The sequence below is a fragment of the Stenotrophomonas sp. EMP41 genome (assembly GCF_047495535.1).
Taxonomy (GTDB): Bacteria; Pseudomonadota; Gammaproteobacteria; order Xanthomonadales; family Xanthomonadaceae; genus Stenotrophomonas; species Stenotrophomonas sepilia.
The window spans coordinates 3,899,998-3,957,489 of the sequence record NZ_CP179923.1 but is presented as its reverse complement, the minus strand read 5'-3'; the positions used below and the strand labels follow the sequence as shown (position 1 = coordinate 3,957,489).

General features: G+C 67.0%; 48 protein-coding genes and 1 riboswitch (2 of these 49 cut by a window edge). Of the genes, 33 read left to right on the top strand and 15 right to left on the bottom strand.

From position 1 onward, the window contains the following. On the top strand, window positions 1-388 hold the 3' portion of the coding sequence (tatC, locus tag ACMGRF_RS18145) for a twin-arginine translocase subunit TatC (RefSeq protein WP_005420449.1). 362 nt of this gene lie to the left of the window's left edge; only the last 388 of its 750 coding nucleotides appear in the window; the start codon falls outside the window, past its left edge; it ends in the stop codon at window positions 386-388. An 81-nt stretch (window positions 389-469) separates the two neighbouring features. On the opposite strand, the gene ACMGRF_RS18140 is transcribed toward tatC, so the two are convergent. Genes ACMGRF_RS18140 through ACMGRF_RS18130 form a run of 3 tightly spaced genes read right to left on the bottom strand, consistent with a single transcriptional unit; the run spans window position 470 to window position 3,984 of the window. Then, window positions 470-1,381, bottom strand: coding sequence for a BPSS1780 family membrane protein (locus ACMGRF_RS18140; protein ID WP_049411999.1), 912 nt, complete (start codon window positions 1,379-1,381; stop codon window positions 470-472). A gap of 49 nt (window positions 1,382-1,430) precedes the next feature. After that, entirely contained in the window at window positions 1,431-2,177 is a 747-nt protein-coding gene (locus ACMGRF_RS18135; RefSeq protein ID WP_049412002.1) for a glutamine amidotransferase, read from the bottom strand. Next, on the bottom strand, window positions 2,149-3,984 hold the full coding sequence (locus ACMGRF_RS18130) for a GspE/PulE family protein (protein ID WP_134709172.1): 1,836 nt from the start codon (window positions 3,982-3,984) through the stop codon (window positions 2,149-2,151). Before ACMGRF_RS18130 ends, ACMGRF_RS18135 begins: the two co-directional genes overlap by 29 nt. Before the next feature lie 83 nt (window positions 3,985-4,067). Here ACMGRF_RS18130 and glyQ point away from each other — a divergent pair, with 83 nt between their 5' ends. The 8 genes from glyQ to ACMGRF_RS18090 all read left to right on the top strand — a co-directional run bounded on the left by glyQ (window position 4,068) and on the right by ACMGRF_RS18090 (window position 20,536). Further along, complete coding sequence (gene glyQ / locus ACMGRF_RS18125; protein ID WP_414485454.1) at window positions 4,068-4,979, top strand: glycine--tRNA ligase subunit alpha; 912 nt, start codon at window positions 4,068-4,070, stop codon at window positions 4,977-4,979. A gap of 87 nt (window positions 4,980-5,066) precedes the next feature. After that, on the top strand, window positions 5,067-7,142 hold the full coding sequence (gene glyS, locus ACMGRF_RS18120; RefSeq protein ID WP_134709173.1) for a glycine--tRNA ligase subunit beta: 2,076 nt from the start codon (window positions 5,067-5,069) through the stop codon (window positions 7,140-7,142). A gap of 205 nt (window positions 7,143-7,347) precedes the next feature. Next, on the top strand, window positions 7,348-9,144 hold the full coding sequence (locus tag ACMGRF_RS18115) for an autotransporter assembly complex protein TamA (protein WP_032954656.1): 1,797 nt from the start codon (window positions 7,348-7,350) through the stop codon (window positions 9,142-9,144). Further along, the gene (locus ACMGRF_RS18110) at window positions 9,141-12,998 is read left to right on the top strand and encodes a translocation/assembly module TamB domain-containing protein (RefSeq protein WP_414485453.1); all 3,858 of its coding nucleotides are present in this window, start codon (window positions 9,141-9,143) and stop codon (window positions 12,996-12,998) included. The genes ACMGRF_RS18115 and ACMGRF_RS18110 overlap by 4 nt, the downstream gene beginning before the upstream one ends. A 185-nt stretch (window positions 12,999-13,183) precedes the next feature. Beyond that, complete coding sequence (locus ACMGRF_RS18105; protein ID WP_049412020.1) at window positions 13,184-15,331, top strand: S46 family peptidase; 2,148 nt, start codon at window positions 13,184-13,186, stop codon at window positions 15,329-15,331. 135 nt (window positions 15,332-15,466) lie between these two features. Then, on the top strand, window positions 15,467-18,925 hold the full coding sequence (locus ACMGRF_RS18100) for a PAS domain-containing hybrid sensor histidine kinase/response regulator (protein ID WP_049440557.1): 3,459 nt from the start codon (window positions 15,467-15,469) through the stop codon (window positions 18,923-18,925). 253 nt (window positions 18,926-19,178) lie between these two features. Beyond that, window positions 19,179-19,347, top strand: a riboswitch (yybP-ykoY riboswitch). A gap of 10 nt (window positions 19,348-19,357) precedes the next feature. Next, complete coding sequence (locus ACMGRF_RS18095) at window positions 19,358-19,933, top strand: manganese efflux pump MntP family protein (protein WP_053498787.1); 576 nt, start codon at window positions 19,358-19,360, stop codon at window positions 19,931-19,933. A gap of 147 nt (window positions 19,934-20,080) precedes the next feature. Next, window positions 20,081-20,536 carry an REP-associated tyrosine transposase gene (locus ACMGRF_RS18090; RefSeq protein WP_180880089.1) on the top strand — a complete coding sequence of 152 codons (456 nt, stop codon included), beginning with the start codon at window positions 20,081-20,083 and terminating at the stop codon, window positions 20,534-20,536. 102 nt (window positions 20,537-20,638) lie between these two features. On the opposite strand, the gene ACMGRF_RS18085 is transcribed toward ACMGRF_RS18090, so the two are convergent. After that, window positions 20,639-21,304, bottom strand: coding sequence for a response regulator transcription factor (locus ACMGRF_RS18085; RefSeq protein WP_006477308.1), 666 nt, complete (start codon window positions 21,302-21,304; stop codon window positions 20,639-20,641). 80 nt (window positions 21,305-21,384) lie between these two features. Beyond that, window positions 21,385-23,328 (bottom strand): acetate--CoA ligase, encoded by a 1,944-nt coding sequence (acs, locus tag ACMGRF_RS18080; protein ID WP_262256465.1) that lies wholly within the window; start codon window positions 23,326-23,328, stop codon window positions 21,385-21,387. Between the two features lie 245 nt (window positions 23,329-23,573). Here acs and ACMGRF_RS18075 point away from each other — a divergent pair, with 245 nt between their 5' ends. Together ACMGRF_RS18075 and ACMGRF_RS18070 are read left to right on the top strand one after the other, a co-directional pair. Next, on the top strand, window positions 23,574-25,001 hold the full coding sequence (locus ACMGRF_RS18075) for a DcaP family trimeric outer membrane transporter (RefSeq protein ID WP_049412032.1): 1,428 nt from the start codon (window positions 23,574-23,576) through the stop codon (window positions 24,999-25,001). 113 nt (window positions 25,002-25,114) lie between these two features. Continuing rightward, entirely contained in the window at window positions 25,115-26,779 is a 1,665-nt protein-coding gene (locus tag ACMGRF_RS18070; RefSeq protein WP_262223139.1) for an MFS transporter, read from the top strand. Window positions 26,780-27,059: 280 nt separating this feature from the next. Here the strand turns inward: ACMGRF_RS18070 and ACMGRF_RS18065 are convergent, their stop codons facing one another. From ACMGRF_RS18065 to ACMGRF_RS18055, 3 genes are read right to left on the bottom strand one after another with little or no spacing between them, the layout of a single operon-like run. Beyond that, the gene (locus tag ACMGRF_RS18065) at window positions 27,060-27,704 is read right to left on the bottom strand and encodes a hypothetical protein (RefSeq protein WP_262256466.1); all 645 of its coding nucleotides are present in this window, start codon (window positions 27,702-27,704) and stop codon (window positions 27,060-27,062) included. A gap of 44 nt (window positions 27,705-27,748) precedes the next feature. Further along, entirely contained in the window at window positions 27,749-28,444 is a 696-nt protein-coding gene (locus ACMGRF_RS18060; protein WP_414485452.1) for a hypothetical protein, read from the bottom strand. 14 nt (window positions 28,445-28,458) lie between these two features. Beyond that, window positions 28,459-28,878 carry a hypothetical protein gene (locus ACMGRF_RS18055; protein ID WP_180880095.1) on the bottom strand — a complete coding sequence of 140 codons (420 nt, stop codon included), beginning with the start codon at window positions 28,876-28,878 and terminating at the stop codon, window positions 28,459-28,461. 642 nt (window positions 28,879-29,520) lie between these two features. Here ACMGRF_RS18055 and ACMGRF_RS18050 point away from each other — a divergent pair. The 5 genes from ACMGRF_RS18050 to xth all read left to right on the top strand — a co-directional run bounded on the left by ACMGRF_RS18050 (window position 29,521) and on the right by xth (window position 33,700). Further along, window positions 29,521-30,138, top strand: a complete 618-nt coding sequence (locus tag ACMGRF_RS18050; RefSeq protein ID WP_180880097.1) for a hypothetical protein — start codon at window positions 29,521-29,523, stop codon at window positions 30,136-30,138. 54 nt (window positions 30,139-30,192) lie between these two features. Further along, window positions 30,193-30,708 (top strand): DUF3304 domain-containing protein, encoded by a 516-nt coding sequence (locus tag ACMGRF_RS18045; RefSeq protein WP_099485654.1) that lies wholly within the window; start codon window positions 30,193-30,195, stop codon window positions 30,706-30,708. Further along, window positions 30,696-31,235 carry a DUF3304 domain-containing protein gene (locus tag ACMGRF_RS18040; protein WP_167692850.1) on the top strand — a complete coding sequence of 180 codons (540 nt, stop codon included), beginning with the start codon at window positions 30,696-30,698 and terminating at the stop codon, window positions 31,233-31,235. The genes ACMGRF_RS18045 and ACMGRF_RS18040 overlap by 13 nt, the downstream gene beginning before the upstream one ends. Window positions 31,236-31,361: 126 nt before the next feature. Then, the gene (locus ACMGRF_RS18035) at window positions 31,362-32,771 is read left to right on the top strand and encodes a coniferyl aldehyde dehydrogenase (protein ID WP_414485451.1); all 1,410 of its coding nucleotides are present in this window, start codon (window positions 31,362-31,364) and stop codon (window positions 32,769-32,771) included. A gap of 161 nt (window positions 32,772-32,932) precedes the next feature. Beyond that, window positions 32,933-33,700, top strand: a complete 768-nt coding sequence (gene xth, locus ACMGRF_RS18030) for an exodeoxyribonuclease III (RefSeq protein WP_099494915.1) — start codon at window positions 32,933-32,935, stop codon at window positions 33,698-33,700. Between the two features lie 71 nt (window positions 33,701-33,771). Here xth and ACMGRF_RS18025 read toward each other — a convergent pair whose 3' ends face one another. After that, on the bottom strand, window positions 33,772-34,023 hold the full coding sequence (locus tag ACMGRF_RS18025) for a GlsB/YeaQ/YmgE family stress response membrane protein (RefSeq protein WP_025878785.1): 252 nt from the start codon (window positions 34,021-34,023) through the stop codon (window positions 33,772-33,774). Between the two features lie 84 nt (window positions 34,024-34,107). On the opposite strand from ACMGRF_RS18025, the gene ACMGRF_RS18020 reads away from it, so the two are divergent. The 9 genes from ACMGRF_RS18020 (at window position 34,108) to ACMGRF_RS17980 (ending at window position 42,289) form a co-directional block, all read left to right on the top strand. Then, the gene (locus ACMGRF_RS18020) at window positions 34,108-34,707 is read left to right on the top strand and encodes a 4'-phosphopantetheinyl transferase family protein (RefSeq protein ID WP_049438294.1); all 600 of its coding nucleotides are present in this window, start codon (window positions 34,108-34,110) and stop codon (window positions 34,705-34,707) included. A 39-nt stretch (window positions 34,708-34,746) separates the two neighbouring features. Further along, the gene (gene rsmG, locus ACMGRF_RS18015) at window positions 34,747-35,385 is read left to right on the top strand and encodes a 16S rRNA (guanine(527)-N(7))-methyltransferase RsmG (protein WP_005420388.1); all 639 of its coding nucleotides are present in this window, start codon (window positions 34,747-34,749) and stop codon (window positions 35,383-35,385) included. A 112-nt stretch (window positions 35,386-35,497) separates the two neighbouring features. Then, window positions 35,498-36,295: a ParA family protein gene (locus tag ACMGRF_RS18010; RefSeq protein WP_414485450.1), complete on the top strand. Its 798-nt coding sequence runs from the start codon at window positions 35,498-35,500 to the stop codon at window positions 36,293-36,295. Beyond that, entirely contained in the window at window positions 36,295-37,218 is a 924-nt protein-coding gene (locus tag ACMGRF_RS18005) for a ParB/RepB/Spo0J family partition protein (RefSeq protein WP_049415931.1), read from the top strand. Before ACMGRF_RS18010 ends, ACMGRF_RS18005 begins: the two co-directional genes overlap by 1 nt. Window positions 37,219-37,344: 126 nt before the next feature. Then, window positions 37,345-38,079: a suppressor of fused domain protein gene (locus tag ACMGRF_RS18000; RefSeq protein ID WP_049415934.1), complete on the top strand. Its 735-nt coding sequence runs from the start codon at window positions 37,345-37,347 to the stop codon at window positions 38,077-38,079. A 45-nt stretch (window positions 38,080-38,124) separates the two neighbouring features. Beyond that, entirely contained in the window at window positions 38,125-39,090 is a 966-nt protein-coding gene (locus tag ACMGRF_RS17995) for an NAD-dependent epimerase/dehydratase family protein (RefSeq protein ID WP_049415935.1), read from the top strand. A gap of 90 nt (window positions 39,091-39,180) precedes the next feature. Continuing rightward, a complete protein-coding gene (locus ACMGRF_RS17990) occupies window positions 39,181-39,903 on the top strand; it encodes a glycosyltransferase family 2 protein (protein WP_049415938.1) in 723 nt (240 codons plus the stop codon). Continuing rightward, window positions 39,903-40,250 (top strand): lipid-A-disaccharide synthase N-terminal domain-containing protein, encoded by a 348-nt coding sequence (locus tag ACMGRF_RS17985; protein ID WP_049415940.1) that lies wholly within the window; start codon window positions 39,903-39,905, stop codon window positions 40,248-40,250. The genes ACMGRF_RS17990 and ACMGRF_RS17985 overlap by 1 nt, the downstream gene beginning before the upstream one ends. 266 nt (window positions 40,251-40,516) lie before the next feature. Next, entirely contained in the window at window positions 40,517-42,289 is a 1,773-nt protein-coding gene (locus ACMGRF_RS17980) for a DUF885 domain-containing protein (RefSeq protein ID WP_049416039.1), read from the top strand. Between the two features lie 134 nt (window positions 42,290-42,423). On the opposite strand, the gene ACMGRF_RS17975 is transcribed toward ACMGRF_RS17980, so the two are convergent. The 5 genes from ACMGRF_RS17975 to ACMGRF_RS17955 all read right to left on the bottom strand — a co-directional run bounded on the left by ACMGRF_RS17975 (window position 42,424) and on the right by ACMGRF_RS17955 (window position 49,125). Next, on the bottom strand, window positions 42,424-45,633 hold the full coding sequence (locus ACMGRF_RS17975; protein WP_049415942.1) for an efflux RND transporter permease subunit: 3,210 nt from the start codon (window positions 45,631-45,633) through the stop codon (window positions 42,424-42,426). Between the two features lie 10 nt (window positions 45,634-45,643). Continuing rightward, window positions 45,644-46,849, bottom strand: coding sequence for an efflux RND transporter periplasmic adaptor subunit (locus tag ACMGRF_RS17970; protein ID WP_099485658.1), 1,206 nt, complete (start codon window positions 46,847-46,849; stop codon window positions 45,644-45,646). After that, window positions 46,846-48,099, bottom strand: a complete 1,254-nt coding sequence (locus ACMGRF_RS17965) for a TolC family protein (protein WP_414485449.1) — start codon at window positions 48,097-48,099, stop codon at window positions 46,846-46,848. Before ACMGRF_RS17965 ends, ACMGRF_RS17970 begins: the two co-directional genes overlap by 4 nt. A 56-nt stretch (window positions 48,100-48,155) precedes the next feature. Further along, entirely contained in the window at window positions 48,156-48,494 is a 339-nt protein-coding gene (locus ACMGRF_RS17960) for a hypothetical protein (protein ID WP_049415948.1), read from the bottom strand. A gap of 241 nt (window positions 48,495-48,735) precedes the next feature. Continuing rightward, window positions 48,736-49,125: a RidA family protein gene (locus ACMGRF_RS17955; RefSeq protein ID WP_111190436.1), complete on the bottom strand. Its 390-nt coding sequence runs from the start codon at window positions 49,123-49,125 to the stop codon at window positions 48,736-48,738. A gap of 108 nt (window positions 49,126-49,233) precedes the next feature. Here ACMGRF_RS17955 and ACMGRF_RS17950 point away from each other — a divergent pair, with 108 nt between their 5' ends. Both ACMGRF_RS17950 and dnaQ read left to right on the top strand, forming a co-directional pair. Beyond that, window positions 49,234-50,127, top strand: a complete 894-nt coding sequence (locus ACMGRF_RS17950) for a LysR substrate-binding domain-containing protein (protein ID WP_414485448.1) — start codon at window positions 49,234-49,236, stop codon at window positions 50,125-50,127. Between the two features lie 170 nt (window positions 50,128-50,297). Continuing rightward, window positions 50,298-50,807, top strand: coding sequence for a DNA polymerase III subunit epsilon (gene dnaQ / locus ACMGRF_RS17945; protein WP_049415953.1), 510 nt, complete (start codon window positions 50,298-50,300; stop codon window positions 50,805-50,807). Window positions 50,808-50,820: 13 nt separating this feature from the next. On the opposite strand, the gene ACMGRF_RS17940 is transcribed toward dnaQ, so the two are convergent. After that, window positions 50,821-52,035, bottom strand: a complete 1,215-nt coding sequence (locus tag ACMGRF_RS17940) for a nucleotide disphospho-sugar-binding domain-containing protein (protein WP_099494919.1) — start codon at window positions 52,033-52,035, stop codon at window positions 50,821-50,823. 280 nt (window positions 52,036-52,315) lie between these two features. Here ACMGRF_RS17940 and rpmB point away from each other — a divergent pair, with 280 nt between their 5' ends. The 6 genes from rpmB to uvrD all read left to right on the top strand — a co-directional run. After that, a complete protein-coding gene (gene rpmB / locus ACMGRF_RS17935) occupies window positions 52,316-52,552 on the top strand; it encodes a 50S ribosomal protein L28 (RefSeq protein ID WP_005411638.1) in 237 nt (78 codons plus the stop codon). 10 nt (window positions 52,553-52,562) lie between these two features. Then, complete coding sequence (rpmG, locus tag ACMGRF_RS17930) at window positions 52,563-52,730, top strand: 50S ribosomal protein L33 (protein WP_169411268.1); 168 nt, start codon at window positions 52,563-52,565, stop codon at window positions 52,728-52,730. Between the two features lie 498 nt (window positions 52,731-53,228). Beyond that, complete coding sequence (locus tag ACMGRF_RS17925) at window positions 53,229-53,477, top strand: hypothetical protein (protein ID WP_032960654.1); 249 nt, start codon at window positions 53,229-53,231, stop codon at window positions 53,475-53,477. Between the two features lie 125 nt (window positions 53,478-53,602). Then, window positions 53,603-55,021 carry a cardiolipin synthase gene (gene cls, locus ACMGRF_RS17920; protein WP_164284095.1) on the top strand — a complete coding sequence of 473 codons (1,419 nt, stop codon included), beginning with the start codon at window positions 53,603-53,605 and terminating at the stop codon, window positions 55,019-55,021. Between the two features lie 45 nt (window positions 55,022-55,066). Next, entirely contained in the window at window positions 55,067-56,488 is a 1,422-nt protein-coding gene (locus tag ACMGRF_RS17915; RefSeq protein ID WP_414485447.1) for an FAD/NAD(P)-binding protein, read from the top strand. 9 nt (window positions 56,489-56,497) lie between these two features. Further along, a protein-coding gene (uvrD, locus tag ACMGRF_RS17910) for a DNA helicase II (protein WP_049438282.1) crosses the window boundary here: on the top strand, window positions 56,498-57,492 show its 5' portion. Its footprint extends 1,198 nt past the window's final position; only the first 995 of its 2,193 coding nucleotides appear in the window; it begins with the start codon at window positions 56,498-56,500; its stop codon lies beyond the right edge, outside the window.

The window sequence follows — 57,492 nt, the reverse complement described above, 5'->3', positions numbered from 1 at the left end:
CACCGGCTGTGCCTTCGCCTACTTCCTGGTGCTGCCGGCGGTGTTCCATTTCCTGACCACCTTCAGCCCGGACGTGATCGCGATCACCCCGGATGCGAATGCCTACCTGGATTTCGTGCTGGCGATCTTCTTCGCCTTCGGTGGCAGTTTCGAACTGCCGGTGGCGATGGTGATCCTGGTGCTGCTGGGCTGGGTGACGCCGCAGCAGTTCAAGGAAGGCCGTGGCTACGCGATCGTCGGCATCTTCGTGCTGGCGGCGGTGCTGACCCCGCCGGACGTGGTCTCGCAGCTGATGCTGGCGATCCCGATGTGCCTGCTCTACGAGCTGGGCATCCACGCCGCACGCTGGCTGGTGCCGTCGTCGGCCGTGAAGAAACCGGCCGCCTGAAAGATAAAAGGGGACGGAGGGGATTAAGTCGTTATCGGCACAGTGGCACAAACGACTTAATCCCCTCCGTCCCCTTTTTCGTCAGGCGTGGAAGATGTCGCTCGAGGTCGGGGTGGTCGGGACCGGCGGTGCGGCGCGGCTGCCACGGTGCACGAACATCTGCTTCCATGCGGCATAGACCGCGCCGACATACAGCGGCATCAGCACCGTGGTCAGCACCAGCTGCGCGATGAAGGCGGCGGCCAGCGGGCCACCGATCAGCATCGCGATCTGGATCACGATCACGAACAGGATGTAGATGCAGAACGCGGCGATCAGGCCGAGCACGGCGAACACGATCATCGCGCCGATGTTCTCGATGCAGCCCTGCAGGCTCAGGCGCAGTGCGTGCATGCCGCTCTGCTTGTCGAACACCACCAGCGCCGGCTGGGTGAACATCGCCAGCGACAGTGCGACCGCGCTCAGGAACACCAGCAGCATCCACAGCGCGATGCGCTTGGCCGGCAGGTTGGCCACCAGCGCCGCGGCATCATCCGGCTTGATCTGCTGGCCAGTGCGGCTGATCTCTTCCATCTTGGTCATGACCTCGCTGAAGGCGGTGAAGCCTTCGCGGCCGATCATCAGGAACAGCAACGCGCCCAGCAGCAGCACCGCCAGCACCTGGATCGCCAGCGGCACCAGCAGGTGGCTGACGCGGTGGTCGCGGATCGGCTGCAGCAGGTGCGAGGCCAGGCCCGGGCGGCCTTCGTCGATCTCGCCCACGGCGTAGAGCATACCGCCGAACATGATCGGCGAGATGGCCAGGGTCATCAGCTGCACGGCCATGCCGGCGGCGCCGGGAATCAGCGTCGACAACAGGGTGACCACCCAGCTCACCAGCAGCCAGGCCAGGCCGATCCGGGCCAGCTGCAGCGGCGCACGCCGATACAGCGAGAACGTATCCAGCAACCACTGGGCGCCCGCCGAGGCCGGCAGCTTGCGAATCTCTTTCATGGACATCCGGGAAGGACAGGAGGGGACGGGCGGTTGCCCGTGCCGCTGATTATCCCTGTTTTGCCGCCGGCTGGGCTGAAGACAGCCGCGCCTGTCGGACGAAGCGGCGCAGCAGCTGGCGGGCCAGCGGTGCGGCGCTGACTGCGCGCTCGATGCTGCGCGCGCAGCCGCCGTGGCGGCCGATGCAGTCGGCGCGGGCGCGCACGTAGCCGCGCATGTGGTGGGTGGCGAATTCGGGGTGGAACTGCACGCCCCAGGCCTGGCGCCCCCAGCGGAACGCGTGGCAGCCATCCAGCGGCGAGCGTGCCAGCACCGCGGCACCGTCGGGCGCGCGCAGCACGGTCTGCAGGTGGGTGGCGTGGGCGGCAAAGTGCTGCGGCAGGCCCTGGAACAGCGGATCCTGTGCCGCCTGTGGCTGCAGCTCCAGTTCGATCGTGCCGGACTCGCGCCCGGCCGGGTTGTAGGCCACCTCACCGCCCAGCGCGTGCGCCAGCAGCTGGTGGCCGTAGCAGATGCCGAACACCGGCAGGCCGGCGTGGGCGGTCTGGCGCAGCCACGCCGCGCTGCGCTCGCTCCATTCGGCGTGGTCAGTAACGAAGGCGGCCGAGCCGGTCACCAGTACGCCGGCAAAACCGTGCGGATCGGGCAGGGCGCCACCGTGTTCGACATCGACCACCACCGTCTCGTGCTCTTCCAGCCCGGCGGCGACGCGGATCCAGTGCGGAAAGCGCCCGTAGCGGCGCAGTGACGGTACCGGGCGGCCGGTTTCAAGGATCAGGAAGGGGGCTGGGTTCATCCGGGGGCGGCAGCACTGACAGGACTTCCTCGATTGTAGTCAGCCCCTGCGCCACCTTTTCAAGCCCGGCCTGGCGCAGGGTTCGCAGCCCTTCAGCGCGCGCGGCACGGGTGAAACCGGCCAGATCCATGTCGGCGCGGATCTGCCCGCGCAGCCGCGAGCCCAATGGCAGCAACTCATACAGCCCGATGCGGCCGAGGAATCCGGTGCGCCGGCACTCCAGGCAACCGACCGGACGACAGGGCGTGGCGGCATCTGGATATGCATCCTGGCTATCAGCCAGTACCGCCCAATCAGCCGCGCCGAGGCTGTGCGGCTGCTTGCAGTGCGGGCACAGCGTGCGCACCAGGCGCTGGGCAAGGATGCCGTTGAGGGTACTGGCCAGCAGGTAGTGCGGCACGCCCAGGTCGAGCAGGCGGGTGACCGCCGACGGCGCGTCGTTGGTGTGCAGGGTGGACAGCACCAGATGACCGGTCAGCGAGGCCTGCACCGCCATCTGAGCGGTTTCCAGATCGCGGATCTCGCCGATCATGATGATGTCCGGGTCCTGCCGCAGCAGGGTGCGCACGCCGCTGGCGAAGTCCAGGTCGATGTTGGCCTGCACCTGCATCTGGTTGAACTCGGGCGCGATCATCTCGATCGGGTCCTCCACCGTGCACACGTTGACGTCCGGCGTGGCCAGCCGCTTCAGCGTGGAATACAGGGTGGTGGTCTTGCCCGAGCCGGTCGGGCCGGTGACCAGCACGATGCCGTGCGGGCGCTCGACCAGCGCATTCCAGCCATCGGCCTCCTGCGGGCTGAAGCCGAGCTGGTCGATGCTCTTGAAGGCGGCGTCCGGGTCGAAGATGCGCATCACGCACTTCTCGCCGAAGGCGGTGGGCATGGTCGACAGGCGCATCTCGACCTCGCGGCCACCCGGCGAGCGGGTCTTGATGCGGCCGTCCTGCGGGCGCCGGCGTTCGGCCAGGTCCATGCGGCCGAGTACCTTGATGCGGCTGACCACCGCGGTCATCACCGCCGGCGGCACCTCGAACACCTTGTGCAGCACGCCGTCGATGCGGAAGCGCATGCGTCCCATCTCGCGGCGCGGTTCCAGGTGGATGTCCGAGGCGCGCTGCTCATAGGCGTATTGCAGCAGCCAGTCGACGATGTGCACGATGTGCTGGTCGTCGGCATTGACGTCGCCGGTGCGGCCCAGCTCGACCAGCTGCTCGAAGCTGGGCAGGGTGGTGTTGGTCTCGCCGCGCACATCGCCGCGCGCGCCACGCACCGAACGGGTCACCCCGTAGAACTCCATGGTGTAGCGGTGCAGGTCGAGCGGATTGACCACCGCCAGCTCGATGCGGCGGCGGGTCAGGTGCTGCAGGTCGCGGCGCCATTCCTGCACCAGCGGCTCGCTGGTGGCCACCAGCACCCGTTCGGCATCCACTGCCAGCGGCAGGAAGCGGTGGCGACGGGCATAGGCGTGGGAGACCAGCGCGGTGACCGCAGCGACGTCGACCCGGGTCGGATCGATGCGCAGGTAGCGGCTGCCGGTGCGTTGGGCCAGCCATTCGGTCAGGCGTTCCAGGGTCAGTTCGCCGCCGTCGCGGGTGGCCAGCTTGAGGTTGGACAGCAGCACCAGCGGATGCACTTCACTGGCGTTGCGCGCACCCTGTGCGGAGAACCGCATGCGCTCGCGGTCCTGCTCGGCCACCAGGCCATCGCCGATCAGCGCCGCGGCAATCTGCTCGAAATGCAGCCGTCCCCAGGGCAGCGGGACGCCGCCTGGCTCGCCGGGCGTGCCCACCGGCAGCCGATGTTCCATCTGCCTGCTCCTCCCGGGTACGGAATGCCCCGCAGGTCGGCCGCTATACTAGCGCACCCCCTTGCCGGCCAAGACTCGTACGCATGTCCGCGACCCCGACCGTTCCGATCACCTTCCAGGGCCTGATCCAGACCCTGAACCAGTTCTGGGCCCAGCAGGGCTGCGTGCTCATCCAGCCGCTCGACCTGGAGGTGGGCGCCGGTACCTTCCACCCGGCCACCTTCCTGCGGGCGATCGGGCCGGAAAGCTGGAACGCGGCCTACGTGCAGCCGTCGCGCCGCCCGACCGATGGCCGCTACGGCGAGAACCCGAACCGCCTGCAGCGCTACTACCAGTACCAGGTGGCGATGAAGCCGGCGCCGGACAACATCCAGCAGCTGTACCTGGATTCGCTGAAGGCACTGGGCATCGATCCGCTGGTGCACGACCTGCGCTTCGTCGAGGACAACTGGGAATCGCCGACGCTGGGCGCCTGGGGCCTGGGCTGGGAAGTCTGGCTCAACGGCATGGAAGTGACCCAGTTCACCTACTTCCAGCAGGCCGGTGGCCTGGAGTGCCGCCCGGTGCTGGGCGAGATCACCTACGGTCTCGAGCGCCTGTGCATGTACCTGCAGAACTGCGACAACGTCTATGACCTGGTCTGGACCTACGGCCCGGACGGCCAGCCGGTGACCTACGGCGACGTCTACCACCAGAGCGAGGTGGAGCAGAGCACCTACAACTTCGAATACGCCGACGTGGACGAAATGTTCCACCGCTTCGATGCCTGCGAGCGTGAAGCGCAGAAGCTGGTGGAAGTGGGCCTGCCGCTGCCGGCCTACGAGCAGGTGATGAAGGCCAGCCACACCTTCAACCTGCTCGATGCGCGCCGCGCAATCAGCGTGACCGAGCGCCAGCGCTACATCCTGCGCGTGCGCGCGCTGGCCCAGGCGGTGGCCAAAGCGTATTACGAGCAGCGCGAGAAGCTGGGCTTCCCGGGTGCGAAGAAGGCCTGACCGCCTTCCTGCACCGTCCCGCTTTTCATCAACTACCCGGGGCGCCGGACGCGTTGCGCGCTGCGCCCCCACCACAGGATCGAACCGATGAGCCAACTGTCCCCCCTGCTGATCGAACTGGGCACCGAGGAGCTGCCGGTCAAGGCGCTGCCGGGCCTGGCCCAGGCCTTCTTCGACGGTGTCGTCGAAGGCCTGCGCAAGCGCGGTGTCGCGCTGGAACTGGGCGATGCCCGCCCGCTGTCGACCCCGCGCCGGCTGGCCGTGCTGCTGCCGGGCGTCGGCCTGGAACAGCCGGAGCAGCACAGCGAAGTGCTGGGCCCGTACCTGAACATCGCGCTGGACGCCGAAGGCCAGCCGACCAAGGCCCTGCAGGGCTTCGCCGCCAAGGCCGGGATCGACTGGACCGCGCTGGAGAAGACCACCGACAACAAGGGTGAGCGCTTCGTGCACCGCGCGGTAACCCCGGGCGCGAGCACCGCCAGCCTGTTGCCGGACATCCTGCGCGAGGCGATCGCGGCGATGCCGATTCCCAAGCCGATGCGCTGGGGCGATCACGCCTGGGGCTTCGCCCGCCCGGCACACTGGCTGGTGCTGCTGCATGGCGCCAACGTGGTCGAGGCCGAACTGTTCGGCCTGCAGGCCGGCCGTGCCAGCCGTGGCCATCGCTTCCACCACGACCAGGCCGTGTCGCTGGCGCAGCCGCAGGACTACGTTGAAGCCCTGCGCGCCGCGTTCGTGCTGGTCGACCCGAGCGAGCGACGTGCGCGCATCGTCGCCGAGGTCGAGGCCGCCGCAGCCGGGGCCGGTGGCAGCGCCCGCATCACCGAAGACAACCTGGAGCAGGTGGTGAATCTGGTCGAATGGCCGTCGGCGGTGCTGTGCAGCTTCGAACGCGCGTTCCTGGCGGTGCCGCAGGAAGCGCTGATCGAGACGATGGAGATCAACCAGAAGTTCTTCCCGGTGCTGGATGCCGCCGGCACGCTGACCGAGAAGTTCATCGGCATTGCCAACATCGAGTCGAAGGACGTGGCCGAAGTGGCCAAGGGCTACGAGCGGGTGATCCGCCCGCGCTTCGCCGATGCCAAGTTCTTCTTCGACGAGGACCTGAAGCAGGGCCTGGTGTCGATGGGCGACGGCCTGAAGACGGTGACCTACCAGGCCAAGCTGGGCAGCGTGGCCGACAAGGTGGCGCGCGTGGCCGCACTGGCCGAAGTGATCGCAGCCCAGGTCGGTGCCGATCCGGCGCAGGCCAGGCGGGCTGCCGAGCTGGCCAAGAACGACCTGCAGTCGCGCATGGTCAACGAATTCCCGGAATTGCAGGGCATCGCCGGTCGCCACTACGCCGTGGCCGGTGGTGAATCGGCCGACGTGGCGCTGGCCATCGACGAGGCCTACCAGCCGCGCTTCGGTGGTGACGACATCGCGCTGTCGCCACTGGGCAAGGTGCTGGCCATCGCCGAACGCGTGGATACGCTGGCCGGTGGTTTCGCTGCAGGCCTGAAGCCGACCGGCAACAAGGATCCGTTCGCCCTGCGCCGCAACGCGCTGGGCCTGGCCCGCACGATCATCGAAAGCGGCTTCGAACTGGACCTGCGCGCGCTGATGGCCAGCGCCAATGCCGGCCTGGCCGCGCGCAACGTGCAGGCCGATGTCGGCGAGCTTTACGACTTCATCCTCGACCGCCTGAAGGGCTACTACGGCGACAAGGGCGTGCCGGCCACGCACTTCAACGCGGTGGCCGAGTTGAAGCCGGCCTCGCTGTACGACTTCGATCGCCGCCTGGATGCGATCGGCACCTTCGCCGCGCTGCCGGAGGCAGAGGCGCTGGCCGCGGCCAACAAGCGCATCCGCAACATCCTGCGCAAGGCCGAGGGCGAGATTCCGGCGCAGATCGACGCGGCACTGCTGCAGGAAGATGCCGAGCGCGCGCTGGCCGAAGCGGTCACCGCCGCCATCGACGACACCGGCGCCAGCCTGCACCAGAAGGATTACGTGGCGGTGCTGGCGCGCCTGGCCCGCCTGCGCCCGCAGGTGGACGCCTTCTTCGATGGCGTGATGGTCAATGCGGAAGATCCGGCGCTGCGTGGCAACCGTCTGGCGCTGCTGACGATGCTGGGCGAGCGCCTGGGCAAGGTGGCGGCGATCGAGCATCTGTCGAGCTGATGCCCGTATCGGTAGTGCCGGCCGCTGGCCGGCATTGCCGGAACGTCGCCGGCGATGTCTATCGGGGTCATTGCCGACATCGTGGACGATGCCGGCATCCTCGCCTGCGATCACGATGATCGCCACAAAGGCGCGCATTTTGACCGCCACTTAACAACCGATCCCCAATGACGTGGTGCATTTCGCATCGTCACCTCCGGTCGGTATGCTGTGCCGCATGCAGCCAAAGAAATACGCCCTGCCGCTGATGGTCTTGTCGCTGGCCGCCACTTCCGTGGTCCATGCACGCGGCACCATCGACAAGGTGGACATCAAGGGATTGGACAAGGGCGACGACGCCGCAATCATCGAGAACATCCAGGAATCGCTGTCGCTGTACGACACGATCGGCAAGGAGCAGGGCGAATCGCGCCTGGAGTACCTGCTGTCGCAGGCCGAGCGGCAGACCCGCCAGGCGCTGGAGCCGTTCGGCTACTACAACCCGGTGATCAAGGTGGAGGCGCCGCGTGAGGACGAGCACGTGCGCGTGCTGATCCATGTCGACAAGGGCGCCCCGGTGACCGTGCGCCGCGAGCATATCGACATCACCGGCCCGGCGATGTACGACCAGTACCTGCAGGACGACCTGGCCGCCTTCAAGCCCCGCAAGGGCCAGCGCTTCGAGCACACCCAGTACGAAGCCAGCAAGATCACCATCACCCGGCGCCTGGCCGAGCGTGGCTACTTCGATGCCGACTACACCCAGCGCCAGGTGCAGATCACCCGCGCCGACAACGCCGCCGACATCGACCTGACCTGGGACAGCGGCCGCCGCTACAACATGGGCCCGGTGCGCTTCGAGCAGGATTACTTCGTCGACAAGCTGTTCGATCCACTGGTGTACTGGGACCAGGGCAGCTACTACCACGAGGGCAAGCTGGACCGGCTGCGCGAGTCGCTGACCAAGCTGGACTACTTCAGCGTGATCGACATCCAGCCGCGCCCGGACCAGGCCGATGAAAACGGCGAAGTGCCGGTGGATGTGAAGCTGACCCGGGCCAAGCGCACCATCTACACCGCAGGCCTGAGCTACGGCAGCGAGAGCGGCCCGGGTGTGCGCGGTGGCATCGAGCGGCGGTTCCTGAACAACCGCGGCCACAAGATGAACACGCAGCTGGACTATGCGCAGAAGCGCAAGAGCCTGGTCACCAGTTACCGCATTCCGGCCTTCAACTGGCTTGATGGCTGGTACACCTTCGCTGCCAGCGCGTACGACGAGCAGACCGACTACATCGACCTGCGCAACTTCAAGCTGATCGCCAGCCGCAGCGGCGAGATCAACGAACACTGGACCGCGATCGCCTCGATCAACGCGCTGCGCGAGCGCTGGCGCTATGCCTCCGGCACCGAATTCACCGACGCCGTCTACAACACCTCGACGCTGGTGTACCCGCAGATGGTTGCCGACTACGTCAACGTCGACGACGAGATGTTCCCGCGCAAGGGCATCAGCGGCGCCGCAACGGTGCGTGCCGGCGTGGAAGGCGCCGGCTCGGATACCAGCTTCGTGCAGGCCAACGCCGTGTTGCGCTGGTACATCCCGGTGGGTGAAAGCAACCGCCTTATCCTGCGCGGCGAGGGCGGCACCACGTGGACCAGCGATCTGGTGGCGATGCCGCCGAGCCTGCGCTACTTCGCCGGTGGTGACCGCAGCATCCGCGGCTACGCCTACCGTGAGGTCGGCCCGCGTACGCCGAAGCCGGACAAGTATGCGCTGGGTGCCAAGAACCTGGTGATCGGCTCGGCCGAGTACGAGCACTACTTCAACGGTGGCCCCTGGGGTGCGGCGGTGTTCGTCGATACCGGCAGTGCCTTTGACAACACCATCGACCTGCATACCGGCGTCGGCTTCGGCGTACGCTGGAAATCGCCGGTGGGCCCGGTGCGCATCGACGTGGCGCACGGCCTGAACAACCCGGATTCGCAGTTCCAGCTGTACCTGAACATCGGAGCGGACCTGTGAGCGCGTCCGCACCGACCCCGAACACCCCGCCGCCACGCGTGCGTTTCTACCGCCGCCGCCGCTTCTGGGCCTGGTCCGGTGTGGGCGTGCTTGGCCTGGTGCTGCTGGCCCTGCTGGCGGTGTACTGGCTGCTGCAGACCGTGGCCGGCCGTGACGTACTGCTGGCCCAGGTGGTGGCGCGGCTGCCGGTGGGTGCCAGCTTCACCTGGGACAAGGTGGAGGGCCCGGTGGCCGGGCCGCTGACCCTGTACAACGTCGACTTCCGCTATGACGACATCCATTTCCACGCCGAGCGTGCGCACCTGGAGCCGGACCTGCGCCCGCTGCTGGGCCGCAAGCTGCTGCTGGACAAGCTGGAGCTGACCAACGCGACGTTGAACCTGGCCAAGAGCGATGAGCCGTTCAAGCTGCCGTCCTGGCCCGATTCCCTGCCGCAGATCGAGATGCCGCTGGCGATCCAGGCTGATGCCATCGCCATCGACGGCTTCCGCATCAGCCAGGCCAACGAACCGGTGATCGACATCAGCCGCGTGCGCGGCGGCATCGAGATCGCCAACGGCGAGTTCCAGGCGCACAAGCTGGTGGTGGACAGTGACATGGGCAACTTCACTGCCCAGGGCCGTTACATCCCGGCCAAGGACTACGACACCGACGTGACGGTGACGGCGGTGTTGCCGGCACCGCGTGGGCGCACCGCCGCTACCGTCGGCCTGGTCGCCCGCGGTGACCTGTCGCACATGGAAGTGGCGGTAGCCGGGCGCGCACCGAAGCCGCTGCACGCGATGCTGGTGTTCGATGGCCGCACCGACCCGACCTGGAACGCCAGCGTGCGCAGCGACGAGCTGGATCTGGCGCTGCTGTCGCCGGCATTGGCGAGCTCGGCGATTGCGCCGTTGTCGCTGGACTTCACCGCCGCCGGCAAGGGCGGCAATGCCAACCTGCGTGGCAAGGTGAAGCAGGGCGAGCAGGAACTGGAACTGGCACCGTCGGTGGTGTCATTGCAGGACCAGGTGCTGAAGGTTTCGCCGCTGCTGCTGAAGGGCCTCGGTGGCGAAGCCCGCCTGGAGGGCACCGCCGATTTCAGCCAGGAAGACCAGCAGAAACTCAACTTCTCGGTGGTCGCACGTGACCTGACCTATGTACCGGCGCCCGATCCGAACACCGCCGGCAGCGCACCGGTGCCGGTCACCCTGAAGGAAGCACGCTTCGGCCTGGCCGGTACCCTGAAGGCCTGGGCGGCGATCGGCCGTGCCGAGGTCGAACGCGAAAAGCAGAAAGCGCAGCTGCACTTCGATGTGCGTGGCAACGACCAGGCGGCGTCGATCCACCAGCTGCAGGCGCAGACGCCCGGTGGCCAGCTGCAGGTGGAAGGCCAGGTGGCGTGGGCGCCGCGGCTGGACTGGGACGCCAAGGCCACGCTGAAGGACTTCGACCCCGGCTATTTCGTGCCGGGCTGGAATGGCCGCCTGTCCGGCAACCTGGCCTCCAAGGGCCGCCAGCTGCCGCCGCCGGCCAATGCCGCACCGGGCACCGCGGGTACGCTGGAAGCCACGGTGGACCTGCCCTCGCTGAAGGGCATGCTGCGCCAGCGCAATCTCGACGCGCAGGGCAGGTTCGCGCTGCAGGGCGCGCAGGGCCAGGGCGACCTGAAACTGGCGTTGGGCAGCAGCCGGGTGACCGCGTCGGGCAAGGTCGGCGACCGCCTCGACATCGATGCGCGTTTCGAGCCGCTGCAGTTGAGCGACCTGCTGCCGGGCGCCGACGGTGGCCTGCGCGGCCAGGTGCAGGTGAAGGGCCCGCGCGATGCGCCGGACATCACCGCCGACCTGGTCGGCAACAACCTCAACTGGGATGGCTACGGCGCCGAGAGTGTGAGCATCAAGGGCCGCCTGCCGTGGCGCGGCGACAGCGGCGCGCTGGCGGTGCAGGGCCAGCAGGTCAACGCGGGCATGCTGCTGGAGCGGCTGAACATCGACGCGCAGGGCAGTGTGTCCAACCTGCGCCTGGCTGCGCAGACCCGCAACGAGATGGGTGCGGTCGAGCTGCAGGGCAGCGTGCGCCAGCAAGGCACGCAGTGGCGTGGCGAGCTGGCGTCGCTGCGCATCGCACCGGTGAAGGGCGATGCCTGGTCGCTGCGTGCACCGGCGGCATTCGCGATCAACGGCAGCACCTACACCCTGTCCGAAGCCTGCCTGGCCGCCGCCAGCAGCGGCGCGCTGTGCGCACAGGCCAACTGGCCGCGCGAAGGCCTGGTGGTGCGCAGTGACGCGCTGCCGCTGGCGCTGGTGCAGCCGTGGTTGCCGCCGCAGTCCGGCCGCCGCATCTACCTGCGCGGCGAGGTCGGCCTGGACGCGCAGATCCGCCCGCGCGGCAACGCCTGGGAAGGCCATGTGGAAGTGCGCTCGAAGGAAGGCGGCGTGCGCCTGGGCGAGAACCGCAACACCGTGGGCGATACCACCCGCGGCGAGCTGGTGCGCTATGACCAGTTCTCGCTGAAGCTCGACATGACCCCGGCCAGCATCAAGGGTTACCTGGGCATGGGCTTCCAGGGCAATGGCTTCGTCGACGCGAAGATGCAGACCGGCTGGGAAGCCAGTGCACCGCTGAACGGTGAGCTCTACCTCAACATGTCGCGGCTGTACTGGCTGGAGCTGTTCTCGCCGGACATCGTGCGGCCGACCGGCCTGATCGAAGGCCACGTCAGCCTGCGCGGTACGCGAGGCCAGCCGTCGCTGGGTGGCGACGCACAGCTGAGCAACTTCAAGGGTGAATTCCCGGCGCTTGGCCTGACCTTCGACCAGGGCAAGGGCAGCTTCGTGGCCCAGCCCGATGGTTCGGCCAAGATCACCGCGCAGGCCAACTCCGGCCAGGGCACGCTGTACGTGGACGGTGGCCTGTCGTGGTTCGGCGATGCGCAGCCGCTGCAGCTGAAGATCCATGGCGAGAACGTGCTGCTGTCCAACACCAGCGAACTGCGCATCGTCGCCAACCCCAACCTCGACTTCACCCTGGCCAAGGCGGCGATGGAGCTGCGCGGTACCGTGCACGTGCCCGAGGCCGACATCGACCTGGAACGCCTGGACCGCGGCACCTCGGTGTCCGAAGACGTGGTGGTGCTCGACCCGGCCGATCCGGAAGAGTCGCGCACCTCGCCGCTGGACATGGACCTGACGGTCAGCCTGGGCGACAAGGTGAAGATGACCGGGTTCGGCCTGAAGGGCGCGCTGACCGGCAAGATGCAGGTCTGGGCCAAGCCCGGCCGCGAAATGACTGCCAATGGCGGCCTGGAAGTGAGCGGCCGCTACAAGGCGTATGGGCAGGACCTGACCATCACCCGCGGCAACCTCAACTGGAACTACAACGCGGTGTCCGACCCGCGCATCAACATCCGTGCCGAGCGCCGCATCGGTGATGTCACCGCCGGCATCGACGTGACCGGGCGTGCGCAGCAGCCGCGTGCCGACGTGTGGTCCGATCCGGCGATGTCGCAGTCCGAGGCACTGGCCTATCTGGTGCTGGGACGCAGCCTGACCGGCGCCAGCAGCGACCAGGCGCAGCAGGTCAACGCGGCCTCGGCGGCGCTCTCGGCCGGCAGTGGCCTGCTCGCCTCGCAGCTGGGTGCCAAGCTGGGCCTGGACGATGCAGGCGTGAGCCAGTCGCGCGCGCTGGGTGGCTCGGTGATCGGCGTCGGCAAGTACATCTCGCCCAAGCTTTACGTGGGTTACGGCGTGTCGCTGGTGGGCGCCGGTTCGGTGATCACGCTGAAGTACCTGCTGCGCCGCGGGTTTGATGTGGAAGTGGAATCGAGCACGGTGGAAAACCGTGGGTCGATCAACTGGCGGCGGGAGAAGTAGAGCCACGCCATGCGTGGCTGCGGTAGTAACGGCCGCTGGCCGGCAGCCGCACCGTATCCCCCGAGTTGCGTGGGTTGCCGGCCAGCGGCCGGCACTACCGCGCGCGCCGCCCCAACGATCGGCCGTTGCCCCTTCCGGCCCCAGCGGCTATGGTCCCGGGCTGTTCTGTCGTACCGGATTGCCTCATGTCACCACGCAAAGCCCTTCCCACCGCCCTGGCATTGGGCCTGACCCTCGCCGCCGGGGCCCACGCCGATGAAGGCATGTGGATGCCGACCCAGCTGCCGGAACTGGCCAAGCCGCTGCAGGCCGCTGGCTTCAAGGGCAATCCGGCCGACCTAGCCAATGTCACCGCGCCGCCGCTGAGCGCGGTGGTGCGCGCGGGCGGCGGCACCGGCTCGTTCGTGTCCAGCGACGGCCTGCTGCTGACCAACCACCACGTGGCGATGGGCGTGATCCAGTACAACAGCTCGCCCGAGCACGACCTGATCAACGGCGGCTTCATCGCCAGGGACCGTGCCGACGAGCGCCCGGCCAACCCGGACTTCCGCGTGCTGGTCACCGTCGGCTTCGACAAGGTGACCGATCAGGTGCTGGCGCAGGCCCGCGGCAAGACCGGCCGTGCCTACTTCGATGCCGTCGATGCGGCCAGCAAGCAGATCGTGGCCGAGTGCGAGAAGGACGGCAGCGTGCGCTGCTCGGTGGCCAACATGTACTACGGCACCGACTTCTACCGCATCGCCCAGCTGGAACTGAGCGACGTGCGCCTGGTGTACGCGCCGCCGCGTGCGATCGGCAACTATGGCGATGAGATCGACAATTTCATGTGGCCGCGCCACACCGGCGACTTCACCCTGCTGCGCGCCTATGTGGGCAAGGACGGCAAGCCGGCCGCCTACAGCAAGGACAACGTGCCCTACCAGGCGCCGGCACACCTGCAGATGTCGGTGGAGGGCCCGAAGGAGGGCGACTACGCGATGCTGGCCGGTTATCCGGGCATCACCTACCGCCACCGTACCGCGGCAGAATTCGCCGGCCAGATCGACACGGTGCTGCCGCGCCGCGTTTCGGTGTTCCAGCAGATGATCGACACCATCGAGGCGGCAACCGCCAAGGACGCGCAGGCACGTACCCGTTACGCTTCGCAGCTGCAGTCGCTGAAGAACAACCGCAAGCGCGCCGCCGGTGAGCTGGAAGGCCTGCTGCGCAGCGATGCCAAGGCCCAGCGTGCCGCCGACGAGACGGCGATGCTGGCCGCCACCGACCGCAAGTACCAGGGCGACATCAAGGCGCTGCTGGCCAACCTGTCACAGGGCGCGGCGGTGGGCGAGCGTGACCTGCTGCTGGACCAGATGGCCGCACAGAGCCAGTTGCTGCGCTCGGCGCTGCTGCTGGAACGCCTGCGCATCGAATCGGCCAAGCCGGACGCACAGCGCGAGAGCGGTTACCAGCAGCGCGACCAGGCGATGATCGAAGGCGTGCTCAAGCAGGTCCAGCGCCGCTACGCACCGGAGGTCGAGAAGGCCCTGCTGACCACCCTGCTGACCCGTTACCAGCAGCTGCCGGACGCGCAGCGCGTGGCCGAGTTCGACGCAGCCTTCGGCCGTACCCCGCAGCAGCTGGCCACGGCACTGGACACCCTGTACGCCGGCACCCAGCTGGGTGACGAGGCGCAGCGCCTGTCGCGGTTCGCGGCTGCGCGCGAAGGCAAGGCCCTGGCCGCCGATCCGTTGATCGCCGTGGCCGGCCCGCTGGTGGCCGCGCAGCTGCGCATCGAGAACGAGAGCAAGACCCGCGAGGGCGAGCAGCTGCGCCTGCGCCCGGCCTACATGCAGGCGCTGTTCGCCTGGCGTGCCAAGCAGGGCCGCGCCGTCTACCCGGATGCCAACCGCACCCTGCGCATCAGCTACGGCAGGGTCGAGGCACTGCACCCGCGCGATGGCGTGACCTACTCGCCGGTGACCACCGTGGCCGGCATCGTCGAGAAGAACACCAACGCCTATCCGTTCGACGCACCCAAGCCGCTGCTGGCAGCGATCGCCAAGGGTGACTTCGGCAGCACCGCCGATCCGGCACTGAACACCCAGACGGTCAACTTCCTGACCAACCTGGACACCACCGGCGGCAACTCCGGCTCGCCGGTGCTCAATGCGAAGGGCGAACTGATCGGCCTGAATTTCGACAGCAACTGGGAGTCGGTCAGTGCCAGCTGGTGGTTCGACCCGCGCTACAAGCGCGCCGTGCACGTGGACATGCGCTACCTGCGCTGGCTGCTGGCCAAGGTCTACCCGGCGCCGGAACTGCTGAAGGAAATGGGCGTGCCGGCCCAGTAAGAAGCCGGCCACGACCAACGGTCGTGGCCCGCACCGCGTAGGCCCCCACCTTGGTGGGGGTGGTTGCCCCCAACGAGCCCGCATCCCCGGCCACGCCTGGCCTACACTGCGGGTTCTTCCGACGGAAACGCACGCGTGGTCTCCAGCTGGATCCTGCTGCTGGTCTCGGTTGCCTATGCCGCGCTGCTGTTCGGCGTGGCGTGGTGGGGCGACCGTCGGCCGATGTACCCCGACCGGCCGTGGCTGCGGCCGGTGGTCTACAGCCTGGCGCTGGCGGTGTACTGCTCGTCGTGGACCTTCTACGGCGCGGTCGGCACCGCCGTGCGCAATGGCGTGGGCTACCTGCCGATCTACATCGGCCCGCTGCTGCTGCTGTTGTTCGGCTGGCGCATCATCGAGCGCCTGGCGCTGATTGCACGCAGCCAGAACGTGGTCTCCATCGCCGATTTCATCTCCTCGCGCTTCGGTCGATCGCGGCGGCTGGCGGCGCTGGTGGCGATCATCGCGCTGATCGGCATCATTCCGTACCTGGCGTTGCAGTACAAAGCGGTGGCGATGAGCCTGCAGGTGCTGACCGGCAACACCGGCCCCACTGGCTTCTTCACCGACCCGGCGCTGTACGTGGCGCTGCTGATGGCGCTGTTCGCCACCCTGTTCGGCACCCGCCAGGTCGATGCCACCGAGCACCACCACGGCATGATGCTGGCGATCGCCTTCGAATCGGTGATCAAGCTGCTGGCGATGCTGGCGGTGGGCGTGTTCGCCTACCTGTGGCTGAGCGACCGCACCGATGCGGTGGTCGAATCGGTGCATACGCTGTTCACCGGCCTGCCGCCGGTCGGCTTCATCTCGCAGACCCTGCTCAGTTTCCTCGCCATCATCTGCCTGCCGCGCCAGTTCCACGTGGCCGTGGTCGAGTGCGGTGAGGTGCGCGACGTGCGCCGCGCGCGCTGGATGTTCGGCGGTTACCTGGTGCTGATCTCGGGCATGGTGCTGCCGATCGCCACCGCCGGCGTGACCCTGTTCGGCACCGGCGGCAGCGTCGCCGACGATTCGATGGTGCTGGCGCTGCCGCTGGCCGAAGGCCGCAATGCGCTGGCGCTGATCGCCTACGTGGGCGGCTTCTCGGCGGCCACCGGCATGGTCATCGTCTCGTCCATCGCGCTGGCGACCATGGTCAGCAATGATCTGGTGATGCCGGTGCTGCTGCGTCGGAGCGGTGACCACCAGGAAGCCGCCGACGTCGCCTCGCGCGTGCTGTGGATCCGCCGCCTGGCGATCCTGCTGCTGGCGCTGATGGCCTACAGCTACTACCGCACCAGCAGCAACGACAGCACGCTGGCCTCGTACGGCCTGATGGCGTTCGCAGCGGTGGCGCAGTTCGCGCCCGGCCTGATCGGCGGCCTGTACTGGCGCGGTGCCAGCCGGCGCGGCGTCGAAGTGGGCATGCTGCTGGGCTTCGCCACCTGGCTGTACACCCTGCTGCTGCCGGCGATGACCATGGCCGGCTGGGTCGACGCCGCCTGGGTGCAGCACGGCCCGTTCGGCATCGAGTGGCTGCGTCCGCAGCAGCTGTTCGGCATGTCCGGCTGGGATCCGCTGACCCACGGCACGTTCTGGTCGCTGCTGGTCAATGCAGCCACGATGATGCTGGTGTCCGCACGCTGGCGGCCCGGCGTCGACGAGCGCCTGCGTGCGGCACCGTTCCTCGACCCGTATGCCGAGCGCCCGTCGGTGGCCGGCGGCTGGCCTGGGCATGTGCATGTGGGCGACCTGCTGGCGCTGGCTTCGCGCGTGGTCGGCGAACGCCATGCGCGGCGTTCGTTCTTCGAGCAGGCACAGTCGCTGGGCCGCGAGCTGCAGTCTTCGGCACCGGCTGACCGGCCGTGGGTGCAGTTCACCGAGCGCCTGCTGGCCGCCTCGATCGGTGCGGCTTCCGCACGCCTGCTGCTGACCAGCCTGCTGCGGGGTTCGGGCATGGACCTGGGCGAAGTGGTGGCGGTGCTGGACGAAGCCGGGCAGGAACTGCGCTTCAACCGCGAGATCCTGTCGACCACGCTGGAGAACATCAGCGCCGGGGTCAGCGTGGTCGACCCGGACATGCGCCTGACCGCGTGGAACCGCCGGTACCAGGACATGTTCGGCTACCCCGACGGCATGCTCTACGTGGGCCGCCCGGTGGCCGACCTGATCCGCTACAACGCCGAGCGCGGCGAGCTGGGCGAGGGCGACATCGAAGTGCAGATCAACCGCCGCATCGGTTACATGCGCGCCGGTTCGCCGCACGTGTTCGAGCGCACCCGCAGCGACGGCAAGGTGATCGAGATGCGCGGCCAAGCGCTGCCCGGCGGCGGTTACGTGACCAGCTACAACGACATCACCGACTACAAGCATGCCGAAAAGGCGCTGCTTGAAGCCAACGAGACGCTGGAACAGCGCGTGGCCGAACGCTCGCATGAGGCCGAGGTCGCGCAGCAGTCGAAGACCCGTTTCCTGGCGGCGATCAGCCATGACGTGCTGCAGCCGTTGAATGCGGCGCGCCTGTTTGCGTCCGCGCTGCGCGACAGCGATCACGTGAGCGACGAACAGAAGCATCTGGCCGAACGCGTGGACGCGTCGCTGCGCGCTGCCGAAGAACTGCTTGATGGCCTGCTGGACGTGTCGCGGCTGGATGCCGGTGGCCTGCACCCGGTGATCGGCGAATTCGATGTGAGTGCGTTGATGCGCGAGCTGGCCGCGCAGTACACGCCGGTCGCCGCCGGTCGTGGCCTGCGACTGGACCTGTTCGCGCGCGCGGCCTGGGTACGCAGCGATCGCCGCCTGCTGCGCCGCGTACTGCAGAACTTCCTGGCCAATGCACTGCGCTATACCCGCCAGGGCCGCATCGTGCTGGCCGTGCGCCAGCGCGGCGACGAGGTGGAACTGCAGGTGTGGGATACCGGCCCCGGCATTCCCGAACACCACATGCGGCAGATCTTCGACGAGTTCCACCGCTACCAGCAGCCGTTCGACTGGGGCGAGCAGGGGTTGGGCCTGGGCCTGTCGATCTGCCAGCGCATCTCGCGCCTGCTCGACCATCGCCTCAATGCGCGCAGCCGGGTTGGCAGCGGCTCGATGTTCTCGATCATCCTGCCGCGGGTTGCGCCCTTGCCCGGCTACACCGAGCCTGCCAAGGCGACCCAGGCCGTGGCCACACCGGTGCGCAGCGATTCGCTGGCGGGCCTGCGGGTGCTGTGCGTGGACAACGACGAGGAAATCCTCGACGGCATGCGCGCGCTGCTCGGCCGCTGGCAGGTGCAGGTGATCACTGCCGCCACCGTCGACCAGGCACTGGAGAAGATCGCCGAGCGGCCGCAGGTGATGCTGGTGGACTACCACCTGCACGATCGCATGGATGGCCTGGATGCCCTGGTGGCGCTGCGCGAGGCGGCCGGCTACCCGCTGCCGGGTGCGCTGCTGACCGCCGATGGGCGTGACGAACTGAAGCGGATGGCACGCGAGCGTGGCTACCGCGTGCTGACCAAGCCGATCAAGCCGGCCTCGCTGCGCGCCTTCCTCGGCGCGCTGCGCGACGCCGGCAACAGCGATGCCTGATTGGCAACTGTAGAGCCGAGCCTATGCTCGGCTCCTGCACGCGGCATGGTGTTCCGTGGCCCGGACGAACAGCAGCCGAGCATTGGCTCGGCTCTACAAGAATCCACTTGCGCGGCCCCTCTGTAGAGCCGAGCCCATGCTCGGCTTCCGCGCGCTGCACGGCGCCGATATAGCCATCGCTATACAAACCAGCCCTGCCTGCGCGTTTCGATGGAAATGCGCCACGCGTGGATCGCGATGCTAAGCTTCGCGTCCCCTTGGGGAGTAGCCGGATTCCTTCGCAGGAATCGTCCACGTCAACATACTCGGCCAGTGCGCCGTGGCGTGGACAACCATGATGGTTGGCGAGACCAACGGCCCGCGCGCGCAACGTCAGGTTGGGCGCGAGCGCCGGCCGTGCCTCCGTCCTAGCCCGACCTTCAGCAGTCGCCAATGTCCCCCATTTCGATCCTCCTGATCGGCTTTGCCATGTCCACCGATGCCTTCGCTGCGGCGATCGGCAAGGGTGCGGCCATGCGCAAGCCGGTGTTCCGTGACGCGCTGCGCGCCGGCATCATCTTCGGTGTCATCGAGGCGATCACGCCCATCATCGGCTGGCTGCTCGGCCGTGCCGCCCTGCAGTACGTGGAAGCTTTCGACCACTGGATCGCGTTCGGCCTGCTCGGCGCGCTGGGCATCCACATGATCTACAACGGCCTGCGCCCGGACAGTGGCGAAGATGATGAAGACCCTTCGCAGCACCATGGCTTCTGGAAGCTGGCGCTGACCGGTTTCGCCACCAGCATCGACGCGATGGCTGTGGGCATCGGCCTGGCCTTCATGGACGTGCATATCGGCGTGATGGCGGCGGTCATCGGTCTGTGCACGCTGACCATGGTCACCGTCGGCATCATGCTCGGCCGCGTGCTGGGCAGCATGGTCGGCAAGCGTGCCGAGATCATCGGCGGCGTGATCCTGGTGATCATCGGCGCGACGATCCTGTACGAACACCTGCACGGCGTGGGGTAAGCAGGGAAACCTGTAGAGCCGAGCCCACGCTCGGCTGCTTTGCATGGCAGCCGAGCATGGGCTCGGCTCTACATCAGGGTGTTGGCTGACAAGCATTGCGGTGTTGCACTGATGGAGAGGCTGTCACGCGTGCCATAGCCTCTTCGCATGGCCAGTCCTGCACTCCGCTTTGGTCGCTGGTCGCAGACCGGCAATGTCTACGCGATCACGGCTGTGACACGCGCACGCCGTCCTTGGTTCGACGACAAGGGCAACGTCGATCTTCTGATCGAAGCGCTGCGCACAGTCGAGCGAACCGGTCGTACCTTCTCCCTGGCCTGGGTGATCATGCCGGACCACCTGCATTGGTTGATCGAGTTGCGTACGGGCACGCTGGCCGGCTGCATGCAGATCCTGAAGTCCCGGAGTGGAAGATCCATCGCCAGGCGCATTGATGCGAGCGCGCCGATCTGGCAGCCGGGATACTACGATCATGCGCTGCGCGGCGATGAGTGCCTGTGCACGCAGGCGATGTACATCGCGGCCAATCCCGTGCGTGCAGGATTGGCCACGCGCATCGGGGAATACCCCTATGTGTGGAGTCGATGGCCGCTTTGGGGGTGATGGGTATTGAGGCCAGGAGCAGCCGAGCGCGGGCTCGGCTCTACACGGGCATCATGAAGTCTGTAGAGCCGAGCCCATGCTCGGCTCCATCGCCCCGCACGATCAGTCTTCTTCCGGCGGCAGCACAATGGCGTCGTCGTCGATCGCCAGCTTGCCGGCCATCAGCACGGCCTGGGTGCGGTTGGTCACGCCCAGCTTGCGCAGGATGGCTGTGACGTGGGCCTTGATCGTCGCTTCGGAGACGTTGAGGTCGTAGGCGATCTGCTTGTTCAAGCGGCCGGCGCCCAGCATCTGCAGCACGCGGAACTGCTGTGGGGTCAGTTCGCGCAGGCGCTGGCCCACTTCGCGTTCTTCGCTGCCGGTGGGCGGCACGTTGTGCGCTTCCGGCGGTGCCCAGGTCTCGCCATCGAGGATGGTGCCCAGCGCATGCCCGATGGTGTCCGAATCCGCAGACTTCGGGATGAAGCCGAGCGCGCCGTGGTCGAGTGCGCGGCGCATCACCGTGGCCTCTTCGCGCGCGGACACCACCACCACCGGCAGGTGCGGGTGCAGCGATCGCATGTGCACCAGTGCGTTGAAGCCCTGCGCACCGGGCATGTTGAGATCCATCAGGACCAGGTCGGCGTCGTTGTGCTGGTCGGCCAGCGCGTACAGCGCTTCCACGCTGTCGGCCTCGAACAGCTGCACGCCGGGGATGACCCGCTGCACGGCCCCACGCAGGGCTTCGCGGAACAGTGGATGGTCATCGGCAATCAGGAGGGTGGTCATGGTCGGGGGGAACCGTGGGGGAAAGCAGATGGGGTCAGAGCCCTTTCCTTGCGGAAAGGGATCCGACCCCGGGTCGTACGTCAGCGCACCTTGCGCTCGTCCACCAGCGACGCTACCACCGACGGATCGGCCAGGGTCGAGGTGTCGCCAAGCTGGTCCGGCGCGTTCTCGGCAATCTTGCGCAGGATGCGGCGCATGATCTTGCCCGAGCGGGTCTTCGGCAGGCCCGGCGCCCACTGCAGGTGGTCCGGCGTGGCGATCGGGCCGATCTCCTTGCGCACCCAGGCGATCAGCTCCTTGTGCAGTTCATCGCTGGGGGTCTCTTCGGCCACCAGGGTCACATAGGCATAGATGCCCTGGCCCTTGACGTCGTGCGGGAAGCCCACGACCGCCGCTTCGGCCACCTTCGGATGCGAGACCAGCGCGCTTTCCACTTCGGCGGTGCCGATGCGATGGCCGGACACATTGATCACGTCGTCGACGCGGCCGGTGATCCAGTAATAGCCGTCTTCGTCACGGCGGCAACCGTCACCGGTGAAGTAGCTGCCCGGGTAGGTGCGGAAATACGTATCGATGAAGCGCTGGTGGTCGCCGTAGACCGTGCGCATCTGGCCCGGCCAGGAATCACGGATGATCAGGTTGCCTTCGGTCGGTCCGTCCTGGATCTCGCCATCGGCATTGACCAGCGCCGGCTGCACGCCGAAGAAGGGCAGGGTGGCTGAACCCGGCTTGAGGTCCATCGCGCCGGCCAGCGGCGAGATCAGGATGCCGCCGGTTTCGGTCTGCCACCAGGTATCGACGATCGGGCAGCGGCTGTCGCCGACCACTTCGTAGTACCAGCGCCAGGCTTCCGGATTGATCGGCTCGCCGACGCTGCCGAGCAGGCGCAGCGACGCGCGCGAGGTCTTCTTCACCGGCTCCTCGCCTTCGCGCATCAGCGCACGGATCGCGGTCGGGGCGGTGTAGAAGATGCTCACCTTGTGCTTGTCGATCACGTTCCAGAAGCGCGAGGTGTCCGGATAGTTCGGCACGCCTTCGAACATCAGCGAGGTCGCACCGTTGGCCAGTGGCCCGTACACGATGTAGCTGTGGCCGGTGACCCAGCCGACGTCGGCGGTGCACCAGTAGATGTCGTCCTCGCGCAGGTCGAACACCGCTTCATGGGTGTAGGCCGCATACAGCAGGTAGCCGCCGGTGGTGTGCAGCACACCCTTCGGCTTGCCGGTGGAACCGGAGGTGTAGAGGATGAACAACGGGTCTTCCGCGTTCATGCGTTCCGGTTCGCAGGTCGACGGCTGGCTGTCCACGACATCGTGGAACCAGCGGTCGCGCGGGGCCTGCATGTCCACCGCGCCACCGGTGTGGCGCACCACCAGCACGGTTTCAACCGTGTTCGTGCCCGGCAGCTTCAGCGCGGCATCGACGTTGGCCTTCAGCGGAATCCTGCGGCCACCGCGCAGGCCTTCGTCGGCAGTGATGATCAGCTTGCTCTGGCAGTCGCTGACGCGGTCGGCGATCGAGTTCGGCGCGAAGCCACCGAATACCACCGAGTGGATCGCACCGATGCGCGCGCAGGCCAGCATGGCCACCGCGGCGTCGACGATCATCGGCAGGTAGATGGTGACCCGGTCGCCCTTCCTGACCCCAAGGTTGCGTAGCGCATTGCCGAGGCGGCAGGTGCGCTCGTACAGCTCGCGATAGGTCACGTGCTGGGCCGGTGCATCCGGGCCGTCTGGCTCGAACAACAAGGCGGTCTTGTCGCCGCGCGTCTCGAGCTGGCGATCCAGGCAGTTCACGCTGGCATTGAGCTCGCCATCCTCGAACCACTTGATGCGGAAGTCGGACAGGTCATAGCTGACGTTCTTGATCATCGTCGGCCTGCGCATCCATTGCAGGCGCTCGGCCGCCTTGCCCCAGAATCCATCCGGATCGGCCACCGACGCCTGGTACTGCTGTTCATAGGTCTTCTTGTCGATGCGTGCCTTGGCGGCGAACTGCGGATCGACGGGGTAGATATCAGCCATGGCACCCTCACTTGCACGTTGACTTTGTATGTGCGGTCGCAGCATCGCAGCGACCGATCCCCCTCAGTTTGCCCCATCCACCCCCGGCCGCGTCACCACCCTGGTTAGACCATGGTCGAAAGTGAGCGCCTTGCAGGGCCGGGTTCGACCAATGGCGAATAGCCGCTATACATAATCGCCCCGCAGTCTCGGCTCGACCGTGCCCCACGCGCGGCATCACCTTGCCACTTGGGAGAGAGGGCAACATGAGCCACCGTACGTTGAAAGCCGTGCGCACACCTTTGGCGGCCTGCCTGCTGGTCGCCCTGGTCGCACCGGGCATGGCGTTCGCAGAGACCGCCAAAGAGAAGGCACTGGAAGCACGCGTTGCCGAACTGGAACGCCAGGTCCAGCTGCTGCTGTCTTCGCAGCAACAACAACAGACCCAGATCAGCCAGACCCAGCAGGCGGTAACCGAAGTGCGCACGGTGCAGGCCGGGCAGAAACCGGTCGCACAGGTGCCGGCCGGGAAGCAGCCGATCCAGGTCACCACCCTCACCCCGGGCGCGGCACCGGGCACCACGGTCAAGATCGGCGGCTTCATCAAGGCCGACTTCCTGGCCACCCAGACCAGCGATGGCCAGCTGGCCGACGACGCCACCGGCCGTTCGCTGTACCTGCCGGGCCAGACCCCGGTGGAAGGCGCCGGCGGCAGCGGCAAGCGCTCGGGCACCGATTTCAACGCCCATGCCAAGTTCTCGCGCTTCAACCTGGGCATCGACAACGTCAGCGAATCGGGCAACAAGGCCGGTGCGTTCTTCGAGATGGACTTCTTCGGCAACTCGCTGGGCAACCAGACCGCCACCAACACCTATGGCGTGACCCTGCGCCACGCCTACATGTACTGGAACAACTGGCTGGCCGGCCAGACCTGGTCCAACTTCATGGACGCGGCCGCACTGCCGGAAGCGGTCGACTTCGTCGGCCCCACCGACGGCGTGATCTTCGTGCGCCAGGCCCAGGTGCGCTACACCCAGGGCGGCTTCAGCGTCGCGCTGGAGAACCCGGAAACCACCACCCTCACCGGTACCCGCAACCCGGTCACCGGCGCCTGGACCAACGCCAGCGCCAACTCCGATCGTGGCAGCCTGCCCGATCTGACCATGCGCTATGGCTGGAAGGGCGACTGGGGAACCTTCGGTGTCGGCGGCATCGTCCGCCAGTTGAAGGTCGACAACCAGGCGACCGGCGCGAAGGCCGACAAGGTGGCCGGCGGCCTGACCCTGGGCGGCAAGTGGGTGATGGGTGACAGCGATTCGCTGCATTACCAGCTGACCGGTGGCGAAGGCATCGCCCGCTACATCGGCCTGGGCATTACTGCCGACAGTGCCTATGACGTGGCCCGCGACGAGCTCAACCCGACCGGCGTGCTGGCCGGCTATGTCGGCTGGCGGCATGCGTTCTCGCCGAAGCTGCGCACCAACCTGATCTACGCGCGCAGCGACTACGACAACGACAGCATCCTCGGCCCGCTGGTGACCAAGAGCGTGCAGAGCATCCGCGGCAACATCTTCTATTCGCCGCTGCCCAAGGTCGATATCGGCGCCGAGCTGATGTATGGCCGTCGCGAAGTGGAAAACGGCAACAAGGGTGACATCACCCGATTGCAGTTCACTACGAAGTACAGCTTCTAAGAGCGTGCCGGCCAGCGGCCGGCACCTACCCAAAGCGGAGCCGGTCCAGTGACCGGCACCTACCGAGATTGAGTGCCGACCGGCGGTCGGCACCTACAGAGGGAAAGCGTCCCATGTCCAGCACTGCATCAAGCCCGCACCATGCGGCGGGCACCCTGACCAAGGGCCACAAGAAGGTCATCTTCGCATCGAGCCTCGGCACGGTGTTCGAGTGGTATGACTTCTTCCTGTACGGCTCGCTCGCAGCCATCATCGCCAAGCAGTTCTTCAGTGGCGTCAATGAAACCACGGGCATGATCTTCGCCCTGCTGGCGTTCGCCGCCGGCTTCTTCGTGCGTCCGTTCGGCGCGGCCTTCTTCGGCAGCCTCGGCGACCGCATCGGCCGCAAGTACACCTTCCTGGTCACCATCCTGATCATGGGCATCTCGACCTTCCTGGTCGGCGTGCTGCCCAACTACGCCTCGATCGGGTTTGCCGCACCGGTGATCCTGATCATCCTGCGCCTGGCCCAGGGCCTGGCGATGGGCGGCGAGTACGGCGGTGCCGCCACCTATGTGGCCGAGCACGCACCGGACGACAAGCGCGGCCTGTACACCAGCTTCATCCAGTGCACCGCCACGCTGGGCCTGTTCCTGTCGCTGCTGATCATCCTGGCCTGCCGCATGACCCTGGGCAACGAGGCGTTCGAGGCCTGGGGCTGGCGCATTCCGTTCCTGGTGTCGATCCTGCTGCTGGGCATTTCGGTATGGATCCGGCTGCAGCTGAGCGAATCGCCGCTGTTCCAGCAGATGAAGGCTGAAGGCAAGGGCTCCAAGACCCCGTTCCGCGACAGCCTGAAGGGCGGCAACCTGAAGCTGATGTTGCTGGTCCTGCTCGGTGCAGCGGCTGGCCAGGCCGTGGTCTGGTACGGCGGACAGTTCTACGCGCTGTTCTTCCTCAGCAGCATGCTGAAGGTCGATGCCACCACCTCCTACCTGCTGATCGCCGCAGCGCTGGCACTGGGCACGCCGTTCTTCATCTTCTTCGGCTGGCTGTCCGACCGCATCGGCCGCAAGAAGATCATCCTGGCCGGCTGCCTGCTGGCGGCCATCACCTACATCCCGATCTTCAAGGGCCTGACCCACTTCGCCAACCCGGCCATCGAAGAAGCCCGCAGCAGCTCGCCGGCGCTGGTCGTCGCCGATCCGGCCACCTGCTCGTTCCAGTTCGATCCGGTGGGCCTGCGCAAGTTCACCAGCTCCTGCGACGTGGCCACCGCTGCGCTGACCAAGGCCGGTGTGCCGTACGACGTGCAGCCCGCCGCCGCCGGTTCGCTGGCGATGGTGAATGTGGGCAGCGCCAGCGTCACCTCGTATGAGGCCGCCGGCCTGACCAAGGAAGAAGGCAAGGCCAAGGCCGATGCGTTCGGTGCGGAACTGAAGACCGCGCTGACCACCGCCGGCTACCCGGCCAAGGCTGATGGTGCGCGCATCAACATCGCCGGCACGATCTTCATGCTGTGGCTGCTGGTGCTGTACGTGACCATGGTCTACGGCCCGATCGCCGCCTACCTGGTGGAACTGTTCCCGACCCGCATCCGCTACACCTCGATGTCGCTGCCGTACCACATCGGCAACGGCTGGTTCGGTGGCTTCCTGCCGGCCATCTCGTTCGCGCTGGTGGCCGGTACCGGCAACCTGTACTACGGCCTGTGGTACCCGATTGCGATCGCACTGATGTCGGTGGTGATCGGCGGCCTGTTCCTGCGCGAGACCAAGAACGTGGATATCACCAAGTAAGAATGATATTCACCGGATGAAGGAGAGGCCGTGGTGCAGACCACGGCCTTCTCGTTACCCTGTAGCGCCGAGCCATGCTCGGCGACCGCGCAACGCGCGGCACAAAACTCCGCAGACGCGAAAAGGCAGCGCACAATGTCGAAATCGCGGTTGAAAAGCATCCGAAGCCACAGCCCGTATCGCGCCCGGGGTCGGAACCATTTCGCATGCGAAAGGGCTCTGACCCAATCGCGGTAGGCAGTGCAAGTTAGAGCCTGGTGCAGTCGATCAACAGTCAGCTCTACCCGCCGTACAGTGCCCTTCTCTGCGAGGGAGTGACGTCAAAGATCCCCGCATCGATCAGCTTCCCGTAGTGGTCCCTGTTGCCTGGGCCTGGTGGGTCGCAGCGAAGCAGATTGTCGAGGGAACCACCGGGTGCATCCGAGGGACTCAGGCGGGCTGAGGCATAGTCCTCCGCAGTGGGACGCACCTCAGAGGGGTGCAGGTCAGGAAGGGCGGGAGAAACCCAAGCGCCAGCGTCATTGAATTGCCCTCCACAGAATTGCCCGGTCTGACGCGCAAGCAGGCAACCGCTTCGTGTGTCGATGAAACCGCAGTACTGCCTTTCATGCAGAGAACCGCGCCCATCCGTCAAGCCAACCTCCCCGGATTCCACGTCAGTGACAAGCACATACCGACCGTCAGGGGACGTGGCCGGCTCGGGGTCGTACTCGAACAGAGAGTACGAGCGCTTGCTCAGTGCTATGCGGCGCACCAGCTCGCCCTGCTTCATCACCGACAGGTTCCGGTAGCGACCATTCTCCTCGCCGTCGTATTGCAGTGTGATGTTGCTGCCAGCGTGCACCCATTTCCCGCTGCCAGCCTTCGCATTCTCTGTTGACGCCAGTGTTGCGAGCACAGTGAAGATCAAGCTCAGCAAATTCATTCTCCAGGAGACCATCATTTTCACGCGGGAGCATGTGATGGGCATCAGGGGCTGGTGGTGGTCGCTTCCGGGCATTCACCTTCCTCCGCCAGCTGCCGCGTCGAGAACTCCTTGATGCACAACAAGCGCTGTTCACTCTCATCGCCTGCCCGACCAATTTCTTTGCGCAGCTGGTCGACTCCCGGGCAGCGCGCAGCGCGAGCGACAACGAGGTTGCACACAGGAACAAACGGGAAGTGCACCTGATGGCGCGGGATGTTCAGCTTTTTGTCCCAGGTCTCGAACGGAAAGAGCACATGTAACAAGTCATCTGCCGCTTCATCCTCGCTTGGTCGCGTGAGGGCGACATCCGGAGCATCCCTGAGCAAGGTGGCATAGGCTTCCAGAAAGCGACGGCCTCGACTGTCGTGCTCTGCTGGTGTCTCTGCCCGCCGCAGGGCCGCATAGTAGGGAAAGAGGCGCTCTGCATCAGGTGCGTTGCAGGTGATGCCACGTGGTTGCGACTGCGTATTGCCAGGACCCGCTGACCTGCATGGGGTACGCTTCAGTCGCTCCTCCAAAGCAGCCAGCACCCGATCGATGGTGGCGCCAGAGGCAGGCTCACCGTCCAGCTCGCCCACAAGCGACGCCAGGCTGTCGCCCACCATCGGGACATACTCGCGCTTTGTATCCTGCGCGAAATGGCCATTGGGCGGCGGAGGGGCAGTCGACGCTTCAGACAGAGACAGTACTGCAGCCATCACGAGAGCCACCATCATCGATTGCACACCAGATCGCCAATGGAATCAGGCTGCAGGGCGATGGAGCACCACCTGACCGCCTTGCGTCCCCTTCGTGAGGGAATGAATTCGACTTCCACATTCAGACGGTCATCGTGGAAATCGAGTGTCTTGAAGTCGACCAATGCGAAGTCGCGATCAAATCTGGCTTCGCCGAGCGAGCAGATCGTCCGATCGCGCAGGAAGATGCCTGGATGACCGGGTTTCAGGTACTGGATCGTCAGGCACGGATTGTCCGCCGTCAGCACGTATCTGACCAGGAGATCGCCAGCTCTTTCCAATTCTGCATTTGTGACCTTTGAATAGTTGATGGGGCGTGGTGCAGCCTTCACTGGCTCGTTCATCAGGGCAGTCGCTGCGCCGAACATCAGCGGAAGTGAAAGGTGCATCAGCACACCAAATCTCCGATGTATCCGTGACGTATAGCGACTGAGCAATCCCGAACATTGCGGCCGGGCATGCGAAGGAGCGTGAAGTCGATCTCCAGATGAACATGGTCATGCTTGAACTCAGTGTTTTCGACTCCGACATAAGCGAAATCACTCGAGAACTGCTGCTTCCCAAGCGAACAAATCTCCTTCTGGCGGATGAGCGTGTCTAGAGATTCAGATTCGAAAAGTTGAATCGCGAAACACGGGGAACCAGAGGTCTCCACATAGCGAGCCCAATGTCCCTGTACCCTTGACGTCTTGGCCTTGACGACACGGGCGTAATCAATGGGTGGACTTGCTGCGACGGCAGGTCCTGCAATCAGAAGCCAGCCGGCCACGCCTGCGGAGACTATTCGCATTTTTCCAACATCTGGTTCTGGACAGTCATTACCCTGATGCTGGTGAGCCGGCTTGGCAATGAAACAAATACGAATCTACACATCAATCAGTCCAGGATATGGCCGTATCGACGGGGTGACGTATCCAGCCGCATCGTAGGCAAAGATCTATAGCCAAAACAGCCGATATCTGACGCAAATAGCCCGAGTTCGCCTTGCTCATCCGTACGCCCCATAGCATGTGTGATTCATCGAATCGGATCGGGACATGCGCAGGGTACTTCTGGCAGCGATCATCACTGTCTCAGCGTCAGCGGCTGGCGCAGAAACGCATGTAGCTGCCGACGGTGCGACACGGCAGGGAAGCCTGCGAGTCGAGGAAAGATCGCCCGTGATCAAACAGCTATGCAAGACAGAGACAGTCTGGCTGTCCTGGAACGACGCCGTACCCAACGCAACATTGGTGACCTGCGATTGCAGTTGCACATCGCATGACAACTCAGGATGGCTTGTCGAGGCACAGCCGGAAGACGACACCTATCGGGTACATCGCGTTTCTCTCGGAAAGGTCTTCAGTCCCACGGAGTTCCGTCGGGCTGGCGTGCGGATTCAGGACATCGCCTCGTCGCATCCGTGGTGTTCAGGTGCCAAGCCGGGCATGCCGAAGAATGCCGTGTTTGCGACGTTGGTGAAGCAGCCCACGGAGTCGGGTGAGGAACCCTACTGCTTTACGCCCCAGTTCTTCGTAGGTGATCGGAATTTCCCCCTGTGGAGAAATCCGATGTCGGACGAACAGTTCTCCGACGCGCCCGCAGCAGAATCGACGCTGATCGCGCGGGAGGTTGAGACCCTGCGTGACTGGAGGCGGGAGTTTGCGCCTGAGTAGCGCATTCGTTCCCTCGGACAAAGTATGAGGGCTATACATTGTGGAGTTTCAGTGATGTTTGTTTTGAAGCGCGTGGTGCTGGCATTTCTTGCTGGCCCACCTCTGCTCTTATCTGCTTATGCTGTGGATGCGAGTGCGATCTATGGCGTCAACCACACCCATTGGGCGATCAACCGGTTCAGTGTCGATGGCCGTTCAGCCGTTGACATTATTGGTCCATATCAAGGCGGAGGTGGTGGGTGCTGTTACGTCGCACCAGACCGCTGGTCTCCGGGGCTGACGGTGCGGGTTGACTGGGAAACGGGTGCCGGAAGCTCAATAGATTTTCCTGGAACCGGAGATTGGCCCAAGTTTTTGGCTTGGGAGAAGAAAATCCTGGCGCAAAAGCGCAGACATAACAAAGTTGTTGCTGTCCCGGACTACACCGGCCAGGACGTCTGCGGCATTACCGTGCATTTCCTGCCCTGTGATGAGATTCAGGTCACCACCTCCTGCTACGCCTACGGCAGCCCTGAGTACCCGATCAAGACCCCGCTGCAATTGCCGGAGCCGCAGTCATGCCTTCGTTGAATCGCATTGTCCTTGCTATCTATGCCGGCCTGTCTCTGCTCATGCTCGCCCGACCTGTTGATGCCAGCGCAATCTATGGCGTCAACCACACCCATTGGGCGATCAACCGTTTGAGTGTCGATGGCCGTTCGGCCGTTGACAGCATTGGCCCGCATCAAGGCGGCGGTGGAGGGTGCTGTTACATGGTTCCAGATCAGTGGCGGCCAGGGATGATGGTACGGGTTGATTGGGAAACCGGGGTGGGAGGCTCAAAGGGATTTCCTGGATTTGCAGATGAGTCGAAATACGACGCCTGGCTGCAACAAATCGAGGCACAAAAGAGAAAGCACAGCAAAGTCGTCCCCGTCCCGGACTACACCGGCCAGAAAGTCTGCGGCATCACCGTGCATTTCCTGCCCTGCGATGAGATTCAGGTCACCACTTCCTGTTACGCCTACGGCAGCCCCGAGTACCCGATCAAGATTCCGCTTGAGTTGCCAGAACCGCAGTCATGCCCGGCACAACGTACCGACCAGCAGAAGACGTAGTGATGGACGGGTTTGCATGCGAGGGTGAACGCATGCAAGGCGTCGGGAGGTGTCCGAATGAGACCCCGTGCCACGGCGTGAAGGTTGGCATGCGAGCCAAGCACGGCTCGACCCTACAATCGGCCCATGACCACCACCGCCCCAGCCGACCTCCCTGCTCTCCTGCACACCCTGCGCAGCGCCTGGCAGTCGCAGCGGCCCATGCTCGACCAGCGCGAAGCCGACCTGCGCCGCCTGCGCGAGGCGCTCAAGCCGCGCCTGGACGAGATGGCCCAGGCCATCGCCGAGGACTTCGGCCACCGTGCCCACGTTGAATCGAAACTGGCCGATGGCATGAGCGTGCTGTCGGCCATCGACCACCTGCGTCGCCACCTGCGGCGCTGGTCGAAGCCGCAGCGGGCATCGGCGGGATGGAAGTTGTGGCCGGCGCGCGCGCAGCTGCGGCCGACGCCGCTGGGCGTGGTCGGGGTGATCTCGCCCTGGAACTACCCGGTCACGCTGGCATTGGTGCCTTTGGCCACCGCCATCGCTGCGGGCAACCATGTGCTGCTGAAGCCTTCGGAACACACGCCGCGCACCAGCGCGTTCCTGGCCGATCTGCTGGCCAGTGTGTTCCCGCCCGATCGGGTGGCGGTGGTGCAGGGCGGGGCGGATGTGGCCGCGGCGGTGTCGTCGCTGCCGCTGGACCATCTGCTGTTCACCGGTTCGACGGCGGTCGGCCGCAAGGTGATGGCCGCCGCCGCCGAACATCTGGTACCGGTCACGCTGGAACTGGGCGGCAAGTCGCCGGCGATCGTTTGCAGCGACTTCCCACTTGAAAAAGCCGCTGCGCGGCTGGCCACCGGCAAATGGTTCAACGCTGGCCAGACCTGCATCGCGCCGGATTACGTGCTGATCGATACCGCGCGCCAGCGGGAGTTCGTGCAGGCGCTGCAGCAGCAGGTGCGCGAGCGCTATGGCGACTTCAGCAATGCCGACGACTACACACGCATCATCAACGAGGGCCAGTACCAGCGCCTGCAGGGCTACCTGGCACAGGCGCGCGAGCGCGGGGTGCCGGTGATTCCGCTGGCGCAGGTGGATGACGCGCGCGCCGACCGCGAGCGTCTGCTGGTGCCCACCGTGGTGCTGGACCCGCCGGACGACCTGGACCTGATGCGCGAGGAGATCTTCGGGCCGATCCTGCCGGTGCGGGCCTACCCGGACCTGGAGGCGGCGCTGGCTGACGTGCTGTCCCGCGACCGGCCGCTGGCGCTGTATCCCTTCAGCCACGACACGGCGACGGTGGAGCGCATCCTCGGCCAGGTGGTGGCCGGCGGGGTGACGGTGAACGACACGCTGCTGCACTTCGCCGCCGATGGCCTGCCGTTTGGCGGGGTGGGGGCCAGCGGCATGGGCGCGTACCACGGCCGGGCCGGGTTCGACGCGATGAGCAAGCGGCTGCCGGTGCTGTGGCAGTCGCGCTGGGCGGCCAGCGACCGGCTGCGGCCGCCGTATTCGAAGATTGCGGGGTTGTTGAAGCTGCTGCTTCGGTAGTGCCGGCCGCTGGCCGGCAACTGCGGGGTCTTGCCGACGGTTAATGGGGTTGCCGGCCAGCGGCCGGCACTACCGGTGGTGCAAACCTTCGTTGGCACGGGGGCGGCCATGCGCCAACCCAGGTTGGCGTCTACCAAAGCTGGCCCGGGTAGAATGGCCCCATGAAAATCGCCTCGTGGAACGTCAATTCGCTCAATGTCCGCCTGCCGCACCTGGAGCAGTGGCTCAAGGATTTCGGCCCGGACATCGTCGGTATCCAGGAAACCAAGCTGGAGGACCACAAGTTCCCCGATTCGGCACTGATCGGCGCGGGCTACCGCAGCGTGTTCGCCGGCCAGAAGACCTACAACGGCGTGGCGCTGCTGTCGCGCGAGCCGGCGCAGGACGTGCAGATCGGCATTCCCGGCTTCGAGGACGAACAGAAGCGTGTCATCGCCGGTACCTTCGGCGACCTGCGGGTGATCAACCTGTATGTGGTCAACGGCCAGGACATCGGCACCGACAAGTACGACTACAAGCTGCGCTGGCTGGAGGCGGTGCACGCCTGGATCGCCGGAGAACTGCAGCGGCATCCGAAGCTGATCGTGATGGGCGACTTCAACATCGCCCCGGACGCACGCGATGTGCACGACCCGGAGGTGTGGAACGACAACCACATCCTGACCTCCACCGCCGAGCGCGGCGCACTCAACAAGCTGCTGCAGTTGGGCCTGCACGATGGCTTCCGCCTGCACAACGACGAGGCGGGCACCTTCAGCTGGTGGGATTACCGTGCGGCGGGCTTCCGCCGCAACCTGGGCCTGCGCATCGACCTGACCCTGGTCTCCGATGCGCTGAAGAGCGGTGCGGTGGCTTCGGGCATCGACCGCGAGCCGCGCACCTGGGAACGCCCGAGCGACCATGCGCCGGCGTGGGTGCAGATCGGTTGAACGAACGGGGCCCGGCATCGCCGGGCCCGTTCTGAAAGGCCCGCCGGCCAGCGGCCGGCGCTACCGCCGCGTCAGCGTATGCTCTTGCGGGTGAACAGGTTGACGATCGCCAGCAGGATCACTGCACCGATCAGCGAGAACAGGAACGTGCGGAGGGTGATCGCCTCGTTGATGCCGCCGCCGAACAGCCAGCCGGAAATCAGCGCGCCGACGATGCCGACCACGATGTTGAGGATGATGCCCTGCTGGCCATCGCGCTTCATGATGATGCTGGCCAGCCAGCCTACGATGCCGCCGACGATCAGCCAGATGATGATGCCCATGATCGAACCTCCGGTGGGGAACGGTGACCAGTTGACGCGCAGGGCCGTGAACCCGTCGTGCAATCGTGTGACGGGCGCGTGCGCATGAGCCTGCCAGCCACCCTCGACGGCCCGTGGCGCTTTGGTCCGGTGACGGTCTGGCGGCGCCCGCACGTGCCCGGCCATCGCGGCGAACCGCAGGCACGCCAGGTGCTGGCGCAGGCCCTCGGGGCCGACCCGGAGACGCTGCCGCTGGTCCGCGATGACAAGGGCCGGCCGGAACTGAGCGGCGCATTGGCCCACTACGGCACCGGCTGGAGCCACAGCGGCGAGGTGCTGCTGGTGGCGCTGGGCGAAGGCGTGCGGTTGGGGGTGGACCTGGAACTGCTGCGGCCGCGGGCCCGCCTGCTGGAGATCGTGCAGCGCTTCTTCCACCCCGAGGAGGTGGCCTGGCTGGAAAGTCTGGACCAGGCCGACCGCGAACACTGGTTCTTCCGCGTGTGGTGCGCCAAGGAAGCGGTGCTGAAGGCGCACGGCCAGGGCATTTCGTTCGGCCTGCACCGCCTGCAGCTGGCGCCGGGGGCCGATGGCGCCCTGCACCTGCGCTGGTGCGACCCGGAACTGGGCGAGGCCGCGCGCTGGCACCTGCACGAATGGCAGGCCACCGGTCAGTTCCGGGCGGCGTTGGCCTGGTATCCGCACTGAGGCGGGGAATCAGCGCGCAAAACCGGCGATAATGCCGGCATGAGCGAACACCCACTTCCCGCCAGCGTGGCTGCCACGCTGGAACAGGGCCTGGCCAGCATGGGCCTGGATGCCGCGCTGGCGCCGCCGCTGCTGCGCTACCTGGCCCTGCTGCACCGCTGGAACGGCACCTACAACCTCACCGCCATCCGCGACCCGCAGGAGATGGTCACCCGCCACCTGCTCGACTCGCTGGCGATGCAGCCGTTCGTGGCCGATGGCAGCCTGGCCGACCTCGGCACCGGTCCCGGGCTGCCCGGCATCCCGCTGGCCATCGCCTGCCCGGGCCTGCAGGTGACCCTGGTCGAGAGCAATGGCAAGAAGGCGCGCTTCATGCGCGAGGCCGTGCGCCAGCTCGGCCTGGGCAATGCCCGCGTGGCCGAATCGCGCGCCGAGGCGCTGGACGAGGCCGGCCGTTATGACCAGCTGACCGCCCGCGCGATGGACACCCTGGCCGGCATCGTCCGCGTCGGTGGCCACCTGCTGCGGCCCGGCGGCGTGCTGCTGGCCATGAAGGGCGTCTACCCGCATGAGGAGATCGCGGACCTGCCGGCCGGCTGGCAGGTGCGTGAGGTGACCCCGCTGAGCGTGCCCGGCCTGGCCGGCGAACGCCACCTTGTCACTGTTACAGGCCCCTGATTCCCGCCGCCAGCCCCTTGTGCAACAACGGGTTGGCGATCCACGATTTCCGCAAGGGGCCGGTTGTACGCATAATGACCGGTCCCAGCACACGTCGACGAGGCACACCCGCATGGCCCGCATCATCGCCATCGCCAACCAGAAGGGTGGCGTCGGCAAGACCACGACCGCCGTCAACCTGGCCGCTTCCCTGGCCAACGCACCCAAGCGCGTGCTGCTGGTCGACCTGGATTCGCAGGGCAACGCGACCATGGGCAGTGGCGTGGACAAGCGTGAGCTGGCCGCCTCCACCTACGATCTGCTGCTGGGCGAGTCCAGCGCCGCCGATGTACGCGTGCAGACCACCGAAGGCTACGACCTGCTGCCCGGCAACATCGACCTGACCGCCGCCGAGATCCAGCTGATGGCGCAGAGCGAGCGCGAGCAGCGGCTGAAGCGCGCGCTGGCACCGATCCGCGACGAGTACGACTACATCCTGATCGACTGCCCGCCGGCGCTGTCGCTGCTGACGCTCAACGCGCTGGCCGCCGCCGATTCGGTGATCGTGCCGATGCAGTGCGAGTACTACGCCCTGGAAGGCCTCAGCGCGCTGGTGGAAACCATCGAAGCGCTGCGTGCCAACCTCAATCCGGCGCTGGAGATCGAAGGCGTGCTGCGCACCATGTTCGACGTGCGCAACAACCTGGCCAACGCGGTGTCGGCCGAGCTCACCGAGCACTTCGGCGATCGCGTGTTCCGCACCATCGTGCCGCGCAACGTGCGCCTGGCCGAGGCACCCAGCCATGGCCAGAGCATCGTCGGCTACGACCGCGCCTCGCGCGGTGGCGTGGCCTACCTGGGCCTGGCCGGCGAGATCATCCGCCGCAACAACGAACGCAACAAGGCCGGCAAGGCCGTGGAGATCGTCTGATGACCAGCAGCAAGCCGGCAGCCAAGAAGCGAGGCCTCGGCCGTGGCCTGGATGCGCTGCTGGGCCCGAAAGGCGCGGTCAGCCAGGTGCAGGCCACCACCGCGGTGATCGAGCCGCTGCCGGGTGAAGTGCTGCGCAAGTTGCCGGTCGGCCAGCTGCAGCCGGGCAAGTACCAGCCGCGCCGCGAGATGGACGAGGGCAAGCTGTCCGAGCTGGCCGACTCGATCAAGTCGCAGGGCGTGATCCAGCCGATCCTGGTGCGCCAGCTGCCGGCGGGCAACTACGAAATCGTCGCCGGTGAACGCCGCTGGCGCGCATCGCAGCTGGCCGGCCTGGACGAAGTGCCGGTGGTGGTGCGCGAGCTGGAAGACCGCACCGTCATCGCGATGGCGCTGATCGAGAACATCCAGCGCGAAGACCTCAACCCGCTGGAAGAAGCCGAAGCGCTGCAGCGCCTGATCAGCGAGTTCACCCTGACCCATGCCGAGGCCGCCGAGGCCGTCGGCCGCTCGCGCGCGGCGGTGTCCAACCTGCTGCGCCTGCTGGAACTGCCGGTGGCGATCCGCCTGCTGCTGGAAACCCGCCGCCTGGAAATGGGCCACGCCCGCGCGCTGCTGACCCTGGCCCCCGAACTGGCCGGCAAGCTGGCCCAGGAAGCGGCCGACGAAGGCTGGTCGGTGCGTGAGGTCGAGCGGCGCGCGCAGGCCTTCGCCGCCGGCAAGGTGCCGAGCAGCCGTCCGGTGGCCACGCCGAAGGTGCAGCAGGCCGACATTGCCTCGCTGGAAACCGAGCTGTCCGAAGCGCTCGGCGCCAAGGTGGCGATCAGCCACGGCCGTGGCGGCAAGGGCAAGCTGATCATCCACTACACCGACCTGGACACCCTGGACGGCGTGCTGGAAAAACTGCGCACGCGCCAGGGCTGAGCCCGGCGCCGCGTCGGGGGGGCGGCCTGTTCCTGCCGCGCCCGGCGAATGACAGGGAACGCACTGCCGCGCGCGCCGAGGGAATGCACTGCCTTCCGGTCCGTGGCCTCATCCAGGGAGCAGGACATGAGCAACGACTACGAGGACGTCAGCCCGGACGGCACCCAGATACTGGTACACCGCCGTGAGAAGGACTTCGTGCTCGCCATCGGCGAAGAACGGCACATCGAGGCGATCAGTGCCCACATCGAACGCCATCTGGGTCCGGTGTCCGGTGTCTTCCATGAAATCATCTCCGACCTGGTGCACATCGACGTGCACGTGGTGCCGGCCAATGACCACTGCCCGTACCTGCGCCTGGTCACCTCCGGCATGAGTGACCTGCCGATGACCGTGCCCGCCGAGGTGGATGCGGACGTGCCGCGCTACATGGAACTGATGGTGACCCTGCCGGCCGACTGGCCGATGTCCCAGGACGCCTTCGAGGATGAGCGCAACTACTGGCCGGTGCGCCTGCTGAAGGGCATGGCGCGGCTGCCGCACGAGTACGACACCTGGCTGGGCTTCGGCCACACCATTCCCAACGGCCATCCCAGCGAGCCCTATGCGCCGGGCGTGGGTTTCGACGGTGCCATCGTGCTGCCGCCGGTGACCGCCCCGGAGGACTTCGCCACGCTGGAGCTGGAGGATGGCAGGACCATCAGCTTCATGAGCCTGGTTCCGCTGTACCCCGAAGAGATGGATCTGAAGCTGAAGAAGGGCGCCGACGCCCTGCTCGACCGCTTCGATGCGAAACAGATCAACGATCTGATCGAGCCCGGCCGCACCAACGTGGCGAAGAAGCGTTTCGGTTTGTTCTGAGACCGGTAACATCAGGGGCCTGAACTTCGTTCCCAGGCCCCTGCCATGACCATCCTGCTCACCGGCGCTGCCGGCTTCATCGGTGCCTACACCGCCCGCGCGCTGCTGGAGGCCGGCCAGGCCGTGGTCGGCCTGGACAACTTCAACGATTACTACGACCCGCAGATCAAGCGTGACCGCGTGGCCGCGCTGTGTCCGGCGCTTGACCTGCGCACCCTGGACCTGACCGACCAGCAGGGCCTGGCCGCACTGTTCGACGAGGTGAAGCCGACCGCGGTGATCCACCTGGCCGCGCAGGCCGGCGTGCGCTATTCGCTGGAAAACCCGCATGCCTACGTCGACAGCAATCTGGTCGGCTTCGTCAACATGCTCGAGCTGTGCCGCCACCGTGGCGTGCAGCACCTGGTGTATGCCTCCAGCAGTTCGGTCTACGGCGATTCGGCCACGCCGCCGTTTTCCGAAGACCAGCGCGTGGACCAGCCGCGCTCGCTGTACGCGGCGACCAAGGCGGCCAACGAGCTGATGGCCTACACCTACGCGCAGCTGTACGGCCTGCATGCCACCGGGCTGCGCTTCTTCACCGTGTATGGCCCGTGGGGCCGGCCGGACATGGCACCGCTGCTGTTCTCGCGCGCAGTGCTGGCCGGTCGGCCGATCGACGTGTTCAACGAAGGCCGCATGCAGCGCGATTTCACACATGTCTCCGACATCGTCTCCGGTATCCTCGGCGCCCTCGCGCATCCGGCCGACGGTCCGGTGCCGCACCGGGTGTTCAACCTCGGCAACCATACGCCGGTCGAGCTGGAGCGCTTCATCAGCGTGATCGAGCAGGCCGCCGGCCGCCCTGCGCAGAAGGTCTACAAGCCCATGCAGCCCGGCGACATGGTGCGCACGATGGCCGATACCCGGCGCGCGCATGACGCTTTCGGCTTCGATGCGGTGACCCCGATCGAACAAGGCCTGCCGCCTGTGGTGCAGTGGTGCCGCGAGTATTTTGGCGATCGCGCCTGAGGACGGATCCTCACGCCGCCGGGTTCATCTTCGGATAACCTCGGTTTCGGAGAATGCGCGGTCTTTGTCCCCCCTTTGGCCGAGTGCCTTATGAGCCAACCCGAGCTTTCCGTCGTCGTCCCGGTATTCAACGAGCGCGACAATGTCGCCCCGCTGGTCGCCGAAATCACCGCTGCGCTGCGTGGCCGGCTGCCGTTCGAGATCGTCTACATCGACGATCACTCGCGCGATGACACCCTGGCCGTGCTGCAGGGACTGAAGGCGACCACGCCGGAACTGCGCGTGCTGCACCACGTGAACCAGAGCGGGCAGAGCACCGCCGTGCGGACCGGTGTCAAGCATGCGCGGGCGCCGTGGATCGCGACCCTGGATGGCGATGGCCAGAATGATCCGGCCGATATTCCCAAGCTGCTCGCCGCACGCGACGCCGCCGACGCGCAGGTGAAGCTGTTCGCCGGCTGGCGCGTCAACCGCCAGGACAGCGGCAGCAAGCGCTGGGCCAGCAAGTGGGCCAACGCCATCCGTGCGCGCATGCTGCGCGACGACACGCCCGATACCGGTTGCGGCATCAAGCTGTTCGAACGCAGCGCGTTCCTCGACCTGCCGTACTTCGACCACATGCACCGCTACCTGCCGGCGCTGATGCAGCGTGCCGGCTGGAAGACCACCAGCGTGCCGGTCAACCACCGCCACCGTACCGCCGGGGTGTCCAAGTACAACAACCTCGGCCGCGCGCTGGTCGGCATCCGCGACCTGCGTGGCGTGGCCTGGCTGATCACCCGAAGCAAGCGCACCGCCGTGGAGGAGCGCTGATGGATCTGGAGCTGCACTGGCTGGATCAGCCCCTGACCTGGCTGTACTGGACCGGCCTGCATGTGACCGGCTGGAAGCTGATCGGCTACACCGGCGCACTGATGTTCGGCGGCCGCTGGCTGGTCCAGTTCATCGCCTCCAAGCGCGCCGGCAAGCCCGTCATCCCGCGCCTGTTCTGGTACATGAGCGTGATCGGCAGCCTGATGACGCTGAGCTACTTCCTGTTCTCGGCCAAGCAGGACTCGGTGGGCGTGCTGCAGAACCTGTTCCCGGCGTTTACCGCCCTGTACAGCCTGCACCTGGACATCAAGCACCGCGGCTGGAAGCGCGACAGGGCCAGCCACTGAGGCTGCGCCGGGATGCGGTCTGCCATGGGTAGAGTCGACTGTCGGTCGACTTTCGCGCGGAGCGCGGGCTTTGCCGCGTCTGGCGGAAGAGCAGCCGACTAACAGTCGGCTCTACCCAGTCGGCTCTACCACGCGCCTCCGGCGCTGGGGGCCCAACTTGCGGCCGGTTCCCGGTCCTGCCTGCGCTGCAAGCAGGACCTTCGTCCCATGCCTTGGACCGTGGGCGGTGCCATGATCGGGGCCTGCCTTCCCGGGAACCTGTGCTCGTGAAAACCCGTCTTGCCGTCGCCCTGCTGCTCGCCCTGTCCGCCCCCGCCGTGGCCGTGGCCACACCCGCCGCCACCGCCGCACCGGCCAGCGTGGCCGCCGAATCGCCCGCCGACGCCGCCTTCCGCGCGCTGTACGAGAAGGAGTGGAAGTGGCGCCAGCAGGGAGGTGGCGAGGCCAGCGAGGACGAGGACGTTCCGGCCAACGCCACCCGCATGCCTGACGTCGGCCCGGCCGCGCAGCAGGCACGCCTGAAGGTGTGGGACGAGACCCTGGCCGCACTGAAGAAGATCGACCCGAAGACCCTGTCGCCGGACAACCAGGTCAACTACGCGATTTACCACGACCAGGTGTTCAACCTGGCCGAAGAGACGCGCCTGCGCGGCTACGAAATGCCGTTCAACGCCGATTCCTCGTTCTGGTCCAACCTGTCCTTCATGGCCCGGCGCGAGATGAAGACCGTGCAGGACTACCAGAACTACATCGCACGGCTGAACGACGTGCCGCGTTACTTCGGCCAGCAGACCGAGAACATGCGCGCTGGCCTGAAGCGCGGCTTCAGCGTGCCGCGCGCGGTGCTGGATGGCCGCGAAGTGTCCATCGCCACCGTCGCCGAGCTGAAGGACCCGACCGAATCGCCGCTGTACGCGCCGTTCAAGAAACTGCCCAGCACCATCCCGGCCGCCGAGCAGACCAGGCTGCAGGCGCAGGCGCGCGCGGCGATCAGCGGCAAGGTGGTGCCGGCGTTCCAGCAGCTGCGCACCTTCTTCGTCAACGAGTACGTGCCGCAGGCGCGCACCACCCTGGCCGCCGAAGCGATGCCCGATGGCAAGGCGTACTACCGGCAGCAGATCCACGAGTACACCACGCTGGACCTGTCGCCGGACGAGATCCATCGCATCGGCCTGGAGGAAGTCGCACGCATCCAGAAGGAGATGAACGACATCATCAGGCAGGTGAAGTTCAAGGGCAGCTTCGCCGAGTTCCTGACCTTCCTGCGTACCGATCCGCAGTTCTACGCCAAGACACCGCAAGAGCTGCTGTCGCGCGCCGCGTGGATCTCCAAGCGGGCCGATGGCCAGCTGGGCAAGTACATGACGCTGCCGCGCGCACGCTTCACCATCGTGCCGGTGCCGCCGGACATCGCCCCGTTCTGGACCGCCGGCCGCGGTGGCATGGGCACCTACTGGCTCAACACCTACAACCTGCCGTCGCGCCCGCTGTACAACCTGCCGGCGCTGACCCTGCATGAGTCCGATCCGGGCCATTCGCTGCAAGGCGCGATCGCCGCCGAACAGAAGAACCTGCCCGAGTTCCGCCGCAACGCCTACATCTCCGCCTACGGCGAAGGCTGGGCGCTGTACTGCGAGAAGCTGGGCGTGGAGATGGGCATCTACGAAACCCCGTACGAGGATTTCGGCCGCCTGACCTACGAGATGTGGCGCGCCGCGCGCCTGGTGATCGACACCGGCGTGCACAGCAAGGGCTGGAGCCGCGAGCAGGCGCTGGCCTACCTGCGTGACCACACCGCGCTGAGCGAGCATGAAGTGACCACTGAAGTGGACCGCTACATTTCCTGGCCGGGCCAGGCGCTGAGCTACAAGCTGGGCGAGATCGCCATCGTGCGCCTGCGTGCGCAGGCGGAGAAGGAGCTGGGCGACAAGTTCGACATCAAGGGCTTCCACGACACCCTGCTCAAGCAGGGCTCGGTGCCGCTGCCGGTGCTGGAACAGCAGATCCAGGCCTACATCGCCGAGCGCAAGAAGGCCTGACCGCACCAGGGTAGTGCCGGCCGCTGGCCGGCAACCCGCATGCACCGCAATTGTTCGACAGTGCCGGCCAGCGGCCGGCACTACCAGGGATCGGAAAAACGGGGTCGGATCACAGGATCCGACCCCGTGGTCTGTCATCCCACCGCCCGCGGCTTGGCCACCCTCGCCGCAAACGTCGGCAGCACCAGCAGGGTCAGCACGGTGGCGGTGATCAGGCCACCGATCACCACCGTCGCCAGCGGCTTCTGCACTTCCGCACCGGAACCGCTGGCAATCGCCATCGGGATGAAGCCGACGATTGCCACCAGTGCCGTGGTCAGCACCGCGCGGATGCGACTGGAAGCACCGTTGATCGCTGCCTGCAGCGGCAGGTCACCGGCGTCCAGGCGCTCGCGGATCGCCTGCATCAGCACCAGGCCGTTCAACGTGGCCACGCCGGAGACGGCGATGAAGCCGACCGCCGCCGACACCGAGAACGGCATGCCCCGCAGCAGCAGCGCGAGGATGCCGCCGACCAGCGCCAACGGCACGCAGCTGAACACCAGAATGGCTTCCTTGCCACTGCGCAGGGCCATGAACAGCAGGCTGCCGATCAGGAGGAACACAACGGGTACCACCGTCGCCAGCCGCTTCTCGGCGCGCTGCAGGTTCTCGAACTGACCGCCCCAGGTCAGGTAGGCACCCGGCGGCAGCGCCACGTCGGCCACCGCGGCCTGCGCCTCGCCGACGAAGCCGCCCAGATCGCGGCCGCGCACGTTGGCCTGCACCACCACGCGGCGGCTGCCGTTGTTGCGGCTGATCTGGTTCGGCCCTTCGCTGACCGTGATGCGCGCCACCGACGACAGCGGAATCACCAGCCCTGATGGCGTGGCGATCGGCAGCGACGCCAACTGATCCGGATCGTTGCGCGCGGCATCATCCAGGCGCACCACCACGTTGAAGCGGCGGTCGCCTTCGAAGATCTTGCCCGCCGCGGTACCGCCGATGCCGGTGGACAGCGCATCACTCACATCCGCCGCAGTCAGCCCGTACTGCGCCGCCGCCACGTGGTCGATGGCCACGTTGAGCGTGGGCAGGCCGGAGATCTGCTCCACCCGCACGTCGGCCGCGCCGTTCACCGCACGCAGCTTCAGCGCCACCTGGTCGGCCACCTTCTGCAGCTGGCTGAAGTCATCGCCGAAGATCATTACGGCCAGGTCGGTACGCACGCCGGAAATCAGCTCGTTGAAGCGCAGCTCGATCGGCTGGCTGAACTCGAAACTGTTGCCCAGCTGCTGCCCAGCCAGCGTTTCGAAGCGGGCCACCAGCGCGTCCTTGGCCAGCGTCGGATCGGGCCAGTCCTTGCGTGGCTTCAGCACGATCACGCTGTCGGAAATGTTGGTCGGCATCGGGTCGATGGCCGCCTCGGCGGTACCGGTGCGCGAGAACACGGTTTCCACTTCCGGCTGCTTGGCAATCACCTTTTCCAACGCCAGTTGCATGGCCAGTGACTGCTCCAGCGAGGTCGACGGCACGCGCAGGGCCTGCATCGCCACGTTGCCTTCGTCCAGCGTCGGCATGAACTCGCGGCCCAGCAGCGAGAACGAACCGATGCCCACCACCACCATCATCACCGCACTGGCCACTACCGTGCGCGGATGCGCCACGGCCTTGCGGATCACCGGCTCGATGCGCGCACGCAGCACGCGGATCAGCCTGGTTTCGTGCTCGCCATCGTCAGCATGTGCGTCACCTTCTTTCACCTTGGGCTCGCGCACCAGCAGCGCGGCCATTGCCGGCACGAAGGTGAAGGAGAACAGGAAGGCACCGACGAGGGCCAGCATGAACGTGGCCGCCATCGGGTGGAACGTCTTGCCCTCCACGCCCTCCAGCGTGAGGATCGGCGCGAACACCAGCAGGATGATCAGCTGGCCGAACGCCGCCGGTCGCGCCATTTTCAGCGCTGCATCGGCGGCCACGCGTAGCCGTTCCATCGCGGTCAGCGCACGGCCCAGTTCGGCGCGGCGCTGGCCCAGCATCAGCAGCGTCGACTCGACCACGATCACTGCACCGTCCACCAGGATGCCGAAGTCCAGTGCACCCAGGCTCATCAGGTTGCCGCTGATGCCGAAGCGGTTCATGCCGATTACCGCGAACAGGAACGACAGCGGAATCACCAGCGCGGTGATGGTGGCCGCACGCAGGTTGCCCAGCAGCAGGAACAGCACCACCACCACCAGCAACGCGCCCTCGGTGAGGTTCCTGGCCACGGTCTTGATGGTGGAATTGACCAGCACGCTGCGGTCCAGCACCGGCGCGGCCACGATGTCGGCCGGCAGCGATTTGTTCACCTGTTCCAGGCGCGCCGCCGCGGCCTGGGCCACGGTGCGGCTGTTGCCACCGGCGATCATCAGCGCGGTGCCCAGCACGGCCTCATGGCCGTTGCGGCTGGCCGCACCCAGCCGCGGCGCGCGGCTCAGTTCCACAGTGGCCACATCGGCCACGCGTACCACCACGCCATTGCGGGTGGCCACCGGCGCCTGCGCCAGGTCGTCGGTGGTCAGCGCCAGGCCATCGGCACGTACCACCAGGCCCTCGCCGGCACGCTGTACGAAGCCGGCACCGGCCTGCACGTTGGAACGCTGCAGGGCAGTGACCAGGTCGGCCAGGCCGAGGCCATGCGCGGCCAGTTTGGCGCTGTCCGGATGCACGCCGTACTCCTTGACGTAGCCGCCGACCGTATCGACACCGGCCAGCCCCGGGCTGGAGCGCATCTGCGGCGCGATGATCCAGTCCTGCACGGTGCGCAAGTAGGTGGCGCGCTCTTCCGGTGTACGCAGCAGGTTGCCTTCCGGCGTGCGGTAGACCTCGCCGGCCTGCCAGCCCGCTTCATCGGGTTTGGCCAGTTTGGCCGGATCGAACGCGGTGAAGTCCACTGTCCACATCAGCACCTCGCCGAGGCCGGTGGTGACCGGCGACAGCATCGGCGAGGCACCATCGGGCAGGTCTTCCGATGCCTCGCGCATGCGTTCGGCCACCTGCTGGCGGGCGAAGTAGATGTCGGTGGCATCGGTGAAGATCGCGGTGACCTGCGAGAAGCCATTGCGCGACAGCGAACGCGTGGTGGTCAGGCCGGGAATGCCGGCCAGCGCGGTTTCCAGCGGATAGGTCACCTGCCGTTCGATCTGCTCCGGGGTCAGTGCAGGGGCCACCGTGTTGATCTGCACCTGGCGGTTGGTGATGTCCGGCACGGCGTCGATCGGCAGCTTGCCCAGCTGGAACAGGCCCACGGCGGCGATCAGCGCCGCCATGAACACCACCAGCCAGCGGTGGCGCACCGCTGTTTCAATGATCAGCTTGAACATGGTCGCCTCCTCAGTGGCCGTGCTCGGCTTCGCCCTTGGCCAGCTCGGCCTTGAGCAGGAAGGCGTTGGCACCGACGATGCGCTCGTTGCCGCTCAGGCCACCGAGGATCTCGATACGATCACCGGCACGGCGCCCGGCCAGCACCGGCTGCGCCTTGAAGCCACCTTCGACGGCGACGAACACCGCGCTGCTGCCATCAACGTTCTGCACCGCATCGGCGGGCACGCTGAGCGAACCGTCCTGGCCTTCGGTGACCACCACAGCCGAGACCGGCGAACCGGCCGGCGGCAGCGACGCATCCACCGGCGTGGCGCGGATCACCGCGACGCCGCCCTGCTGCCGCACATCGGCGGCCGCACCGGTGACGGTCGCGGTGAAGCTGCCCCCCGGCACGCTGACTTCCAGCTTCATGCCGGGCATGACCTGTGCCGCCAGCGCTGGCGGTGCGGTGAACACCAGCTCGTTCATCGACGGGTCGGCGACGTCGGCCACCGCACTGCCGGCGGCGACCACACCGCCCGGAGTGACCTGCACGTTGCCGACGATGCCGGCCACCGGGCTGGTGATGCGCACGCGGCCACTGGCATCGGGCGCACCGTTGGCAGCGGCCTGGGCCTGCGCGGCAGCGGCCTGGGCCTGTGCCGCCAGCGACCGTGCGCGCGAGGCTTCCATCTCCTGGCGGGCGACCACGCCCTGGTCGACCAGCGCCTTGTCGCGGCCATAGGCCAGGCGCGCGGCCTCGGCCTCGGCGGAGGCGGCCAGCGCATTGGCGCGGAACACCGCTGCCTCGCCACTGACCACGATGGCCAGCGCCTGGTTCTGCTTCACTGCGGTGCCCGGTGCGACCAGCACGCGTTCGACGCGGCCGGTCACGGTCGACGCCACCGAGGCGCGTGCACCGACCGACGGTTCGACCCGGCCGGACAGGCGCGTGGAGCCGCCGCCACCGCGACCGACCGCGACCACTTCGATACCGGACGCCTTGATCTGCTCAGGGGTCAGCTGCACGACACCCTCATCGGCCTCGGCGGGCGCCTTTGCGGATTCGGCCTTGGCCTCCTTGCTGTCGGCGGCATGGCCGTGGCCATCGTCGGTGCCGGCCTTGGCCGCAGCCAGGTCTTCATTGGCAGGTGTCTGCGCGTTGCCGGCGCAGCCGGCCAGCAGCGCGGTCAGCAGGAGGCCGCCGATCAGGGGGAAGGAACGGGACAGGGTCATGGGGCCTCCACAAAGGGTGCGCGCCCTTCAAGGCGGGCAAGATCGATTTCCGCGCCGACGCGCGACAGGCGCGCATCCACGGCGGCGGCGCGGGCGGTGATGAGGGCGCTGCGCGTGCTGCGCAGTTCCAGCTGCGAGATGCGCCCGGCGTCGAAGCCGATGCGGGCCAGGCGATACGCCTCTTCGGCGGCGACCACGCTTTCATCGGCGGCGCGGGTACGGCTGCCGGCGGCCTTCAAACCGGCCACGGCGGAGAGGCGTGCCGCCTCGCTGTCGCGGCGCTGCTGGTCCAGGCGTGCCTCGGCCGCGCGCTGGTCGGCATTGGCGGCGCGGATGCCTCCGCGGTTGCGGTCGAACAGCGGGATGCTGAGGCTGACCCCGAGGTTGTAGGCACGCTCGCCCCCCTCGCGGAAGCGGGTCTGCGCGGCAGTGACGCTCAGTTCGGGCAGGGCGCGCTTGCGCTCCACGTCGACCTGCTTGCCCGCCGCATCCGCTTCGGCTTCGGCGATGCGCACCGCCAGTGCGGTATCGGTGGCACCGCGCGGCAGCGGCGGCGCACGGTCGAGCAGGCTGTCACCGATCGACTGCACCGGCGCATCCAGCAGTGCAGCACCGGCCAGGCGTGCCAGCGCGGCATCGCGGAAGGCCTGCGCCTCATCCAGCGCGGCGCTGGCATTGGCCACTTCGCTCTGTGCCTGCACCGCACGCAGCTGCGGTTCGCGGCCCTGCCTGACCATGGCGTTGACGGCGTTGGCGTCGGCGCGGGTCAGTGACAGGGCTTCTTCGGCCAGGGTGTAGCGGCGCAATGCACTCTCCGCCTGTGCATAGACCACCGCCAGCTGGCTGGCCACATCGCTGCGGCTCTGCGCGCCACGCAGGTTGGCCGCCTGTGCCTCGGCGCGGGCCGCACGGACGCGCGCGCCGCGCTGGCCCCAGACCTCCAGCGGCTGGGACAGGGTGAGCACGGTATCGGCCCTGCCCATGCCGCCGTAGGAGCCGGTGCCCCAGGCATTTTCAGCCGAGTAGGAGAGGGAAGGGTTGGGCAACGCGCGGGCCTGGTCGGCGCGCGCATCGGCGGCCTCGGCCAGCGCCGCACCGACGCGGGTGCCGGGCAGCTGGTCCAGGCGTTCAAGCAGGGTGTCATAGGAAGGGGCGGCTTGCGCCATCACCGATGCCGCTGGGGCCAGGCCCAGCAACACGGCGACGACCCGCCCGGCCGCACGCAGCGACCGAGGTGTCAGGATCGACATAGGGGGATTCCGGTTGTGAGTGAAACGGGAGCCCGCAATCGCGGGACGCGCTCAACTCACGCCCGGGGGGGACGCGTCAATTCATCCTGGGCGACCGCATAGGTCGCCGCGTCGCCGGCATTCATCCAGCGCGCCGGCAGCGGCGCACCGAAGGCGGCGAGGGTGCTGGCCGGCAGGCTCAGGTTGGAGTGGTGGCAGTGGTTGTGGCTGCAGGCACCGGCGTGCTTGCCGTCACTGTCACCCTCGGCATCGTTGGCGTTGCTTTCCACGTGCACCGCAGTGGTGTCGTGCGGCTCGACCGCGCAGGCCAGCACGTCGGCCACCGGCACGACCACGAATGCCGCCATCAGCAGCATCATCAGGTACGTACGCAGTTGGCGGGTGATCCGGCGCATGGACGGGAGGCTAGCAAGCGGTTTTCGCCGGATACAATATCAATGGCCGCCTCGGGAATACGTCGGAATCTCCCGTTCAGCTGGGCCGGGCGCGGGGTCGGATCCCTTTCCTCCGGAAAGGGCTCTGACCCCACCACATCGTTCGGGTGCGCCGCGCACATGTGCTCTGGTAGGTGTCGACCTTGGTCGACACGCTTTTCGACCCCACCGCGTTGCCGGCCAGCGGCCGGCACTACCCGTATCACGGCAGCTTCGCGATCACCTTGATCTCGAACTGGAACCCATACAGCCAAGTCACACCGATACCGGTCAGGGTCGGGTGCGGCGCCTCGCCCCAGTACTCGGGCACGATCGCCCAGGCCTTCTCAAAGTTCTTCTCCGGATCGACCAGGAACACGGTCACGTCGATCACGTCATCGAAGGTGCAGCCGGCGGCAGCCAACACCGCATTGAGATTCTCGAAGGCGCGGCGCACCTGGGTTTCGAAGTCCGGCTCGGGCGAACCGTCCTCGCGGCTGCCGACCTGGCCGGAGACGAACAGGAAGCCATCGGACCGGATCGCCGGCGAGTAGCGGTTGCGCGCGTACAGGGCCTGGCGGCCGGTGGGGATAACGACATCACGCTGTGACATGGGGAAGATCCCGAGGGAGAAAACGCCATCCTCCGCGCCAGCGCTGTCTGGATAAACCGCGATGATCAGCCTAGATTGATTGCTGATTCCAAACAATCATGGCCCGCCATGGACCGTTTCGAGGCGATGCGGGCGTTTGCCCGCGTGGTGGAAACCGGCAGCTTCACCCGTGCCGCGCAGACCCTGCAGATCAGCCGCACCACGGCCACCCAGCTGGTGCAGCAGCTGGAGGCGCACCTGCGGCTGCGCCTGCTCAACCGCACCACGCGCCGGGTCAGCGTCACCGCCGACGGCGCGGCCTATTACCCGCGCATCGCCCGGCTGCTGGCCGAGCTGGACGAGGTGGAAGGCGGGCTGGGCGATGCGGCTGCCCAACCGCGCGGGCGCCTGCGCGTGGATGTGCCCGGACCGTACGCACGGCTGCGGCTGGTGCCGGCGCTGCCGGAGTTCCAGGCGCGCTACCCGGAGATCCAGCTGGACATCGGCGTGAGTGACCGCGAGGTCGATGTCATCGCCGACAACGTCGACTGTGTGATCCGGGGTGGCACCCCGGCCGACCCGGCACTGGTGGCGCGACCGCTCGGCGCGCTGCTGATCGGTTTCCACGCCAGTCCGGGCTATGTGCAGCGCTTCGGCCTGCCGACCGACCCGCGCGCGCTCGAAGGACCCGACCACCACATGGTCGGCTTCCTCAGTCCGCGCAGTGGCCGCGCACGCGTGTTCGTTGCACGCCGCGGCGATGAGCGCATCGAGGTGCAGGGCCGCTACACGGTCGGTTTCGACGACGGCAATGCCTATCTGGCTGCAGCGCTGGCGGGCCTGGGCGTGGTGGCGCTGCCCAGCTACATGGCCGAACCGCACGTGGCGCGTGGTGAGCTGCTTCCGGTGCTGCAGGAGTGGCAGCTGCCGCCGATGCCGATGCACGTGATGTTCCCGCCGAACCGGCATATGAGCCAGCGGTTGCGGGTGTTCATCGATTGGGTGGTGGAAGCGCTGGGCTGATCGCGCGCGCGCATCTGTAGAGCCGAGCCCACGCTCGGCTGCTTCTGGCACCAGCGCTCAAGGCCCGCGCTTCGCGCGTGAGCCGAGCGCGGGCTCGGCTCTACAGAGGGAGCTTCCTGCGGCAGGCATGCGAAAATCATCGCGGCACGCAACAGGAACCATCGCCACGCATGAATCGCATCGTCGCACTGGACACCGAAACCACAGGCATCTCCCATCGCCTGGGGCATCGGGTGATCGAAATCGGTGCCGTCGAACTGATCGATGGTCAGCTCAGCGGCCGCCAGTTCCACACCTACCTGCAGCCGCAGCGCAGGGTCGACTGGGGTGCACAGCGCGTGCATGGCATCAGTGATGCGATGCTGGTGGGCAAGCCACTGTTTTCCAGCAAGGCCGCCGAACTGCTGGACTTCTTGCGCGGCAGCGAGATGGTCGCGCACAACGCCACCTTCGATGTGGGCTTCCTGGACAACGAGCTGCGTCTGTCTGGTATTCCCGGCACGCTGGCCCAGCATTGCCGCATCACCTGCAGCCTGAAGCTGGCGCGCGGGCGCTGGCCCGGCCAGGGCAACAAGCTGGACGATGTGCTGCAGCGCCTGCGCATTCCCAGCCAGCGCGGCCTGCACGGCGCGCTCAAGGATGCCCATCTGCTGGCGCAGGTGATTCCGCACCTGCGCTGAGGCCTGGCCGCTGTTACACCGGCCGTAACCAGCGCTCGATCATCGCCACGCCACAGGCCACCCCGTCCTCATGGCTCATCGCCACGCCCAGGGCCGCCGCGCGTGCGCGTGTTGCGTCGGTTTCAACGAAGGTGATGGCTGCCGCCAGCGTTGCTGCATCCAGTCGCTTCGGTGACAACGGTGCCGGTGCCACGCCCAACCGATACAGGCGATCGGCCCAGAAGAACTGATCCGCGGCGAACGGCATCACCAGCGAGGGAATGCCGGCGCGGCAGGCCGAATGCGTGGTGCCGCTGCCACCATGGTGGATGGCGAGTGCGCAACGCGGGAACAGCGCTTCGTGTGGGGTCGGCCCCAGTACGAAGACCGAATCGGGCAAGCGCATCGCAGGCAGTCCCACCCAGCCAGGAAACAGCAGCACCCGGCGTGGCGCGAGCGCCTGCAGCAGGGCCGGCAGCACGCGCTCACGATCAAACCCGGTCATGCTGCCAAAGCCCAGGTACACCGGCGGCGGCCCGGCATCGAGGAAGGCCTGCAGATCGACCGGGGGCGTCCACGGCGCATCAGGAAGCCGCCATTGGCCACAGACGATGTGGTCGGCCGGCCAGTCCGCCGGTGGCGGCATCAGCTGCGGCGAGATGCCATAGAGCATCGGCAGGCCGGACCACAACGCGCGGCGCGGCGATTGCCCCGACTGCTCGCGTGCCGCGTTGATCGGCTGGCGGAACTGGCGCCAGATCAGGCCGTTGACCAGCCCATAGCTGGCGCGGTTCAACCAGCCCGGCGAGCGTCCCGGTGGCAGGAACGGAGAGCGGAAGGCCCGCGTCGGGGTCAGCGGGATCATGCCGGTGCCCATGACCGGCATTCCGCGGCGTTCGCCCACGCTCATGCCGACGAAGGCCGCCAGTCCGCCGGTCAGAATCGCATCGCAGCCTTCTGCGGCCGCATCGGCCTGGCGCATCCAGCCGCTGACATGCTGCAGCGCCATCCGTGCCAGACCGGAACTGGCGGCGGCAACACCGTTGCCACGCGACACCAGAGCGACCACTTCGTCATGGATGTCGCCCTCAAGGGCCGCGTGGGGCACATCCAGGGCCTGCGCGCTGCCCAGGGTGCCGCCATCGGCCAGCAGTGTCACCGCGTGGCCTGCGCCGATCAGCCCATGGCAGAGCATGGCCAGCGGGCGCGTATCGCCTTCGGTTCCGTAGGTCAGGGCCAGCAGCCGCATGGAAAGCTCCGCAGTGATCCGGGCCAGTATGCCGGTTGGCGAAGTCCCCCCGGCCCCGCCGGTTCTGCCCCGCCTGTGGGTAACTTGCGCAAGTGCTTGAACCCGTGCATAATGCGCGGCTCGCTGTGTCCGGTTTTCTACCGGGCGGCGCCCCCGGGAGCACGTCCCCGGCCGCCCAACGCCAGCGTAACCCTTTGATTCTCTTGACGTGTGGTGGGCAACCATCGAGGCCGCCGTCGCCCGGGCTACGGGCTGACAACTACTACTATCGAGGTGCGCAATGTCCCGCGTATGCCAGGTTTCCGGCAAGCGAGTGCAGACGGGTAACAACGTCTCGCACGCCAACAACAAGACCCGTCGTCGTTTCCTGCCGAATCTGCACGAGCGCCGTTTCTGGGTGGCCAGCGAGAACCGCTGGGTCAAGCTTCGTGTTTCCGCGCATGCACTGCGCACCATCGACAAGAACGGCATCGATTCCGTTCTGGCTGAGCTGCGTGCGCGCGGCGAAAAGGTCTGAGGAGTAAAGCATCATGGCAGGCAAGCGCGATAAGGTCCGTATGATTTCCTCGGCCGGTACCGGCCACTTCTACACGACCGACAAGAACAAGAAGAACACCCCGGGGAAGATGGAATTCCTGAAGTACGATCCGGTCGTGCGCAAGCACGTCCTGTACAAGGAAGGCAAGATCAAGTAATCCGCACGGATTGCTGGTCCCCGCGAAGAAACCCGCCCTTGTGGCGGGTTTTTTCATGTCTGGCATTCGGGTGGTGGGTACTTCCTGCATTGCCGTGGTGGGTGCCGACCGTTGGTCGGCACTGCAACACTTCCCGCGCAGGCTGTCGCCAATGGCGCCGTGCGCGGAACGATGGGCCGAATGCGATAAGTGATTGTGCCTACCGGTTCCGGCACTTCGCGCGCTCCAAATCGATTGGAACGACAGGCCCTGCCGTGCCCATGATGGCGAGCCGCTGCGGTTGCAGCGGTCGGGCTTGCAATCCCGTCGAATCGGTAGCCAGTAAACTCGCCCGCCGTTGCCGGAAAAACTCCGCCGACGGCGGGCGACCCATCTGCCTCTTTGGCGGACGGTGCGTGGGGGCTTCGCGCCCGCCGGTTTGGTGGCTACCGTTCCCGGTATTGCAACCACGCATCGTCCGCCACCTTCACGGTGGCCAGATCCGTTGAAGGAGGTTGCATGAACACCCCATCCCACCGGCAGGACCTGGAACTGGGCTGGCTGCGCCTGCAGCGCATGCTGCAAGGCATCGAGGGCATGGCGCTGCTGCTGTGCGACCACCATCTGGCACTGGCCAACGGCGCGCCGTCGCCGCTGCCGGAGGCGCAGTTGGAGCGGGCCGCACAGGCCATTGCCTGCATGGCGCTCAACGGCCGCCGCCATGCCGACGCGGTGCGGCAGCTGTGCGAGGTGCCGGTGCGGCATTGATCCATCCTGTAGAGCCGAGCCCACGCTCGGCTGCTGTGCGGTCGGACCGGAAGGCCGTCGAGCGCGGCTCGACTCCACAAAGGCCGGTGGGCAGAATGGCCCATCACCTCCCGACGGGCGACACGATGCTGTTCGAGTGGTTGCTGGGTTCCTACCTGCTGCTGATCGACTGGCTGATCCGGCTGGTTGCGCTGTGCTGGATTCCCACCCGCACCACGCCGGGGGCGGCGCGCAGCTGGCTGCTGCTGGTCGGCTTCGTGCCGCTGCTGGGCCTGCCGCTGTACCTGCTGTTCGGCCACCCATGGCTGTCGCGCGAGCGCATCCGCCGCCAGGCCGAGGCCTCGCAGGTCATCCGCGAGGAACAGGCGCTGCAGCATCGCCTGCGCTGGACACCGCAGCCGGACACCGCCAGCGCCGAGATCGTGCCGCTGGTGCAGCGCCAGGGCGACTTCATGCCCGTGCACGGCAACGCGGTCGATCTGCTGACCGACTACGACGAATCGCTGCACACGCTGATCGCCGATATCGACCAGGCCGAAGACCGCGTGCACCTGCTGTACTACCTGATGTTCGACGACGCGGTGGGCGAGGCGATCGTCGAGGCTCTGCAGCGTGCGGCTGCACGTGGCGTGCAGTGCCGCGTGCTGCTCGACGCGGTGGGCGCCAAGCGCGGCCTGCGCGCCTATCGCAAGCGCCTGCAGGCGCGCGACATCGAAGTGCGCGCGATGCTGCCCGGTGGCCTGCGCTGGCGCCGCAGCGGGCGCATGGACCTGCGCAACCACCGCAAGATCGCGGTGATCGACAACGAAGTGGCCTATGTCGGTTCGCAGAACCTGGCCGGCCCGCAGTTCGTGCCCGGCCACCCGAACCGCGAACTGGTGGCGCGCGTGCGTGGCCCGGCCGTGGCGCATCTGGAAGCGGTGTTCGCCAGCGACTGGTACATGGAAACCGGCCAGCGCCTGGACGTGATCGCCGATGTGCCCGAGTGCAGCGACGACATCGCCACCCAGCTGCTGCCCAGCGGCCCCGCCTATCCCTACAGCAACGCACGCGATGCGGTGGCGGCGCTGATCCACCTGGCGCGGCGCCGGCTGGTGATGGTCACCCCGTATTTCGTGCCCGACGAAGCCACCCTGAGCGCCCTGCGCATTGCGGCCTTGTCCGGCGTGCAGGTGCAGCTGATCCTGTCGGCCAGCAACAACCAGCGGCTGACCTCGTGGGCGCAGGAGGCCTACTACGACGAGCTGCTGCGCTGTGGCGTGCGCATCGCGCTGTACGAGCCGCAGTTCCTGCATGCCAAGCACATGAGTGTGGACGAGGACATCGCCGTGCTCGGCTCGATCAACATGGACATCCGCTCATTCGCGCTGAATGCCGAGATCGGCCTGATCTGCTACGACCGTGCGCTGGTGCAGCAGCTGTGTGCGATCGAGGACGGCTACCTGCGTCAAGCGCGGCAGCTGGATCTGCAGCAATGGCGCAGCCGCCCCACATGGCGGCGCAGCCGCGAAGGCATCGCACGGCTGGCCGATGCGTTGATGTGAGGCGGCGGCAACCGCCCGCTTCGGCAACCCGGCCCGTCATCGCCGATGGCCTACAATCGGCGCATGACTGATTCACCGCGTAAGGGCGAACTGGACCTGGCAATCATCGGTGGTGGTGCGGCCGGGGTGCTGGTGGCGATCCAGGTACTGCGCCAGGCCCAGGCGCCGCTGGCGCTGGCCATCTTCGAGCCGGCTTCGCAGCTGGCGCAGGGCATCGCCTATGCCACGCCGTGGCCGGAGCACCTGCTGAACGTGCCGGCGGCGAAGATGAGTGCGTTTGCCGACCAGCCCGGCGATTTCCTCGACTACCTGATGGCCGCCAACGCCTACCCGGGCGAGGCGCGCGAGTTGCTGGGCGAGCGTTACGTATGCCGCCACTACTTTGCGGCCTACCTGCAGCAGCGCCTGCAGGAGGCTGCCGCAGCCAGCCCGGCGCAGCTGCAGGTGATCGCGCAGCCGGTGCTGGGCCTGCAGCCGGATGACCATGGTTACCGGCTGCTGCTGGGCGATGGCCAGACGCTGCACGCCACACAGGCGGTGCTGGCCACTGGCAACAGCATGCGTCCGCTGCCGGTGGCCGGTGCCGATGCGCTGCCTGCCGATGACGTGATCGAGGCCTGGGACTACGACGGCGTACGCACCCTGGCCGGTGAGCAGGCCGTGGCCATTGTCGGCTCCGGCCTGAGCATGGCCGACACCGTGCTGGCGCTGGTTGCCGCCGGCCACACCGGCCCGCTGCACGTGATCTCGCGCCATGGGCTGCTGCCGTTGCCGCATGCGCATGGCGGCCTGCCCGCGTTCGACCCGGCTGCGCTGCTGCCGATGAGCCTGCGCCAGCGCCTGCGCGCGTTGCGCGGGTTCGCGCGCCAGGCGCAGGCCGACGGCCTGCCGTGGCAGGGCGTGATGGACCGCATCCGTCCGCACGGGCAGGCGCTGTGGTGCAGCCTCGACGCGGCCGACCAGCGCCGCTTCCTGCGCCATGTGGTGCGCTACTGGGACGTGCATCGCCACCGCATCGCCGAAGAGGTGGATGCGCAGCTGCAGTCCCTGCAGGACAGCGGCCAACTGCGCATCCATCGGTCCCGCCTGCAACGCGTCGGCCGCGAAGGCGATGCCCTGCGGCTGTCGGGTCGCGATGCCACCGGCAATGAACAGCAATGGACGATCAGCGGGGTGATCAACGCTACCGGCGTGGAAACCCGCGCTAGTGCGCTGCGCAACCCGCTGCTGCAGCAGCTGCAGGCCGATGGCCTGGCCCGCCCCGGCCCGCATGGGCTGGGCCTGGACAGCACGGTGCCGGGCGACCGCCTGCGCACCGAGGGAGGCCAGCCGCAGGCACGGCTGGGCGTACTCGGCAGCCTGCGCATCGGCAGCCTGTGGGAAAGCCTGGCGGTGCCTGAACTGCGTCAGCAGGCGCAGGCACTGGCCACCCAGGTGGTCGCAGGAGCCGCGACGGCGATGCCGTAAAATGGGGGCATGGATGTCTCCCACCTGCTTGATGGCCTGAACCCGGCCCAGCGCGAAGCCGTCTCCGCTCCCCCCGGCCACCACCTGGTGCTGGCCGGTGCCGGTTCCGGCAAGACCCGCGTACTCACCCACCGCATCGCCTGGCTGCATGAAGTCGACGGCGTGCCGACCCACGGCATTTTCGCGGTGACCTTCACCAACAAGGCGGCCGGCGAAATGCGCCACCGCATCGACGCACAGCTGCCCAACGGCAGCCGTGGCATGTGGATCGGCACCTTCCACGGCCTGGCCAACCGCCTGCTGCGCCTGCACTGGCAGGACGCCAAGCTGCCCGAAGGCTTCCAGGTGATGGATTCGGACGACCAGCTGCGGCTGGTCAAGCGCGTGGTGCAGGCGCTGGAGCTGGACGACGGCAAGTACCCGCCCAAGCAGATCGCGTGGTGGATCAACGCGCAGAAGGACGAAGGCCGCCGCCCGCAGCACATCCAGCCCGAACCGCACGACGCGTGGCTGGAAACCATGCGCCAGGCCTACATCGAGTACCAGGCGCGCTGCGACCGCGCCGGCCTGGTCGACTTCGCCGAGCTGCTGCTGCGCGCGCATGAACTGCTGCGCGACAACCCGGCGCTGCTGGCGCACTACCGCGCCCGCTTCCGCGAGATCCTGGTGGACGAGTTCCAGGACACCAATGCCATCCAGTACGCCTTCGTGCGCGTGCTGGCCGGCGATTCCGGCCACGTGTTCGTGGTCGGCGACGATGACCAGGCCATCTACGGCTGGCGCGGCGCCAAGGTCGAGAACGTGCAGGGCTTCCTGCGCGATTTCCCGGGCGCGCAGACCATCCGCCTGGAGCAGAACTACCGCTCCACCGCCAACATCCTCGGCGCCGCCAATGCGGTGATCGCGCACAACCCGGATCGCATCGGCAAGCAGCTGTGGACCGACAGCGGTGACGGCGAGCCGATCGACCTGTACGCCGCGTACAACGAGATGGACGAGGCGCG

Excerpts from the sequence above, each read along its gene's own strand:
- ACMGRF_RS18140 (WP_049411999.1), bottom strand. The coding sequence starts at position 1,381 with ATGAAAGAGATTCGCAAGCTGCCGGCCTCGGCGGGCGCCCAGTGGTTG.
- ACMGRF_RS18135 (WP_049412002.1), bottom strand. The coding sequence starts at position 2,177 with ATGAACCCAGCCCCCTTCCTGATCCTTGAAACCGGCCGCCCGGTACCG.
- ACMGRF_RS18130 (WP_134709172.1), bottom strand. The coding sequence starts at position 3,984 with ATGGAACATCGGCTGCCGGTGGGCACGCCCGGCGAGCCAGGCGGCGTC.
- glyQ (WP_414485454.1), top strand. The coding sequence starts at position 4,068 with ATGTCCGCGACCCCGACCGTTCCGATCACCTTCCAGGGCCTGATCCAG.
- glyS (WP_134709173.1), top strand. The coding sequence starts at position 5,067 with ATGAGCCAACTGTCCCCCCTGCTGATCGAACTGGGCACCGAGGAGCTG.
- ACMGRF_RS18115 (WP_032954656.1), top strand. The coding sequence starts at position 7,348 with ATGCTGTGCCGCATGCAGCCAAAGAAATACGCCCTGCCGCTGATGGTC.
- ACMGRF_RS18105 (WP_049412020.1), top strand. The coding sequence starts at position 13,184 with ATGTCACCACGCAAAGCCCTTCCCACCGCCCTGGCATTGGGCCTGACC.
- ACMGRF_RS18095 (WP_053498787.1), top strand. The coding sequence starts at position 19,358 with ATGTCCCCCATTTCGATCCTCCTGATCGGCTTTGCCATGTCCACCGAT.
- ACMGRF_RS18090 (WP_180880089.1), top strand. The coding sequence starts at position 20,081 with ATGGCCAGTCCTGCACTCCGCTTTGGTCGCTGGTCGCAGACCGGCAAT.
- ACMGRF_RS18085 (WP_006477308.1), bottom strand. The coding sequence starts at position 21,304 with ATGACCACCCTCCTGATTGCCGATGACCATCCACTGTTCCGCGAAGCC.
- acs (WP_262256465.1), bottom strand. The coding sequence starts at position 23,328 with ATGGCTGATATCTACCCCGTCGATCCGCAGTTCGCCGCCAAGGCACGC.
- ACMGRF_RS18075 (WP_049412032.1), top strand. The coding sequence starts at position 23,574 with ATGAGCCACCGTACGTTGAAAGCCGTGCGCACACCTTTGGCGGCCTGC.
- ACMGRF_RS18070 (WP_262223139.1), top strand. The coding sequence starts at position 25,115 with ATGTCCAGCACTGCATCAAGCCCGCACCATGCGGCGGGCACCCTGACC.
- ACMGRF_RS18065 (WP_262256466.1), bottom strand. The coding sequence starts at position 27,704 with ATGAATTTGCTGAGCTTGATCTTCACTGTGCTCGCAACACTGGCGTCA.
- ACMGRF_RS18060 (WP_414485452.1), bottom strand. The coding sequence starts at position 28,444 with ATGGCTGCAGTACTGTCTCTGTCTGAAGCGTCGACTGCCCCTCCGCCG.
- ACMGRF_RS18050 (WP_180880097.1), top strand. The coding sequence starts at position 29,521 with ATGCGCAGGGTACTTCTGGCAGCGATCATCACTGTCTCAGCGTCAGCG.
- ACMGRF_RS18045 (WP_099485654.1), top strand. The coding sequence starts at position 30,193 with ATGTTTGTTTTGAAGCGCGTGGTGCTGGCATTTCTTGCTGGCCCACCT.
- ACMGRF_RS18040 (WP_167692850.1), top strand. The coding sequence starts at position 30,696 with ATGCCTTCGTTGAATCGCATTGTCCTTGCTATCTATGCCGGCCTGTCT.
- ACMGRF_RS18035 (WP_414485451.1), top strand. The coding sequence starts at position 31,362 with ATGACCACCACCGCCCCAGCCGACCTCCCTGCTCTCCTGCACACCCTG.
- xth (WP_099494915.1), top strand. The coding sequence starts at position 32,933 with ATGAAAATCGCCTCGTGGAACGTCAATTCGCTCAATGTCCGCCTGCCG.
- ACMGRF_RS18025 (WP_025878785.1), bottom strand. The coding sequence starts at position 34,023 with ATGGGCATCATCATCTGGCTGATCGTCGGCGGCATCGTAGGCTGGCTG.
- ACMGRF_RS18020 (WP_049438294.1), top strand. The coding sequence starts at position 34,108 with ATGAGCCTGCCAGCCACCCTCGACGGCCCGTGGCGCTTTGGTCCGGTG.
- rsmG (WP_005420388.1), top strand. The coding sequence starts at position 34,747 with ATGAGCGAACACCCACTTCCCGCCAGCGTGGCTGCCACGCTGGAACAG.
- ACMGRF_RS18010 (WP_414485450.1), top strand. The coding sequence starts at position 35,498 with ATGGCCCGCATCATCGCCATCGCCAACCAGAAGGGTGGCGTCGGCAAG.
- ACMGRF_RS18005 (WP_049415931.1), top strand. The coding sequence starts at position 36,295 with ATGACCAGCAGCAAGCCGGCAGCCAAGAAGCGAGGCCTCGGCCGTGGC.
- ACMGRF_RS18000 (WP_049415934.1), top strand. The coding sequence starts at position 37,345 with ATGAGCAACGACTACGAGGACGTCAGCCCGGACGGCACCCAGATACTG.
- ACMGRF_RS17995 (WP_049415935.1), top strand. The coding sequence starts at position 38,125 with ATGACCATCCTGCTCACCGGCGCTGCCGGCTTCATCGGTGCCTACACC.
- ACMGRF_RS17990 (WP_049415938.1), top strand. The coding sequence starts at position 39,181 with ATGAGCCAACCCGAGCTTTCCGTCGTCGTCCCGGTATTCAACGAGCGC.
- ACMGRF_RS17985 (WP_049415940.1), top strand. The coding sequence starts at position 39,903 with ATGGATCTGGAGCTGCACTGGCTGGATCAGCCCCTGACCTGGCTGTAC.
- ACMGRF_RS17975 (WP_049415942.1), bottom strand. The coding sequence starts at position 45,633 with ATGTTCAAGCTGATCATTGAAACAGCGGTGCGCCACCGCTGGCTGGTG.
- ACMGRF_RS17970 (WP_099485658.1), bottom strand. The coding sequence starts at position 46,849 with ATGACCCTGTCCCGTTCCTTCCCCCTGATCGGCGGCCTCCTGCTGACC.
- ACMGRF_RS17965 (WP_414485449.1), bottom strand. The coding sequence starts at position 48,099 with ATGTCGATCCTGACACCTCGGTCGCTGCGTGCGGCCGGGCGGGTCGTC.
- ACMGRF_RS17960 (WP_049415948.1), bottom strand. The coding sequence starts at position 48,494 with ATGCGCCGGATCACCCGCCAACTGCGTACGTACCTGATGATGCTGCTG.
- ACMGRF_RS17955 (WP_111190436.1), bottom strand. The coding sequence starts at position 49,125 with ATGTCACAGCGTGATGTCGTTATCCCCACCGGCCGCCAGGCCCTGTAC.
- ACMGRF_RS17950 (WP_414485448.1), top strand. The coding sequence starts at position 49,234 with ATGGACCGTTTCGAGGCGATGCGGGCGTTTGCCCGCGTGGTGGAAACC.
- dnaQ (WP_049415953.1), top strand. The coding sequence starts at position 50,298 with ATGAATCGCATCGTCGCACTGGACACCGAAACCACAGGCATCTCCCAT.
- ACMGRF_RS17940 (WP_099494919.1), bottom strand. The coding sequence starts at position 52,035 with ATGCGGCTGCTGGCCCTGACCTACGGAACCGAAGGCGATACGCGCCCG.
- rpmB (WP_005411638.1), top strand. The coding sequence starts at position 52,316 with ATGTCCCGCGTATGCCAGGTTTCCGGCAAGCGAGTGCAGACGGGTAAC.
- ACMGRF_RS17925 (WP_032960654.1), top strand. The coding sequence starts at position 53,229 with ATGAACACCCCATCCCACCGGCAGGACCTGGAACTGGGCTGGCTGCGC.
- cls (WP_164284095.1), top strand. The coding sequence starts at position 53,603 with ATGCTGTTCGAGTGGTTGCTGGGTTCCTACCTGCTGCTGATCGACTGG.
- ACMGRF_RS17915 (WP_414485447.1), top strand. The coding sequence starts at position 55,067 with ATGGCCTACAATCGGCGCATGACTGATTCACCGCGTAAGGGCGAACTG.